This is a genomic window from Methylobacterium sp. J-077, assembly GCF_022829365.1.
Lineage (GTDB): Bacteria > Pseudomonadota > Alphaproteobacteria > Rhizobiales > Beijerinckiaceae > Methylobacterium.
Genome location: NZ_JAKSYJ010000102.1, coordinates 220,138 through 262,330, shown reverse-complemented (window position 1 = coordinate 262,330; position 42,193 = coordinate 220,138). Strand labels below are relative to the sequence as shown.

The 42,193-nt window shown below is 68.2% G+C and carries 40 protein-coding genes, 1 tRNA gene and 1 pseudogene; 24 read left to right on the top strand and 18 right to left on the bottom strand.

Features of this window, described 5'->3' with window-relative positions; translation table 11 throughout:
- Window positions 1-2,342: S8 family peptidase (locus MKL11_RS09730; RefSeq protein ID WP_243942628.1), on the bottom strand; the 2,342-nt coding region annotated here is incomplete at its 3' end.
- A 599-nt stretch (window positions 2,343-2,941) separates the two neighbouring features.
- Window positions 2,942-3,160 (bottom strand): hypothetical protein, encoded by a 219-nt coding sequence (locus tag MKL11_RS09725; RefSeq protein ID WP_243942596.1) that lies wholly within the window; start codon window positions 3,158-3,160, stop codon window positions 2,942-2,944.
- A 234-nt stretch (window positions 3,161-3,394) separates the two neighbouring features.
- On the opposite strand from MKL11_RS09725, the gene MKL11_RS09720 reads away from it, so the two are divergent.
- The 3 genes from MKL11_RS09720 (at window position 3,395) to MKL11_RS09710 (ending at window position 5,247) form a co-directional block, all read left to right on the top strand.
- The gene (locus tag MKL11_RS09720; protein WP_279600391.1) at window positions 3,395-3,637 is read left to right on the top strand and encodes a hypothetical protein; all 243 of its coding nucleotides are present in this window, start codon (window positions 3,395-3,397) and stop codon (window positions 3,635-3,637) included.
- Between the two features lie 28 nt (window positions 3,638-3,665).
- Complete coding sequence (locus tag MKL11_RS09715) at window positions 3,666-3,881, top strand: hypothetical protein (RefSeq protein WP_243942593.1); 216 nt, start codon at window positions 3,666-3,668, stop codon at window positions 3,879-3,881.
- An 85-nt stretch (window positions 3,882-3,966) separates the two neighbouring features.
- A complete protein-coding gene (locus tag MKL11_RS09710; RefSeq protein ID WP_243942590.1) occupies window positions 3,967-5,247 on the top strand; it encodes an O-acetylhomoserine aminocarboxypropyltransferase in 1,281 nt (426 codons plus the stop codon).
- A 65-nt stretch (window positions 5,248-5,312) separates the two neighbouring features.
- Here MKL11_RS09710 and MKL11_RS09705 read toward each other — a convergent pair whose 3' ends face one another.
- Window positions 5,313-5,825, bottom strand: coding sequence for a hypothetical protein (locus tag MKL11_RS09705; protein WP_243942589.1), 513 nt, complete (start codon window positions 5,823-5,825; stop codon window positions 5,313-5,315).
- 4 nt (window positions 5,826-5,829) lie between these two features.
- Complete coding sequence (locus MKL11_RS09700) at window positions 5,830-7,617, bottom strand: acyl-CoA dehydrogenase C-terminal domain-containing protein (protein ID WP_243942587.1); 1,788 nt, start codon at window positions 7,615-7,617, stop codon at window positions 5,830-5,832.
- Between the two features lie 293 nt (window positions 7,618-7,910).
- On the opposite strand from MKL11_RS09700, the gene MKL11_RS09695 reads away from it, so the two are divergent.
- A complete protein-coding gene (locus MKL11_RS09695; protein WP_243942586.1) occupies window positions 7,911-11,126 on the top strand; it encodes a tetratricopeptide repeat protein in 3,216 nt (1,071 codons plus the stop codon).
- Window positions 11,127-11,357: 231 nt separating this feature from the next.
- The gene (locus MKL11_RS09690) at window positions 11,358-11,795 is read left to right on the top strand and encodes a DUF3429 domain-containing protein (RefSeq protein WP_243942585.1); all 438 of its coding nucleotides are present in this window, start codon (window positions 11,358-11,360) and stop codon (window positions 11,793-11,795) included.
- 257 nt (window positions 11,796-12,052) lie between these two features.
- Here MKL11_RS09690 and MKL11_RS09685 read toward each other — a convergent pair whose 3' ends face one another.
- Complete coding sequence (locus MKL11_RS09685) at window positions 12,053-12,283, bottom strand: hypothetical protein (protein ID WP_243942584.1); 231 nt, start codon at window positions 12,281-12,283, stop codon at window positions 12,053-12,055.
- Window positions 12,284-12,487: 204 nt separating this feature from the next.
- Between MKL11_RS09685 and MKL11_RS09680 the strand changes: the two genes are divergently transcribed.
- The 3 genes from MKL11_RS09680 (at window position 12,488) to MKL11_RS09670 (ending at window position 14,106) form a co-directional block, all read left to right on the top strand.
- Window positions 12,488-13,177, top strand: a complete 690-nt coding sequence (locus MKL11_RS09680; RefSeq protein ID WP_243942583.1) for an autoinducer binding domain-containing protein — start codon at window positions 12,488-12,490, stop codon at window positions 13,175-13,177.
- A gap of 123 nt (window positions 13,178-13,300) precedes the next feature.
- Window positions 13,301-13,924 carry an acyl-homoserine-lactone synthase gene (locus MKL11_RS09675; protein ID WP_243942582.1) on the top strand — a complete coding sequence of 208 codons (624 nt, stop codon included), beginning with the start codon at window positions 13,301-13,303 and terminating at the stop codon, window positions 13,922-13,924.
- Window positions 13,925-13,938: 14 nt separating this feature from the next.
- The gene (locus MKL11_RS09670; protein ID WP_243942581.1) at window positions 13,939-14,106 is read left to right on the top strand and encodes a hypothetical protein; all 168 of its coding nucleotides are present in this window, start codon (window positions 13,939-13,941) and stop codon (window positions 14,104-14,106) included.
- A gap of 120 nt (window positions 14,107-14,226) precedes the next feature.
- On the opposite strand, the gene MKL11_RS09665 is transcribed toward MKL11_RS09670, so the two are convergent.
- Window positions 14,227-15,441 (bottom strand): NADP-dependent isocitrate dehydrogenase, encoded by a 1,215-nt coding sequence (locus MKL11_RS09665; RefSeq protein WP_243942579.1) that lies wholly within the window; start codon window positions 15,439-15,441, stop codon window positions 14,227-14,229.
- Window positions 15,442-15,638: 197 nt separating this feature from the next.
- On the opposite strand from MKL11_RS09665, the gene MKL11_RS09660 reads away from it, so the two are divergent.
- Window positions 15,639-16,412, top strand: coding sequence for an RNA methyltransferase (locus MKL11_RS09660; protein ID WP_243942577.1), 774 nt, complete (start codon window positions 15,639-15,641; stop codon window positions 16,410-16,412).
- On the opposite strand, the gene MKL11_RS09655 is transcribed toward MKL11_RS09660, so the two are convergent.
- Window positions 16,413-16,595 carry a hypothetical protein gene (locus MKL11_RS09655; protein ID WP_243942575.1) on the bottom strand — a complete coding sequence of 61 codons (183 nt, stop codon included), beginning with the start codon at window positions 16,593-16,595 and terminating at the stop codon, window positions 16,413-16,415.
- A gap of 110 nt (window positions 16,596-16,705) precedes the next feature.
- On the opposite strand from MKL11_RS09655, the gene ccmA reads away from it, so the two are divergent.
- Together ccmA and ccmB are read left to right on the top strand one after the other, a co-directional pair.
- Window positions 16,706-17,341 (top strand): heme ABC exporter ATP-binding protein CcmA, encoded by a 636-nt coding sequence (gene ccmA / locus MKL11_RS09650; RefSeq protein WP_243942573.1) that lies wholly within the window; start codon window positions 16,706-16,708, stop codon window positions 17,339-17,341.
- Entirely contained in the window at window positions 17,338-18,006 is a 669-nt protein-coding gene (ccmB, locus tag MKL11_RS09645; RefSeq protein WP_243942571.1) for a heme exporter protein CcmB, read from the top strand. The genes ccmA and ccmB overlap by 4 nt, the downstream gene beginning before the upstream one ends.
- Window positions 18,007-18,073: 67 nt before the next feature.
- Here ccmB and MKL11_RS09640 read toward each other — a convergent pair whose 3' ends face one another.
- The 3 genes from MKL11_RS09640 to MKL11_RS09630 all read right to left on the bottom strand — a co-directional run bounded on the left by MKL11_RS09640 (window position 18,074) and on the right by MKL11_RS09630 (window position 20,333).
- Window positions 18,074-18,313, bottom strand: coding sequence for a hypothetical protein (locus MKL11_RS09640; RefSeq protein WP_243942569.1), 240 nt, complete (start codon window positions 18,311-18,313; stop codon window positions 18,074-18,076).
- A gap of 176 nt (window positions 18,314-18,489) precedes the next feature.
- Window positions 18,490-19,017 carry a hypothetical protein gene (locus MKL11_RS09635; RefSeq protein ID WP_243942567.1) on the bottom strand — a complete coding sequence of 176 codons (528 nt, stop codon included), beginning with the start codon at window positions 19,015-19,017 and terminating at the stop codon, window positions 18,490-18,492.
- Between the two features lie 236 nt (window positions 19,018-19,253).
- Complete coding sequence (locus MKL11_RS09630) at window positions 19,254-20,333, bottom strand: hypothetical protein (protein ID WP_243942566.1); 1,080 nt, start codon at window positions 20,331-20,333, stop codon at window positions 19,254-19,256.
- A 276-nt stretch (window positions 20,334-20,609) separates the two neighbouring features.
- Between MKL11_RS09630 and rpsT the strand changes: the two genes are divergently transcribed.
- The 4 genes from rpsT (at window position 20,610) to MKL11_RS09610 (ending at window position 24,908) form a co-directional block, all read left to right on the top strand.
- The gene (rpsT, locus tag MKL11_RS09625; RefSeq protein WP_243942564.1) at window positions 20,610-20,876 is read left to right on the top strand and encodes a 30S ribosomal protein S20; all 267 of its coding nucleotides are present in this window, start codon (window positions 20,610-20,612) and stop codon (window positions 20,874-20,876) included.
- Window positions 20,877-21,352: 476 nt separating this feature from the next.
- Complete coding sequence (gene dnaA / locus MKL11_RS09620; RefSeq protein ID WP_243942562.1) at window positions 21,353-22,846, top strand: chromosomal replication initiator protein DnaA; 1,494 nt, start codon at window positions 21,353-21,355, stop codon at window positions 22,844-22,846.
- A gap of 222 nt (window positions 22,847-23,068) precedes the next feature.
- Complete coding sequence (locus tag MKL11_RS09615; protein WP_243942560.1) at window positions 23,069-24,277, top strand: acetyl-CoA C-acetyltransferase; 1,209 nt, start codon at window positions 23,069-23,071, stop codon at window positions 24,275-24,277.
- A gap of 121 nt (window positions 24,278-24,398) precedes the next feature.
- Window positions 24,399-24,908 carry a hypothetical protein gene (locus MKL11_RS09610; RefSeq protein WP_243942558.1) on the top strand — a complete coding sequence of 170 codons (510 nt, stop codon included), beginning with the start codon at window positions 24,399-24,401 and terminating at the stop codon, window positions 24,906-24,908.
- Between the two features lie 33 nt (window positions 24,909-24,941).
- Here the strand turns inward: MKL11_RS09610 and MKL11_RS09605 are convergent, their stop codons facing one another.
- Entirely contained in the window at window positions 24,942-25,721 is a 780-nt protein-coding gene (locus tag MKL11_RS09605) for an EAL domain-containing protein (protein WP_243942556.1), read from the bottom strand.
- Window positions 25,722-25,834: 113 nt separating this feature from the next.
- On the opposite strand from MKL11_RS09605, the gene MKL11_RS09600 reads away from it, so the two are divergent.
- Window positions 25,835-28,033, top strand: a complete 2,199-nt coding sequence (locus MKL11_RS09600; RefSeq protein ID WP_243942554.1) for a 3-hydroxyacyl-CoA dehydrogenase NAD-binding domain-containing protein — start codon at window positions 25,835-25,837, stop codon at window positions 28,031-28,033.
- A gap of 19 nt (window positions 28,034-28,052) precedes the next feature.
- Here MKL11_RS09600 and MKL11_RS09595 read toward each other — a convergent pair whose 3' ends face one another.
- Entirely contained in the window at window positions 28,053-29,027 is a 975-nt protein-coding gene (locus MKL11_RS09595) for a LysR substrate-binding domain-containing protein (RefSeq protein WP_243942552.1), read from the bottom strand.
- Window positions 29,028-29,187: 160 nt separating this feature from the next.
- On the opposite strand from MKL11_RS09595, the gene MKL11_RS09590 reads away from it, so the two are divergent.
- Entirely contained in the window at window positions 29,188-30,102 is a 915-nt protein-coding gene (locus MKL11_RS09590; RefSeq protein WP_243942550.1) for an amino acid ABC transporter substrate-binding protein, read from the top strand.
- Window positions 30,099-31,184 carry a threonine aldolase family protein gene (locus tag MKL11_RS09585; protein ID WP_243942548.1) on the top strand — a complete coding sequence of 362 codons (1,086 nt, stop codon included), beginning with the start codon at window positions 30,099-30,101 and terminating at the stop codon, window positions 31,182-31,184. The genes MKL11_RS09590 and MKL11_RS09585 overlap by 4 nt, the downstream gene beginning before the upstream one ends.
- Before the next feature lie 6 nt (window positions 31,185-31,190).
- Here MKL11_RS09585 and MKL11_RS09580 read toward each other — a convergent pair whose 3' ends face one another.
- The 3 genes from MKL11_RS09580 to MKL11_RS09570 all read right to left on the bottom strand — a co-directional run bounded on the left by MKL11_RS09580 (window position 31,191) and on the right by MKL11_RS09570 (window position 35,947).
- Window positions 31,191-32,051 carry a 3'-5' exonuclease gene (locus MKL11_RS09580; RefSeq protein ID WP_243942546.1) on the bottom strand — a complete coding sequence of 287 codons (861 nt, stop codon included), beginning with the start codon at window positions 32,049-32,051 and terminating at the stop codon, window positions 31,191-31,193.
- A 70-nt stretch (window positions 32,052-32,121) separates the two neighbouring features.
- Entirely contained in the window at window positions 32,122-34,599 is a 2,478-nt protein-coding gene (gene ligA / locus MKL11_RS09575) for an NAD-dependent DNA ligase LigA (RefSeq protein WP_243942544.1), read from the bottom strand.
- 64 nt (window positions 34,600-34,663) lie between these two features.
- A complete protein-coding gene (locus MKL11_RS09570) occupies window positions 34,664-35,947 on the bottom strand; it encodes an MFS transporter (protein ID WP_243942542.1) in 1,284 nt (427 codons plus the stop codon).
- Window positions 35,948-36,074: 127 nt separating this feature from the next.
- Here MKL11_RS09570 and MKL11_RS09565 point away from each other — a divergent pair, with 127 nt between their 5' ends.
- The 3 genes and pseudogenes from MKL11_RS09565 to MKL11_RS09555 form a co-directional block, all read left to right on the top strand.
- The gene (locus MKL11_RS09565; protein ID WP_243942540.1) at window positions 36,075-36,773 is read left to right on the top strand and encodes a 4'-phosphopantetheinyl transferase family protein; all 699 of its coding nucleotides are present in this window, start codon (window positions 36,075-36,077) and stop codon (window positions 36,771-36,773) included.
- 82 nt (window positions 36,774-36,855) lie between these two features.
- A tRNA-Pro gene (locus MKL11_RS09560) sits at window positions 36,856-36,932 on the top strand.
- A 181-nt stretch (window positions 36,933-37,113) separates the two neighbouring features.
- Window positions 37,114-37,392 (top strand): annotated as a pseudogene (locus tag MKL11_RS09555) (IS701 family transposase); the annotation flags it as partial.
- A gap of 285 nt (window positions 37,393-37,677) precedes the next feature.
- Here MKL11_RS09555 and MKL11_RS09550 read toward each other — a convergent pair.
- Window positions 37,678-37,896, bottom strand: a complete 219-nt coding sequence (locus tag MKL11_RS09550; protein ID WP_243942538.1) for a hypothetical protein — start codon at window positions 37,894-37,896, stop codon at window positions 37,678-37,680.
- Between the two features lie 137 nt (window positions 37,897-38,033).
- Here MKL11_RS09550 and MKL11_RS09545 point away from each other — a divergent pair, with 137 nt between their 5' ends.
- Entirely contained in the window at window positions 38,034-38,567 is a 534-nt protein-coding gene (locus MKL11_RS09545) for an ankyrin repeat domain-containing protein (RefSeq protein WP_243942536.1), read from the top strand.
- A gap of 4 nt (window positions 38,568-38,571) precedes the next feature.
- Here the strand turns inward: MKL11_RS09545 and MKL11_RS09540 are convergent, their stop codons facing one another.
- Both MKL11_RS09540 and MKL11_RS09535 read right to left on the bottom strand, forming a co-directional pair.
- Entirely contained in the window at window positions 38,572-38,883 is a 312-nt protein-coding gene (locus MKL11_RS09540) for an addiction module antidote protein (protein ID WP_243942534.1), read from the bottom strand.
- Window positions 38,884-38,894: 11 nt separating this feature from the next.
- Complete coding sequence (locus MKL11_RS09535; RefSeq protein ID WP_243942532.1) at window positions 38,895-39,194, bottom strand: type II toxin-antitoxin system RelE/ParE family toxin; 300 nt, start codon at window positions 39,192-39,194, stop codon at window positions 38,895-38,897.
- 104 nt (window positions 39,195-39,298) lie between these two features.
- Between MKL11_RS09535 and MKL11_RS09530 the strand changes: the two genes are divergently transcribed.
- Together MKL11_RS09530 and MKL11_RS09525 are read left to right on the top strand one after the other, a co-directional pair.
- On the top strand, window positions 39,299-41,065 hold the full coding sequence (locus MKL11_RS09530) for a pyrroloquinoline quinone-dependent dehydrogenase (RefSeq protein ID WP_243942530.1): 1,767 nt from the start codon (window positions 39,299-39,301) through the stop codon (window positions 41,063-41,065).
- A 59-nt stretch (window positions 41,066-41,124) separates the two neighbouring features.
- A complete protein-coding gene (locus MKL11_RS09525) occupies window positions 41,125-41,556 on the top strand; it encodes an acyl-CoA thioesterase (protein ID WP_243942528.1) in 432 nt (143 codons plus the stop codon).
- The last annotated feature ends 637 nt before the right edge of the window (window positions 41,557-42,193 follow it).

Sequence of the window (42,193 nt, the reverse complement as noted above, 5' to 3'; positions counted from 1 at the left end):
TACCAGCCGGAGCGCAATTGCCAGCCATCCACGATGTCGCCGACCAGGTAGATCGTGTCGGCGTCGTAATCCCTCAGGAACGACAGCAGCATGCCGGCTTGGCAGCCGCGCGTGCCGAGATGCAGATCGGACAGGAACAGGCCGGGGCCAACACCTATGCCGGCCCCGGAGAGCGCGAGGGTGCCGACGCCGAGCTTGGCCAGGCCGCCGGGTCCGGACAGCGCCTGGCTCAGCGTGAAGCTGTTGGCCGGGTCGGCGATGTCGAGCCCGCCGCCGCCGTTCGCCCAGGTGATCGGGCGGGGGGTGGCGGTGAAGCCGGTGCCGGTGACCTGGAGGATACCGCCGTCGAAGGTGAGCGGGGCGGCGGCGGCGCCGAGGCTGGCATCGCGCCACACGGACAGAGTACCGCCCGCGACGGTGGTGCCGCCGGAATAGCTGTTGGTGCCGGTCAGCGTAAGGGTACCGCCCCCGGTCTTGATCAGGCTGCCGCGGGTCGGGATCGACGCGAACGCGGCGATGCGGCCCGGCTCGAGTTGGACCTCGGCCTGCCACTCTACGGCGATGCCGGCGGCGACCTGCGCATACTGGGTGCTGTTCGGGTCCGCGAGATATTCAGCCAGCCGATCGCCGATAAATGATCGTTGTCCTCCCGAGAGCTTATCGAACGGCCAGTAAACCCGGTATCTGCGACTATCGAGGAACGCCCCGAAGACCCTGCTGCCGATGGGATTCGTGTCGTTCGCCTTCGCGGAGTCGAGGAAAGCGTCCTGGCGGCCGCTGCGCAGTGCTTTGACGATGCCGTCGAGGGTGGCGCGGGTCGCCGGGATCGAGACCTGCAGCGCTGGGAGGCTCAGTTTCGGATCCAGGGCCGCCTTGCGCGTCGGCCAGGCGGCGGCCTCGGCGTCGTTCTCCTGCCTGCGCTGGATCAGCGCGTCCTCGGCGATGTCGTTGGACCAGGTGTCCTTGGTGCCCGCCGGGAGGTTGGCCGCGACGGGGCCGAGGAACTGCCCGGGCCCCTTCATGGCTTTGTTCAGGTCGATCACGCCCCAGCCCCAGATCGCGTTGGGGGCGTTGGGATTGGCGTCCGGAACGCCGTCGACCGCGTTGCGATGATAGGCGGTGGTGAGCAGGACATCGCGGGCCTGCTCGTTGGTCATGTACGGATAGCGCTGCATGATCACCGCGAGCGCGCCGGTGGCATGCGGCGCCGCCATCGAGGTCCCCATCACCGCCGTGTAGCCGGTCTGGTGCGCAGGATCGATGTTCCAGTGTCCAGGCGGCCAGACATCTTTCGAAGTCGAAGGCGGTACGGTGCTGACGATCGCACTGCCGGGTGCGGCGACATACCAATATTTGGAGGCGCCGGCCTTTACGGAATACCAGTCTAATGCGACGCTGCCAGGATCAAAACGGCCGTCGTTCCCCTTTCGAACGGCTCCGACCGCAACCCAATTGCGTTCGAGATCCGGCTGGAAATAGGGCAGTACGGTCCGTATATCGGGGTGGGCGGAAGCGTTGTTCCCTGCGGCAAATACCAATATAGTGTCGTGTTGTTTGGCTACCTCACTGACAGCATCGAAATAAGTCTTTTTTCCTAGAAAGTTCTTATAGGAACTTATCAAGCCGCCGATGCTATTATAATTATCTGCAGGCGGTGAATTTCCCCAGGACGTATTGATGGCCCGCGCCCCGGCCGCAGCCAAGATGCCATAGGCGTTCTTGAAGTAAGCATAATCCGCATTGGCACCGTAGGTCATCTCGTCAGTGGACTGGGTGTTGGTCACGTAGACGTTGGCGTTGAACGCCACACCGTGCATGCCGACGCCGTCCCGGGCGGCCCCGATCGTCCCGGTCACATGCGTTCCGTGCGGATCGTTGTAGGCGGGATTGTATGTGCCGGGAACGCTGTAAGACTGGCCGCTGGAGAACAGTGTCGGTCGCGGTGACCGGTCGATCGGGTTTCCGAACTGATCCATGAAGTAGAAGCCGTTGGATCCGAAGGTGCCGGTGATAGTAATCGGCTTGACGCGGCCGTCGGCGAATTCCGGGTGGGCGCTGTAGAACCCTGAGTCGACTACCCCGACGGTGACGCCCAAGCCGGTATAGCCGGCGGCGTAGGCATCGGCCGCGTGCATGGCCTCCAGGCCCCAATCCGCCTGGTATTCCGGCGTCCGCCAAGTCGCCGGATCGGTTCCGGCCAGGCTCTGCGCCATGGCGTGGTGCGAGACAGATGCGCCCAACGCCGCCAGCCCGAGGGTCGATCGGCGCAACGCTGTCGCGATCGACCGGCGACGATTGAACCCGCCGGAAGCAGTGCTGTTGATGTACGGCTGTGTACGCATCTTCAACGCCTCGATCTCCCAAACGGATGAAAACGAGATCGTCCTCTCCTACAGTGAATCGCCGTTGATCCTGACTGCTTTCAGAGAACGGTCTGAGCTTTCATAGAATAAGAGTCGAAGAACGTGACAGGCAAGCAAGGATATGCGATCTATAAATCCATTAAATGATGATTTTTATTCAAGGCATGACAGAAATAACGATCAGAACGTCATGCGAGGCCTGCCAAACGATGCTGTCGGCTAAATTTTAATTTGGCACATCTTTTGCCTGTCTTGGCAGAGGCGACCTCGATCGCTGGCGCCTCCCGGTGCGTCGGAGACGATGTTTCCTCAGGCTTTGTGATCAAAATGCCACGCCGCCGGATCTGGGCCGGCAAGCGGATTACCTGATCGCGTCAGCCCGGCGCGCCGTCGAACAGCGATCAGGGATGGGCCCGGCGGTGAACGCGAGTCGTTCGCTGCGACAGCAGCGTGGGAGCCGATCCGCCCCTGTTCCAGGTGCGAGCAGGCCTTCGTTGACGGGCTTCCGCGCTTGCCGCTCCGTTCCGGAGCCCCCCGGTGACCCTTAGCTTCACCGGGGGAGCGTGCCGCCGCTGGGCTCAGCCGCGCGTTCCGTCGGCGAAATGCTCGCGGATCCAGCATTCCCCCGAGATGCGTGCGCCGTTCTGCGTCACGAAGGCGTAGGGCGAGTGCTCCACCACCGTGCCGCCGCCGGCCCGGATGATCCAGCGAAAGCACCGTGGATCGCTCGCGCAGGGAATGACTTCGACGCTGTGGGCGGGTATCAGACCGATCGACATGGCAGATGAACGTGCCACGTCGGATTTCCGCTCCCACGCATCGCGCCGCGCGATTACTTACGTGTGCAATCGCACACTCGCAGGAGTTGCGCCCACGGATCGACGGTGCCGAAGAGCCGGACATTTGTGTCGGTTCGCTGAGAATACGGCGCCGTCGCGCGCCGACGTTTTTCGACGTGTCGCAAAGACTTGCGCGATCACGCACGATTTCTTTTCGTGGTTGAGGCCACATTCCGCACCTGGGGACACGGCATGCCGATCAACGCGCTCAACGACCGCAAGAAGCTGTCGAGCGACTTCAACGAGGCCAATGACGCGTTCATCGACGAGGTGCTGAAAGCGCTCCAGTCCGGGCAGATTCCGATGGATCTCGCCCGCGCCTACCTCGCGCATCCCGTCGCGATGATGCACACGGATGGCGCGCAGGCGGTGGCCAACTACTTCAACCGGATGCTCGCGCAGCGGCCGACCATCGACTGGATGCCCGGCGATTGAGCGGCTCGGGCCTGAAAAGGGATAGCGGATGACCGTCGACGAGGTCGAAGACCTGAAGCGCGCGCGCGGCGCCCTGGCGCGGCAGCGGAACGCTATCGCCAAGCGGCTCGGCGGGATCGATGTCGCACCGATCTCCATGGCCGAGGATCTGACTCGGACCCTGCTGGCGATCGAGGCGGTCGACCGCGCCCTGGTCGACGCCGGACAGCCTCACGTCGATATCGGCGGGTCGCACGACGATTAGGCGGGATCGAGCCCGGCGCCCGCCAGAACCTTGCGCGCCGCTCCCGGGCAGGCATACAGGCGCGACGGTGCAAGGAGACCCGACGATGACCGACCGCCTGCCCGGCTTCAACACGCTGGCGATCCACGCCGGCGCCGCGCCCGACGCGAGCACCGGCGCGCGGGCCACGCCGATCTACCAGACCACGAGCTTCGTGTTCGACGATGTCGACCACGCCGCCTCGCTGTTCGGGCTCCAGGCCTTCGGCAACATCTACACCCGGATCACCAACCCGACCAACGCCGTGCTGGAGGAGCGCATCGCTGCGCTCGAGGGCGGCACCGCGGCGCTCGCCGTGGCCTCGGGCCACGCAGCCGAGTTCCTGACCATGCACGCTTTGATGCAGCCGGGGGACGAGTTCGTCGCCTCCAACAAGCTGTATGGCGGCTCGATCAACCAGTTCAACCACGCGTACAAGAACTTCGGCTGGTCGGTGGCCTGGGCCGACAACGACGACCCGGCCTCGTTCGAGGCGGCGATCACGCCGCGCACCAAGGCGATTTTCTGCGAGTCGATCGCCAATCCGGGTGGGGTCATCACCGACATCAAAGCGCTGTCTGATGTCGCGAAAAAACACAACATCCCGCTGGTCGTCGACAACACCATGGCGACGCCGTACCTGATCCGCCCGTTCGAGCACGGGGCCGACATCGTCGTGCACTCGGCGACCAAGTTCCTGGGCGGCCACGGCAATTCGATCGGCGGCCTGATCGTCGACGGCGGCTCGTTCCAGTGGGCGGGCGATGCCCGCTACCCGATGATGAGCCAGCCGCGGCCGGAATATTCCGGGATGGTGCTCGCCGAGACCTTCGGCAATTTCGGCTTCGCCATCGCGTGCCGGGTGCTCGGCCTGCGCGACCTCGGCCCGGCCTTGTCGCCGTTCAACGCCTTCCTGATCCTCAACGGCATCGAGACCCTGCCGCTGCGGATGCAGCGCCATTCCGACAACGCCCTGGTGGTGGCGACGCACCTGTCGCAGCACGAGGCCGTGGCCTGGGTGAGCTATCCGGGCCTGGAGACCGACCGCTACCACGCGCTGGCAAAGCGCTACACGCCCAACGGCGCCGGCGCGGTGTTCACCTTCGGGTTGAAGGGTGGCTACGAGGCAGGGGTGAAGCTGGTCTCGAACCTGCAGCTGTTCTCGCATCTGGCCAATATCGGCGACACCCGCTCGCTGGTGATCCATCCGGCCTCGACCACGCACCGCCAGCTCACCGACGCGCAAAAGACCGCCGCCGGGGCGGGGCCCGAGGTGGTGCGGCTGTCGATCGGGCTGGAGGATCCGGCGGATCTGATCGAGGATCTGGACGGTGCGCTGCGGGCTTGAGGCGGCGTCCGAGACCCGAGAGCCTCGCGGCAGGGCGAAAGTCCGTCCGCTACGGTCGCTTGCCGTCAGTGCTGACGGCGCCAAGCCTCCGTTTCGCGGACGATCTCCTCGACCTCCTCGCGATTCGAACGCCAGCGATAGGCGCCTGGCAATTCGCGATTCTGCAGGAATGCCGTCATGATCGCGACGACGTCACGCGTCGACAACACCTCGTTCGCCCGAACGGTCACCTGATAGCCGTTCGTCTCGATACGCGCGGGCGTCGCCGCGCCCTGCCCAGGCTTCCCCGCGACGAGATGCTGAAACGGACGACGCAGGTCCAGTCCGTCGTTCCCATCTCGGACATACACGCGCCGCTCCACGGTGATCCGACTCTCGCCGGTTTCGGCGTCGCGGCCGCCCGCGGCCTGAACGTAGTCTCCCCATCCGTCGGGGCAATCTTCTTCAAGGATTATGAACCCGCATCCGGCCTGCGGCCACAGCGCTTCGGCCGTCTCGGCGATATCCTCCGGGCGAGGCGCCCGGATCTCGAAATCCCCTTCGGCGGTCAGAATGAAGCGGCGCGCGCTCCCGACCATCCCGTCAGAACGCCTCGTCCGCCAGCGCCATGGTCGTCTCCGCCCCGGCCTTGATCCGCGCGAGCCGCAGGCCGGTCTCCGGCAGCATCCGCGCCATGAAGAACCGGCCGGTGGTGAGCTTGGCCGCCCAGCGGGGCGAGGCCTCCTCGGCGTTGCGGGCCAGGGCCGCCTTGGCGATCCGCGCCCACATGTAGCCCAGCGCCACGAGGCCGAAGAGGTGCATGAAGTCGGTGGCACCGGCACCGGCATTGTCGGGCTTCGAGAAGGCGTTCTGCATCAGCCACATCACGGCGCCCTGCAGGTCGTTCAGCCCGGCCTGGAGCGGCTGGGTGAACGGCGCCATCGCGGGATCCTCGCCATGGTCCTTCAGGAAGGTCTGGACTTCGCCCAGGAACGTCATCATCGCCCGGCCGCCGTCCTTGGGCAGCTTGCGGCCGATCAGGTCCATGGCCTGGATGCCGTTGGCGCCCTCGTAGATCATGGCGATGCGGGCATCGCGCACGAACTGCGACATCCCCCATTCCTCGATATAGCCGTGGCCGCCGAACAGCTGCTGCGCGTCCACTGCGTTGGCGAAGCCGCGATCAGTGAGCACGCCCTTCACCACCGGGGTCAGCAGGCCGAGATGGTCGTCGGCGGTCTGACGCTCTTTGGCATCCTCGGACCGGTGCAGGATGTCGGCCTGCAGAGCCGTCCACAGCATCAGGGCGCGGCCGGCCTCGTTGAAGGCGCGGATCTGCATCAGCGTGCTGCGGACATCCGGGTGGACCAGGATCGGGTCGGCCGCCTTGTCGGGGGCCTTGGCGCCGGTGAGCGCCCGGCCCTGGAGCCGTTCCCTCGCGTAGGCGACGGCGTTCTGGTAGGCGACCTCGGACTGGCCCAGCCCCTGGACGCCGACCGCCAGCCGCGCCTCGTTCATCATCACAAACATGGCGTTGAGGCCGCGATTCTCCTGTCCGACCAGCCAGCCCGTGGCGCCGTCGTAGTTCATCACGCAGGTCGCGTTGCCGTGGATGCCCATCTTGTGCTCGAGGGAGCCGCAGGACACGCCGTTGCGGGCGCCCAGCGACCCGTCCGGGTTCACCAGGAATTTCGGCACCACGAACAGCGAGATGCCCTTGGTCCCGGCCGGCGCGCCCTCGATCCGGGCGATGACCAGATGGACGATGTTCTCGGCCAGGTCGTGCTCGCCGGCCGAGATGAAGATCTTGGTGCCGGTGAGACTGTAGGAGCCGTCGCCGTGCGGCACCGCCTTCGTCTTCAGGAGCCCGAGATCCGTGCCGCAATGCGGCTCGGTGAGATTCATGGTGCCGGTCCAGGCGCCCTCGACCATCTTGGGGAGATAAAGCGCCTTCTGCGCGTCGCTGCCGTGAACGAGGAGTGCGGCCATCGCGCCCTGGGTCAGGCCCGGATACATCCCCAGCGCGAGATTCGCCCCGGAGGCGAATTCCTGCATCGCCGTGTTGACGGTGTGCGGCAGGCCCTGGCCGCCGAATTCTTCCGGGACCGCGAGACCCATCCAGCCGCCCTTCGCATAAGCGTCGTAGGCGGCCTTGAAGCCGGTGGGCGTGCGCACGCTGCCGTCCGGCTCGCGGCGGCAGCCTTCGAGGTCGCCCGCCCGATTCACCGGGGCCAGAACCTCCTCGGCGAGCTTCGCACCCTCGCGCAGGACCGCCTCGACCACGTCCGGGGAGGCATCGGCGAATCCGGCCAGATTGTCCCGGGCGTGGAAACCTAGGACATCGTTGAGCAGGAACAGCGTGTCGTCGACCGGGGCGCGGTAATGCGGCATGAACTGGTTCCCCCTTGCTGAGGCCGATCGCCGAGTTCGGCTCGCCCGTTTGCAAGCATCTAAGCGCGCCGTCGCGTCCGGAGCAACGGCTCAGCCGTCTCGGACACCGGAAGTGTCAGGGGCATGCACGCCTGCGCCGAAGATTACTGGGTCAACCTCGCCTTAACCGTGTGTTTACCAAGAAAGTTAAAGGTCGCCTCGAACGATCCGGCACCCGCGTTCCGTGGATACCGTCTCCCGGTCCCGTCCCGCGAACAGGATCAACGCCGAACGCTGCCGACGACAGGCCACCGATGACCCGCAACGCCATGCCGCAGCTCGACAGTTTCGACCCGGAGGTGCTGGACGCCGCCCGGGACGTCGCGGCGCGAGCGGGTGTCCCGCTCGAGACCTGGATCGCTTCGGTGGTGCCGCAGCAGCAGGGCGCGCAGGGGAATCGACGCCCGCGTCGCCGCCCCCGCGCCGAGAAGGCCGTGCGCCCGGAGGATCGGCTCGATGCCGAGTCGCGCCACGACCTTCCCGATCCGGCCGGCTCCCTGTTCACCGGTCAGGCCGAGCGCGGCTCGGACCAGGGTCCCGAAACCCAGAGCCCGGGCTTCGCCGCCCTGATGAGCCGCATCGACGGGCTCAACCGGAGCTTGGACGAGGGGCGGCGCCTCGCCCAAGAATCCGAGGCCCGGCGCCTGGCCGAGATCGAGACCCGGATCGAGCGCGCCCTGAAGGCGACGCCGGTCCAGCAGGTGACCGAGCGGCTCGGCGACATCGAGCGGCGGATGTCCCAGCTCGGCGAGCAAGTCGCCTCGGGACGCCCGTCCGGCCGCCGCAACCGTCCTGACGTGGCCGAGATCCGCAACGCGGTCCAGGATATCCGCCAGCGCCAGCGCGAGCTGTCGGGGGGCGTCGGCGAGCGCGCGCTCACCGCCGGTCAGTCCGACGGCGGCGTCGTGGCGAGCATGCGCATGGATCTCGCCCGCCGCCTGGAGGCCAGGGTCGAGGAGATCGCGGTGCCGTCCGCCGCCGTATCCGAGTTGCAGCACGAGACCGTGCGTTTGCGGGAGGCGATCAACCAGCTGGCGACCAGCCGGGATGTCGGCGCCCTCGAACAGGCGGTGAACGCGCTCGCCCAAGGCATCGAGCGGGCGCAGGCCGGCACCGATCTCGCCGCGATCGCGGCACCTGTCGAGCAGGTCAGGGCCCAGGTCGAGCGCCTGGCCGAGGAGGTCGCCGAGAACGTCCATACCCGCGTCGCCGACGACGTCCGCCGTCTGGCCGAACGTCTCGACAGCGTCGCCGCCACCGGCCCGGCCGGTCCGGACGGCCATACCCTGGCCGGCCTGTTCGCCGAGCTCGAAGAGATTCGCCGCCTGATCGGCGCCCTGGCCGGTCCGGAGCGCATCCAGGGCCTGGCGAACAGCCTCCAGGCCGTGAGCGCCCAGATCGCGCAGCTGCAGCGGATCGACACCGATGCGAGCCTGCGACCGCTCCTGGAGGAGATCCGCAGCGACGTGCGCACCGCCGCGCCGGCCGCCATCGCGGAGCAGATCCAGACGCTGGCCGACAAGGTCGACGGCCTCTACGCCCGCGACCAGCGGTACGATCGCGCCGGTGCGCCGGATGCGGCCCAGTCCGGCGACATGGCCTCGATCCACGCGATGCTGCGGAGCCTCGCGGAGAAGGTCGACCAGGTCGGCAGCCGCCCGGAACACGGGGGCCTCGACGCCCTGGAGAAGCAGGTGGTCTCGCTCGCGGGGCGGCTCGATGCCCCCCGCGGCGGCGATCCGGCCTTGGCCGGCCTCGGACGGACCATGGACGACCTGCTGCAGCAGGTCGCGGCGCTGCGCGAATCGGCACCGAGCGAGGCCGCCGTCGAGCGCGCTACGCGCAATGCCGTGGCCCAGACCCTGAAGGGATCCAGCATCCCCAGCGCCGATCTCGGCGAGATCGGGCTGCTGCGGGCGAGCCTCGCCGACATGCAGGCCCGGCAGATCGCGTCGGACCAGCGTCTCGGCACCACCCTGGAAGGCGTCCAGTCCGCGCTCGAGCGCCTGGTCAATCGGCTCGGCCCGGCCGAATCGGCGGCTGTGCGGGCACCGTCCCTCGACCAGCGCCTGATGACCTCGACGAGCCCGGAGATCACCCGCGGGGCCGCGTCCGCCGAGGCGTCGCGCCTGGCCGACGATCTGCTAGAGCCCGGCAGCGGCCGTCCCGGTCGGGAGCCGCGGCCGGCGCGGGATTCGACGGTTCGCCGGGCCACGCGGGATCATTCCGCCGAGCCAGCGCGCGGCCGCCCGGCCCCGGAGGCCGGCGAGACCGACATCAAGACCAGCTTCATCGCGGCGGCCCGGCGTGCCGCCCAGGCCGCCCAGGCGGAACTCGCCGCGGAAGCGCCGGCCGATCGCCGGGACCTGCGCACCCACAAGGACGCGGGCGAGCCGGCTACGTCGGGGGAGAGCCGCTTCGAGCGCCTGCGGGCCGAGATCAATCGCCGGCGGCGGCCGCTGCTGCTCGGGCTCGCCGCCATCGTGCTGGCGCTCGGCGCGCTCCAGGCGATCAGCATGCGCGCCCCCGACGAGGCGCCCCGCTCGGTCCAGACCTCCCAGGTCGCCCCGGCGCGCATCGAGCCAGCCCGGGAGCCGCGCCAGGAGGCCAGCACCGAGACTTCGGCGTCCAAGCCGCCGATCGCCGATCCGGTGACCACGCAGGCCCTTCCGAGCCCGCCGCCCACCGAATCACGTCCGGCGAACGCGAAAGTGGCGGTGCCGCAGGTCTCGGGCATGAACATCCTGCAGGCCGAGCTCGGGACACTCCCGCCGGCACTCGCCAAGATGAAACAGGCCGCGTTGGACGGCGACGGGGCGGCGATCTGGGATCTCGCCACCCGTGAGGCCGATGGCCGCGGCATGCCGCGCGACCTGTCCGTGGCCGCGAAGCTGTTCGAGAAGCTTGCGGCCTCCGGCTACGCGCCGGCCCAGTACAAGCTCGCCGGCCATTACGAGAAGGGCTCGGGGGTCGTCCGCGACCTCGACAAGGCGAAGCTCTGGTACGGTCGCGCCGCCGAGCAGGGCCATGCCCGCTCGATGCACAATCTGGCGGTGCTCTACGCCGAGAACCCCGCCGCCAACGGCAAGCCCGACTTCGCGTCGGCGGCCTCGTGGTTCCGGCAGGGCGCCGAGTTCGGCGTCCGCGACAGCCAGTACAACCTCGCGGTGCTCTACGCCCGCGGGCTGGGCCTGACGCAGGATCTTGTGCAGTCCTACGCGTGGTTCTCGGCCGCTGCGGCGCAGGGCGACGACGACGCGGCCAAGAAGCGCGACGACGTGGCGAACAAGCTGAGCCCCGCCGACCTCGCCAGCGCCAAGAGCCTCGCCGCCACCTTCAAGCCGCGCAAGATCGACCCGGCGGTCAACGAGCCGCCCACCCCGAAGGACGCCGTCACGGCGCCGATGTCGCTGCTCGGCGCGCCCACGCCGAACCCGACCGGCTTCACCGCACCGTCCCGGAAGTCGTAGCGGCCGGAGAGTCGAGCACCCGCGACCGCGCCCGGCCATCGACGGCCGGACGAGGCGCTAAGGTTTTGATCGGACAGCATCTTGTCTCCGAAACCGGCCGCCGCCTGCTGTGTTTTGCCGCCCTGAGCCCAGCTTGACCGCTGTGCCGCGATGCGGGATCGCTCAGCAGGGCGATACGCGTCTGCGTTGAAGAAGGCGTAGCCGCTGCCCGTGCAGCGGCTCGGAGGATGGATGGCGCACCGGAACTCTGTCCCGATCAGCGCGCTCGTGCTCGGCGTGGCCGGCCTCATCCCGTTCCTGGGCTTCGCGGCGCTGGCGGTCTCCGGCACGGATGGCGGCCTGAGCAGTATCGGCCTGTCGCCGCGGACGATTTTGTCGGCCTACGGGGCCGTGATCGCGTCGTTTCTGGGCGGCATCCGCTGGGGTGCCGCGGCGGCCCGCAATTCCGGCAACGGCGATTACCTCATCGCGATCGTCCCGTCCCTGGTGGCCTGGGCGGCGATGGCCGCGCCGGCCCCCTGGGATCTGCGCATCCTCGGCGCGCTGGTGCTGGCCTGGGGCCTTATCGATCAGGATCTCACCCGCCGCGGCCTCGTGCCGCTCTGGCTCGGCCGCCTGCGCCTCGTCCTGTCCGGCGTTGCCGGCGCCGCGTTGCTGGTGGCCGCCTGAGCGGCCCGGAGCCGCTGCGGTTTCCGGCCGGGTCGATCGGCCGATCGCTTCACGCCGATGCCGCGGGTCGCCACGGGGTCGGAACCCGCGCATATCTGGCCGACACCAGGGTTCAAGCGGCAGCCCCCGTCCCACGTGGCTGGGTGTCTTGGGCCATGCCCCCGCGCCTTGAGGCGGGTGGGGACGTTGACGCGTGTCCGGGGGGAACTGCCCGCGCCATCCCGCAAAAAGTGCCGGCTCTCGGAGCCGGAGGATGATCAGCTATCGTTGGCCATCTCGCGGAGCAGCTTCAGCACCGCCCCGCGGCGGGTCGGCGACTTGATCGCGCGGAACAGGGACGTGGCCTCCTCGCATTGCGCGTCGCTCGGCCCCGACGGGTCGACGGGCGTGGACTCGACGCGGAAAAAATAGGATGGCGGCACGTCCAGCGTCTCGGCGATGCGCTCGAGCAGATAGCGCGTGGTCGAAGGCGTTTCATCGTCGATCATTGGCTCGAAGCTCGCACCCGATCCGCTTTACACATCGAAGCCGAAGGAGAGCCCGGCCGCGGGAGAGGTTGTGCCGACAACCTATCGCCGAACCGCCGCAGATGCCATCCTATGGTTGTGGTGGTCTGCGATTTGTCGCGCTACGTGCAAACACCCGGGGCGAGCATGCCGTTATCGAGGCATTTCGATAGGACATTCAACATCTTGCGCGATCTCGACCGGGCCGCGACGCCCGAGGAGATCGCGCGCCTGCTCGTCGGTGCCTTCAAGGGCTACGGGATTTCCTACGTGATGGCCGGCATCGTGCCGGAGCCGAACCTGCCGCCCCGGCGCCACGCGGGGTTCGTTCTGACCAGCACCATGCCGGACGAATGGGCCCGCCGTTACGTCACCCGCGGCTACGCCCTGCACGACCCGACGGTTCGTCGGCTCTGTACCAGCGCCGTACCGTTCGACTGGAGCGCCGTGCAGCCCGACACGCCGGTGGCCGGCCGCGTGATGAACGAGGCCACCGAGTTCGGCATCCGGGCCGGACTCACGATCCCGTTCGTCACCCTCGACGGCGAGCCCGGCGGCATCAGCTTCTCCGGCCCGGCAATCGAGATCGAGGCGGCCGACCGCGTCGCCGTCAATCTGGTGGCAACCTATGCCGTCGGACAGTTGCTGCTGATGAACAGCCGGCCGGTGCCCGGCGAGCCGGTGCGCTTGTCGCCCCGGGAGCGCGAGACCCTGCAATGGGCGGCGGAGGGCAAGACCGACGCGGAGATCGGCGTGGTGATGGGCATCACCGCGGCGGGCGTCGATTATCATCTGCGCTCGGCGCGCACGAAGCTCGACACCGTCAACAAGGCGCACACCGTCGCCCAGGCGCTGCGGGCAGGATTGATAACCTAGGGACGTGGTCGAAATCCATGGTTGCATAAAGCGTCGCCATTACCTGCGACCCTACGGTTTTACGTAGTACACACCCGACCGCGAAGACGAGACACTCACGGCATAGAAACGTGAGGTTGTTTCATGATCCATGTGGTCACCCCCGCCAACGCGCATCGTTACGCCGATGCGATGGAGCAGGCTTGGCGCCTGCGGCACGACATCTTCGTCGATGAAAAGGGCTGGACCGATCTCGCCCGGCCGGACGGACGGGAGATCGATCAGTTCGACACGGATCACGCCGTGCACTTCCTGGCGATGGAGGGCGACAGGGTCATCGGCTACAGCCGGCTGCTGCCGACCACCCGCCCGCATCTCCTCTCCGACGTCTATCCGCAGCTCTGCGAAGGCGAACGTCCCGCCGGCCCGCATCTCTGGGAATGGACCCGCCAGGGGGTGGCGCGCTCCCATCGGGCCCGGGGCCGGGTGGTCAACCCGGTCTCGATCGCGCTGCTCACCGGCATCGTCGAGTGGGGCATGGCCCACGGGCTCACCGGCCTGCTGCTGCAGATGCCGACCCTCTACATGATCCACGTCATCCAGCTGCATTTCCGCGCCCAGCCGCTGGGCCTGCCGGTCCTGATCGGCGGCGAGGAGATCATGGCCGCCACCGCCGCCTTCGACGACCGCACCCTGGCCCGGCTCCGCACGGTCCACGGCAGCAGCCGGTCCGTCCTCGTGTCCGAGCCGGCCTACCTGGCCGCGTGATGAGAAACCCCGACATGAACGATGCCCCGCTGGACGCCCTCGCGACGCAATGCCTCTCGGTGCGCGACCTGATCGATTCGGTCGGCGATCCGCTGATGCGGGCGGCGATCGACCTGCTGCTGATCGAGGTCGGCCGGGCCTTGGCGGAGAGTTGTGCGCCGGATAGCCAGGCCGAAGCCTGATCCGGAAGGGGCGCAGCTCGACTTCGCTTGGCCGGCTCCGGCCCGGTTCGAAGACCTTAGAATGAGAACGGCGGGCGCCCCGAGGCGCCCGCCGCTCGCGTTTCGACCGAACGGTTCGCCTCAGACGCCCATCGCCGCCTTGAGGTTCTGATCGACCTTGTCGAGGAAACCGGTGGTCGAGAGCCACTTCTGCTCGGGACCGACCAGCAGCGCGAGGTCCTTGGTCATGTGCCCGGCCTCGACGGTGTCGACGCAGACCTTTTCCAGCGTCGCCGAGAACTTCGCCAGATCGTCGTTGCCGTCGAGCTTGGCCCGGTGCGACAGGCCGCGGGTCCAGGCGAAGATCGAGGCGATCGAGTTGGTCGAGGTCTCGCGGCCCTTCTGGTGCTCGCGGTAGTGGCGGGTGACGGTGCCGTGGGCGGCCTCGGCCTCGACGGTCTGGCCGTCCGGGGTCATCAGCACCGAGGTCATCAGGCCGAGCGATCCGAAGCCCTGGGCTGCGGTGTCCGACTGCACGTCGCCGTCGTAATTCTTGCAGGCCCAGACGTAGCCGCCCGACCACTTGAGGCAGGAGGCGACCATGTCGTCGATCAGGCGGTGCTCGTAGGTAATGCCGAGCGGCTTGAACTTGGCCTCGAACTCCTCCTCGTAGACCTTCTGGAACAGGTCCTTGAACCGGCCGTCATAGGCCTTGAGGATGGTGTTCTTGGTCGACAGGTAGACCGGGTACTTGCGCGCCAGCCCGTAGTTCAGCGAGGCGCGGGCGAAGTCGATGATCGACTGGTCGAGGTTGTACATCGACATCGCGACGCCGGCGTCCGGGAACTTGAACACCTCCTTCTCGATGACCGTGCCGTCGTCGCCCTCGAACTTGATGGTCAGGCGCCCCTTGCCGGGCACCTTGAAGTCGGTGGCGCGGTACTGGTCGCCGTAGGCATGGCGGCCGATCACGAAGGGCTGGGTCCAGCCGGGCACGAGCCTCGGGACGTTCTTGCAGATAATGGGTTCGCGGAAGATCACGCCGCCCAGGATGTTGCGGATCGTGCCGTTGGGCGAGCGCCACATCTCCTTGAGGTTGAACTCCTTCACCCGCTGCTCGTCGGGGGTGATGGTGGCGCATTTCACGCCGACGCCGTGGCGCTTGATCGCCTCGGCGGCATCGACCGTGACCTTGTCAGCCGTCGCATCGCGGTGCTCGACGCCGAGGTCGTAATATTCCAGGTCGACGTCGAGATAGGGGTGGATGAGCTTGTTCTTGATCTCGGCCCAGATGATCCGGGTCATCTCGTCGCCGTCGAGCTCGACGACGGGGTTCGCTACCTTGATCTTCGCCATGGACCGATGCCTTCTCGCGTTGTCCCCGCGCACGGCATGCAAGGGCCGTGCGGTCGCCCGCCCGGATATCGGCCGGGTCCGTATCGCTCCGGCGACATAGCGCGGCCCTTTCGGCAGCGGAAGGCGCGGGCTGTCATCCGGGCGGCATCGTCACCCGGCCCTCGACGGGCGGTCACCCCCTGTGCCAGAGGGCCGGCATGACGACCCGAGACCCGCAGAGCGAGACGCCGCCGAAGATCACCGAGGTGCCCCCGGGGATCGCCCCGGTGGTGATCCTGGTGGAGCCGCAGCTCGCCGAGAATATCGGCATGACCGCCCGGGCCATGGCGAATTTCGGCCTCTCGGAGCTGCGGCTGGTCAACCCCAAGAACGGCTGGCCCAAGAAGGGCGTGCGCGAGGCGGCCTCCGGCGCGACCCACGTGCTCGACCGGGCGACGATCCACGGCACTGTCGCCGAGGCGATCGGCGACCTCCACTACGTGCTCGCCACCACGGCGCGCGAGCGCGGTCAGATGAAGCGGGTTTTTTCCCCCGAGGCGGCCATGGGCGAGGTGGTCGCCCGGGAGGGGCAGCGCATCGCGGTAATGTTCGGCCGCGAGCGGGTGGGACTGACCAACGAGGAGGTGTCGCTGGCCGACGCAATCATCACCTTCCCGGTCTCGCCGGACTTCCCGTCGCTGAACCTGGCGCAGGCGGTGCTGCTGGTCGGCTATGCCTGGCGCCAGGCCAGCGGGCGGGCGGCGCTGCCGTTCTCCGGCGAGCTGCTGTCGCCGCCGGCCAGTCGCGAGGCCCTGGTGGCGCTGTTCGGCAGCCTGGAGACGGCCCTCGACGGCGCCGGCTTCTATCCGCCGGAGAAGCGGGAAATCATCGCCCGCAACATGCGCGATATGCTCCACCGCATGAGCCTGACCGAGCAGGATGTCCGCACCTTCCGGGGGGCGCTGCGGGCCCTGACGCGCAAAGGGACCTGATCAGTCGGCGGCCCGCATGTCGGGCGGCTTGCCGCCGCCGAAGCAGCGTCCGACCGCCTCCCAAAACGCCGCCTGTTCTTCGGGCGTGCAGAGCGCCATACGCGCCTCGACCAGCGCCCGGCCGGCCACGGCGTCCGCCGTCGTGGCGACTTCGGATTCAGTCGGGTTTCTCGCCTCGTTCATCGGAGCCTCCGGTACCGGAGAAAAAGCCAGAGCGTAGCGGCACGGTTCCGTTGCGGGCCGCAATCGGGCATGGAGGCGCCGCGCGTCGGCGGCAGAGGGCGGGGTATCGGGTGCGGCTCAGCGTGGACAATCTCGCCTGCCGCCGCTCCGGGCGCCGCATTTTTTCCGGTCTGGCCTTCGCCGTCGGGCCGGGCGACGCCCTGGCGGTGACCGGGCGGAACGGCGCCGGGAAATCGAGCCTGCTCGCGATCCTGTCGGGCCGGCTGCGGCCCGATGCCGGGCGCATCGACGTGGCCGAGGTCGGGGAGGCGAGCCTGCCGGAATGCCTCCACGCGGTCGGCCATCGCGACGGGCTGAAAAGCGCGCTCACCGCCGGCGAGAACCTGCTGTTCGCGCAAAAGCTCCTCGGCGCGCCCCGCCTCTCCCCCCGGGAGGCCCTGGAGCAGCTCGGCCTCGGCCATGCCCACGACCTGCCGGTGGGCTATCTGTCGGCCGGCCAGCGGCGGCGCGTGGCCCTGGCGCGGCTGCTGGTCTGCGAGCGCCCGCTCTGGCTCCTCGACGAGCCGACCGCGGCCCTCGACACCGCCTCGCAGGCCTTGCTCGCCGGCCTGATGGCCGCGCACAGGGCAGGGGGTGGCCTCGTGATCGCCGCCACCCACCAGGCGCTCGGCCTCGACGGGGCGGCGGAGCTGCGCATCGAGTCGTCCGTCGCGCCGGAGCCCGAGCACATGGAGGATTGGGCGTGACCCGCGCGATCCTCGCGCTGATCGCCCGCGACCTGCGGCTCGCCGGCCGGGTCGGCGGCTCCGGCGCCCTGTCGCTGGTGTTCTTCCTGATGATCGTCGCGCTGGTGCCGTTCGCGCTCGGGCCCGACCTCAACCTGCTGTCGCGGATCGGACCGGCGATCCTGTGGCTCGCCGCCGTGCTCTCGACCCTGATCGGCCTGGACCGCCTGTTCCAAGCCGACGAGGAGGACGGCTCCCTCGAACTGATGAGCGCCGCCCCGGTCCCGCTCGAAGGCGTGGTGCTCGCCAAGGTGACGGCGCATTGGCTGACCACCGGCCTGCCCCTGGCGCTCGCCTCGCCGCTGTTCGGCCTGCTCGTCGCCCTCGACGGCACCGCCATGGGCGCCACCGCGCTGACGCTCCTCGCCGGCACTCCGGCGCTCAGCTTCATCGGCGCGGTCGGAGCGGCGCTCACGGCCTCGATCCGCCGGGGCGGGCTGATTCTCGCGGTCCTGGTGCTGCCGCTGATGATCCCGAGCCTGATCTTCGGTGTCTCGGCCGCCCAGGCGGCGAGCGGGGGAACGGTGCCGTTTCTCGTGCCGCTGGCCGTGCTGGCGGCGCTGACCCTGATCGCCGCCGTGGTCGGGACTCTGGCGGCGGCGGCGGCTTTGCGCTGGCCGGAGTGATCCACGACCTTCAAGCGTTCCGTACCCCATGGTCGGGCCGAAGATGGTCGCATCAATGTCCTGAAATCTAATCCATGGGATTGTCGGCTAATATCTTTAAAAGATAGTCGTATTCCCTGTCGATGTCTTCGATACCTCGGAATGTCGATACCTCGACATGATTGTCGTCAAAGCATTCTATTTCGAGTCGCACCCCATACAGCGTCGCATCGACCCTGATCGTGTGCGGCCGATCCATCGCAAGCCGGAAGGCAATGTTTGCCTTCTCTAAAGTTTTCAGCACGTCGAAGATGGTATGATTTTCCATACGCCTCCCTCCTCCGTGAATCGATGCTGGCGTGTGGGCGACCCGGGAGGCTTTGGCGAACGCTTGGCTTACCGCTACTGTTCGGCCGCTGATCTCTCGGTCGCGCTCGTGTCTTTCCTGTTCGGATTGTGGCCGCCTTCGACGCAATCGAAATGAGGGCCGTCACACGGCGCCAATCATTGTGGGTCCGATCCACTGGCGGCCGTAATGGGTATGACAGCCTTCTGGAATGGAAACGCCGTGGGCTGCCAGTGGCGGCCGAGCTTGAAACGGTGTGCTTCGGTGCGCTCGTTCTCCCAGAGTAGCTTCGCCAAAGTCATGTGATCGCCCGTCTGCAGGGCCTCCCCTACCGCAACCCAGCTCCGGAGGTAATCAGATATCGGCTCGCCATCGATCGCTTTTTGCTTCTCGTATTGCTCCCTGAAGCTCGGGGTAATCAGATCCCAATGTTTTCTGGCAATCGCAAGTTCGCCGAGCACTGCGTTTGTGAGGCACATCCAGATATGATCTTTGTTGAAGCTATAGCCTCGCATTTCTTGGGATAAAATAAAAGTTACAATTTTTTCGATTGAATCTAAGGATCGGAGAAGCGGAAGGACCTCGGCCTCGATCTGACCGCAAAAATCGGCAACGATTGTCGGGTCGTCCCAATCCCAGACACCTCCCTTGCCAGCAGGTTTGAACTGACGTGATCGACCGATCATACCGATTGATCGACCATAACCTCCGAATCCGAACTTATCTCCGCGGATGTACAGCTCCGTGAGTCGCCATTCGAGCGTGAAGTACCCTCGGCTGGGCCGATCATAGATCCGAATCTGTCTAGCTATATGACCAACACTTTGAATGCAAAGAAATTTGCCACCAGTCAGAGCGACATCTGAATTTCGATCGATTAACGGACAGGACAGCGCTCGGATCTGGCCGGCTGATGCAGGAGTTAATTGGGCCATTTCTTAGGTCTCACTTGTATCATGATAAAGCGCACGGCGTCCACAAATTCGCGCTTCGCCGCTTTGATGGAATCAACGGCCTGTTTCGGGGTCCATCCCTTCTGTCCGGTTTTTGGATCGTAGATACACACGGTATCGATGCGAGGTCTTTCAAATACATCGGCTCTCTTGCTGCCAAGAAGGATATAACTTCCGTTCTGATCGCGGTCAGCTAAAATAAGTTCTGCGACAAAATTTGGATCGTGTTTTTCGTTGATGATGCGCGCGATCTCAACATGAATCTTCGTGCCGAGCTGGGTCGCATTTGCATACCCACCTTGTGCTGTCATACGCGCAGTTACTTCGTCCACGATGGCCTGCACTTCCCCAGCTCTTGGACAGGCGTCATCCAATTGAGCTTGGCTGAGCCGACCGATCCACATCGGCATACTCATCTGCGGATCGTCCCCCAACTTATATTCTTGTGCTGTAAGCCCAAGAACAGTGCCGTACCCATCCTCACGAGCGGAGAGGTACGTCAGGAGCTGCAACCCAAGCTCGAAGGTTGCGATGATGGGGGCGGCGATCAGAGGTAGCGCGGGGGCGAAGGCTTGTTGGACGATCGGCTCAGCGACGAGACCGGTTGGTGAAAAGGTGGTCCGCGACAGGACCTCGCCCGTTTTGCCGTCTCGAACCGTCTGCGTTTCCCCGATGGTCTCGAAGACCCGGCTTTCGCCGTCCGGCGCCGTGACGGTGTGTTGTTCGTCGAAGGGCTTTCGTCCCGCACGGATCCGGATCGACAGGACGCGCGTCCCATCCTCTAGCGTTGTGCTCTCCGTGAGCGGGGGTGGATCCTGGGGCGACGGTCCGCCGGGCCGATCCTCTTGGAACGAGGCCCACTGAGCATTGATGGGAGCCGGCACCCATTCGCCGCCGTTCGGCTGGCCCGCTGGCGCCCGCGGCTGCGTCTCCCAATTTTTGGCCTGGAGCTGCCGCTGCAGGCGCATCAGCTTCGTCTCAAGGGCGAGGCCAGCCAAAACGTGGCGCAGAATGATTGCTTCACTATGCGCTTGAGATACGTCACGCATGATGACTCCGCCCCGCCATGACGCCCTGCTGCGGCCGCGAGAACAAAGCAAGAACATAGGAAAAATGTCAAGGTCTAAGACGTGCGGCCCGACCGGCTCGCGCCGGGATCTTCCGCGTTGACGCGCCGCATCGCGCTAACTATAGAGACCGCTTCGCCGAGGGGCCGCGCTTTCGCGCGCGCTGCGTCTCGGCCATCGCCTGACAACCTGATGCGACGACCGATTTCCGGCTGAGCCGGCCCGTCGGCATCGCCCGACGAAGAGAACGAGGACTCCATGGCCAACACCGCTTCGGCCAAGAAAATGACCCGCAAGATCGAGAAGCGCACGGCGGTCAACCGCTCGCGCCGCTCGCGTATGCGCACCTTCGTCCGCAAGGTCGAGGAGGCGATCGCCACCGGCAACCAGCAGGACGCGCTGACCGCCCTGCGGGCCGCCGAGCCCGAGATGATGCGCGCGGCCCAGCACGGCATCGTTCACAAGAACAACGCCTCGCGGAAGGTCTCGCGCCTCGCGGCGCGGGTGAAGGCGCTGGCCGCCTAAGCCGCCACCGCACCACTGGACGACACCAAGCCCGGCCTTCGCGCCGGGCTTTTTCGTGTCCGCATTCCGGATCCGCGCCATCGGTGGTGTCGCGAAGCGTTAACCCTAGACCAGAATTTGGCCCGTTGCAGAGTCTAGGGGTGGCGTGTAGCTTAACAGAAACTAACTGCGTTCAAGCAAAGACTGCCGATTTCGGGACGTAAGCGAATCAATCCGATTCGCCAAGACTCTAGCAAGCGGCTTCGTTGGGGCCGGCAACACTTGCGGTTGGGAATCTGGGCCGTCCCCACAAGTCCCACTGTTAAAGGAACTGTAGGTAATTGTTGATAGGCTCTTCCAATCGGCAAAAGTTCCTTGGTGGGGAGTTGACTCCACCGAAGGAGTCTGTCCCGCCCGGTCATGCGGGACGCTGAGGGCGTAAATCGTGCGTACGCGCGGCCTGCGGGTTTCCGCCGGCGGCGTCGGGAGAGCCAGTGATGCGTGTCGACGGAACGGTGGCGAGCGACGACGAGGGCGGCCGCAGCGGCGGCAACACGGATTTCGGATCCGCCTGGGCGCGGGTGAAGCGGCGGCTGCGCGCCGAGCTGGGCGAGGACGTGTTCGCCAGCTGGTTCGCGCGTCTCGAACTCGAGGGCGTGGCGGCCGGGACGGCACGGCTGACGGTGCCGACGCGCTTCCTTAAGAGCTGGATCGAATCGCACTACCTCGATCGGGTTCTCGGCACCTTCAAGGCCGAGGCCGAGGAGATCGCGCGGATCGAGGTCGGCGTGCGCGGCACCGGCGCCCCGGCCCGCCCCGCTGTCGTCGGAGCGCCCAAGGCCGGCCCGGCCAGCGGACCGCTCGCCAGGCTCCATGCCACCAACACGCCGGCACCGGTCGCCGCCGTTCCGACCGCCGCCGAGCAGCGCAACGCCGATGCCGGGGGCGACCTCAGCGGCACCCCGCTCGATGCACGCTTGACCTTCTCGAGCTTCGTCATCGGCCGCTCGAACGCGCTGGCCCACGCCGCCGCCGAGCGGGTCGCCCGGCACCAGGGCGAGGGCGCGCTGTACAACCCGCTCTATCTCCATGCCGGCGTCGGCCTGGGCAAGACGCACCTGCTGCACGGCATCGGCCACGCCGCCCGCGAGGCCGGGCGCCGGGTGATCTACCTGACGGCAGACCGGTTCATGTACGGCTTCGTCAACGCCCTGAAGACCCAGTCGGCGCTCGCCTACAAGGAGCGGCTGCGCGGCATCGACCTGCTGATCCTCGACGACGTCCAGTTCATCCAGGGCAAGTCGATCCAGGCCGAGTTCGGCCACACCATCAACGCGCTGATCGATGCCGGCCGGCAGGTCGTGGTCGCGTCGGACCGGCCCCCGACCGAGCTGGAGGCGCTGGACGAGCGCGTCCGCTCGCGCCTCGGCGGCGGCCTCGTGGTCGAGATCACGGCCCTTGACGAGGCCCTGCGGGTCTCGATCCTGTCGGCGCGGCTCGCCGCGGTGCGGGCGGCACATCCGGGCTTCGACGTGTCGCCGCAGGTCGCGACCTACGTGGCCCGGGCGATCACGGCCAACGGCCGCGACCTCGAAGGCGCGGTCAACCGGCTGCTGGCCCACGCCACGCTCACCGGCACCGCCGTGACGATGGAGACCGCCGAGAGCGCGATCCGCGACCTCGTGAAGAACCGCGAGCCGAAGCGGATCAAGATCGAGGACATCCAGAAGCTGGTCGCCTCGCGCTACAACGTCTCGCGCTCCGACATCCTGTCGGAGCGGCGCACCGCCGCCGTAGTCAAGCCGCGCCAGATCGCCATGTACCTGTCCAAGGTGCTGACCCTGCGCTCCCTGCCCGAGATCGGCCGCCGCTTCGGCGGGCGCGACCACACCACTGTGCTGCACGCGGTGCGCAAGATCGAGAAGCAGATCGGCGAGGATACGGTCCTCGGCGATGAGGTCGAACTCCTGAAGCGGATGCTCCAGGACTAGGATTCCGACCGGGATACAGGTCGCCAGCGGCCATCGCGATTGCGAGCCGCGCCCGATCGAACCCCGATTGGGCGCGGCTTTGTTTCGAGCATCCATCGACGCTCTACGTTTCACCGCGGCCCGGGATGGTGCGAGGTGCATGCGCCGTGGCAAACTGGCGCCCAGCGAGTCGGCCCGCTATGGCCGCGTCGCCAAAAGGCAAGAACACGCTGGGGAACGCCGATGCCGGAAGCCTTCATCTACGATCACGTCCGCACGCCGCGCGGCCGTGGCAAGGCGGATGGCGCGCTGCATGAGGTGACGGCCCTGCGTCTCGCCGAGACGGCCCTGCGGGCGCTCAAGGACCGCACCGGCCTCGACACGGCTTTGGTCGACGACGTGATCCTCGGCTGCGTCGACCCGGTCGGCGAGGCGGGCGGCGACATCGCCCGCGCGGCGGCCCTGGTCTCCGATTACGGCGACCACGTTCCGGGCATCCAGATCAACCGTTTCTGCGCGTCGGGCCTCGACGCCGTGAATTTTGCCGCCGCGCAGGTGATGAGCGGCCAGCACGCGATGGCGGTGGGCGGCGGCGTCGAATCGATGAGCCGCATCGGCATCGGCGCCTCCGGGGGCGCATGGCCGGTCGATCCGGCGATCGCGATCAAGTCGTATTTCATGCCCCAGGGCGTCTCGGCGGACCTGATCGCCACCAAGTACGGCTTCTCGCGGGACGATTGCGACGCCTACGCGGTCCGCTCGCAGGCACGCTCGGCCAAGTCCTGGGCAGACGGGCTGTTCGGCGGCTCGGTGGTCCCGGTGCGCGACGTCAACGGCATCACGCTGCTCGACCGCGACGAGCATATGCGGCCGGGCACCGACATGCAGTCGCTCGCCGGGCTGAAGGCCTCCTTCGTCCAGATGGGACAGATGGGCGGGTTCGACGCGGTGGCGACGGATGCGCATCCGGATGTCGAGACGGTCAACCACGTCCACCACGCCGGCAATTCCTCCGGCATTGTCGACGGCGCCGCCGCGGTGCTGATCGGCTCGAAGGCCGCCGGCGACGCCGCCGGGCTGCGGCCCCGGGCGCGGATCCGCGCCTTCGCCAATATCGGCTCGGACCCGGCCCTGATGCTCACCGGCCCGGTCGACGTCACCCGCAAGGTCCTGGCCCGGTCCGGGCTGAGCCTGTCCGATATCGACCTGTTCGAGGTGAACGAGGCCTTCGCGGCCGTGGTCCTGCGCTTCTGCCAGGCGTTCGACCTCGATCCCGAGATCGTCAACGTCACCGGCGGCGCGATCGCGCTGGGCCATCCGCTGGGCGCGACCGGCGCGATGATCCTCGGAACGGCGCTCGACGAGCTGGAGCGCACCGGCAAGGAGCGCGCCCTGGTGACGCTCTGCATCGGCGCCGGCATGGGCACCGCCACGATCATTGAGCGGGTCTGAGCGACACTGCGGCGTGGGAGCCGGCGCGGGCCGCTCCCCAAAGCCCGGGAACGCTGGTAGAGGCGCGGACGACGTGCGGCACGAATCCGGGCCGAACGATAACAAATTGGGAGTCGAGCCCTTGAACCGCCTGATCGCGACGCTCTGCTTGAGCGTCTCCTTGAGCCTGCCGCTCGCTGCGCGCGCCGACGAAACGTCGGACCGCGTCGCCGAGGCGACCTCGCTCGTGAACAAGACCCTGATCAAGAACCTTCAGACCGGCTTCAACGTCGCCCTGGAGAAGACCGTGGCGCCGATGCCGGAATCCCGCGCCGAGGCCGTGCGCAAGGAACTCACCGACGAGTTCGAGAAGCAGCGCGGCATCATGGTCGAGGGGCTGTCGAAGGAATACGCCCAGAAGTTCACCCTCGCCGAGCTGAAGCATCTCGACGAGATCTACGCCGACCCGACCTACCTCAAGTTCCAGACGATGAACGCCGATCCCAACTCGGCTGTCACGGCGATCTCGCAGAACTCGGTCACCAAGCTGCTCAACATGCTGGCGGTGGCCGCCGCGACCGACAACACGCCCAAGCCCGGCGCGCCGCCGGTCCCGGCGCCGGCGGCTCCGCCGGCGCCGGCGCCGAAGTAGCCCGTGCCGTCCCCCGCGCGCGATCGGCTGGCCTCAGGCCGCGCGCGCGGCCGCTCGGTGGCCGAACCCTTCGACCGGAGGCAAGGCTTCGAGCTGAGGCTTGGCGAAGTGATAGCCCTGCATCAGCGTGATCCCGAGAGAACGCAGGGCGTCACGTTCCGCCGCGGTCTCGATGCCCTCGGCCAGCACGGTGACCCCAAGGGCACGGGCGATGGCGGTGATGCCGGCAACGATCGCGTTCCGGCCGGAATCCGTGTCGATGCCGCGCACCAGTTCCATGTCGATCTTGATAAGATCGGGCCGGAAATTCGCCAGCAGGTTCAACCCGGCGAAGCCCGCGCCGAAATCGTCGAGCGCCGTCAGGAAGCCCTGCTGGCGGTACGCGGCGACGATGCGCTTCACGTGCTCGATGTCGTGAAACCGCTCCTGCTCGGTGAATTCGAACATGAGGCGCCGGTACGAAAAATCGACCCGCCGGGCCGCCTCAAGCGACGCGCGGATGCAGGCATTCGGCTCGTAGACCGCGTTCGGCATGAAGTTGATCGAGAGCCGCGTGTCGCTGTCGCGTGGGAACAGCCGCCCGGCCAACTCGATCGCCTTCACGCGGGCAGCCTGATCGAACTGATAGCGCGTCGCGTCGGTCACCCGGTCGAGGATCGTGCCGGCCGGCTCGCCGTTGGGGCCGCGCACCAAAGCCTCGTAGGCCCAGACATGTCCGGTCCCGGTATCGAGGATCGGCTGGAACGCCATCGTGAAGTCGAAATCGAGGGCGGCGCCGTCGCGGCAAGCGCGGCAGCCTTTGTCCTTCATCATGTGCCGATTCCATCGGTACCCCCCGACCGGCGGATCATGCATCGCCGCGCTCAATGCAACGTTAACGTAAAACTGTCGACTTTTAGACGGCAAGACTTTGGGGGGACGGCACCATGACGCTGACGGATTTCCGTTTTGAGACCGACGCAGACGGCGTTGCGGTGGCGACCTGGGATATGCCTGGCCGATCGATGAACGTGATCACCGAGGGGGTGATGGACCAGCTCGAGCAGATCATCGGGCAGGTCGCCAGCGATCCCGCGATCAGGGGCTGCGTCATCGCCACCGGCAAGGATAATTTTTCCGCAGGTGCCGACCTCACGATGCTGCAAGGTCACCGCCGGGCCTACGAGCAGCTGAAAGCCGAGCAGGGCGAGGAAGTGGCCATGCGCCACTTCTTCGAGGCGTCGCGGCGCCTGACGTTGCTGTTCCGCCGGCTCGAGACCTGCGGCAAGCCGTTCGCCGCCGCGATTCAAGGCCTGTGCCTCGGCGGCGCCTTCGAGCTGGCTCTGTCCTGCCATCACCGAATCGCCTCGGACGATGCCAAGACCCGGGTCGGGCTGCCGGAGATCAAGGTCGGCCTGTTCCCGGGCGGCGGCGGCACGCAGCGGGTCGCCCGGCTGATGCAGACCGGCGATGCCCTCCAGATGTTGTTCAAGGGCGAGCAGATCCGCGCGCCCATGGCCAAGGGCATGGGGCTGATCCACGCGGTCGCGCCCCAGAGCGAGATCGTCGAGCGCGCCAAGGCGTGGATCCGCGAGGGCGGCTCCGCGGTGGCGCCCTGGGACGTGCCCAAGTTCAAGGCGCCGTCCGGCAAGGTCTACTCGCCCGCCGGCATGATGATCTGGCCGCCGGCCAACGCGATCTACCGCCGCGAGACCCACGACAATTACCCGGCCGCCAAGGCGATCCTGGCCTCGGTCTACGAGGGCCTGCAGCTGCCGATGGACCTCGCCCTGCGGGTCGAGAGCCGGTACTTCGCCCATATCCTGCGCTCGAAGGAGGCGGCGGCGATGATCCGCACGCTGTTCATCTCCATGGGCGAGCTGAACAAGGGCGCCCGCCGGCCGAAGGACGTGCCGGCCACCAGCCTGCGCCGGGTCGGGGTGATCGGCGCCGGCTTCATGGGCGCCGGCGTCGCCTACGTCACCGCCCAGGCCGGGCTCGAAGTGGTGCTGGTCGACCAGTCGATCGAGGCCGCCGAGAAGGGCAAGGCCTACGCCCACACGCTGATCACCGGCCAGATCAACAAGGGCCGCGCCAAGACCGCCGACCGCGACGCGCTGCTCGGCCGGATCACCACCACGGCGGATTACGCCACGCTCAGCGGCTGCGATCTCGTGATCGAGGCGGTGTTCGAGGATCCCAAGGTGAAGGCCGAGGTGATTCAGAAGGTCGAGGCTGTGATCGGCGCCGACACGATCTTCGCCTCCAACACCTCGACGCTGCCGATCACCGGCCTGGCGAAGAGCTCGAAGCGGCCGGACCGGTTCGTCGGCATCCACTTCTTCTCGCCCGTCGAGAAGATGATGCTGGTCGAGATCATTAAGGGCGAGGCTACCGGCGACGCGGCGCTCGCCACCGCCCTCGACTACGTGCGGCTGATCAAGAAGACCCCGATCGTCGTGAACGACGCCCGCGGCTTCTTCGCCAATCGCTGCGTCGGCGCCTACATCCTCGAAGGCCACAAGATGCTGGCCGAGGGCGTGCCGCCCGCGATGATCGAGAGTGCCGGGCGCCAGGCCGGCATGCCGGTCGGGCCGCTCTCGCTGAACGACGAGGTCGCCCTCGACCTCGTGCTCAAGATCGCCAAGGCCACCGAGGCGCAGGTGGGCGAGGGGGCGGTCGATCCGGCCCAGAAGTCGATCCTCACCGCCCTGGTCGAGGGCCAGGGCCGGCTCGGGCGCAAGAACCGCAAGGGCTTCTACGATTACCCGGAGGGCGCGCCCAAGCGCCTCTGGACGGGCCTGGCGGAACTGCAACCGAACCGGCTCGACCCGGAGGCGGTCGATTTCAACGAGCTGAAGCAGCGGCTTCTGGTGGTGCAGGCGCTGGAAGCGGCCCGCACCGTCGGCGAGGGCGTGGTCACCGATCCCCGGGAGGCCGATGTCGGCTCGATCCTGGGCTTCGGCTTCGCCCCGTTCACCGGCGGCACCCTGTCCTACATCGACTTCATGGGCGCCGATTCCTTCGTCGCGCTCGCCCGCGGGCTGGAGGCCAAGCACGGTCCCCGCTTCCGGGTGCCCGACACCCTGGCGGCCATGGCCGAGCGGGGCGGGACCTTCTACGGAGAACAGAAGCGCGCCGCCTGATCGCTGTGGCGCAAGCCGATCAGACCAGGGCCCGAGAGCCGTTCCCGATCGCCTCGGGAACGGCCAGCGCCGCGGCACCCGGCAGACGGGCGAGTTCCTCCAGCAGGATTGCCCGCGCGCAGGCGCCAAAAGCCTGCATCAGGCGGTCCCGCGTATGGTCGGGCGGGAACAGCAGCGCGAACCGCACCGGCAGGGCCGGAGCGAATGGCCGGATGAGGATCGGCGAGACCTTCGCCTCCTCGTAGGCCGCCAGCGGGTTCAACAGACTGACGCCGAGGCCGGCCGAGACGAGGGTGCAGATCGCTGCGCCGAGCCCGGCCTCCGCGGTGATCGTCATCTCGACGCCCGCTTCGTGGAACACCGCATCGATCCGGGCGCGCAGGGCACTCGCCAACGGTGAGGCTACGAAGGGGATCCCGCGAAGATCCTCCGGCTTCAGACAGGCACGGGTGCCGAGCGGATGGTCCGGTGGCAGGACGGCGACGCAATCCATCGTCAGCACGTGATCGAGCCGGGAATCCGGGGCGTCGCTGTAGATCATCGTCAGGGCCGCGTCGCAGAAACCGCTCGACACCCAGCCGTTGACGGTCTCGTCGTCGCCGGCATGAATCGCCACGATCACGTCCGGGTGGTCGGCCTTGAAGCGCGCCACCGCCCGGGCGAGCAGACCACCGGCCAGCCGGGGCATCGCGGCGACCCGCAGCCGCTCGGCACCGAAGGCGCGGATGCGCGCGGCCGCCGCCTCCAGGCTCGTCAAGCCCACGAACGCCCGGTCGACCTCGGCGTGGAAGCGCATGCCGTCGAGCGAGGGCGACAGGCGGCTGCCGCTGCGATCGAACAGGGGCAGGCCGGTCATCGCCTCGAGCTGAGCGATCAGCCGGGTCACCTGCGGCTGCGAGGTGTGGAGCTGCCGCGCCGCCTCGGTCATCGAGCCCGCCGCCATCACGGCCCGGAACGCCTCGATGTGCCGGAAGGTCATGCGCCGCTGCGCCATATCAAATCCGCATGGTCCGCACGGAAATCGGAATTGGACGCCGATCGACGCGCGCAGGATAAACATCCTCCGGCAGGCCGGCGAGTCCACGTTCGACTCCCGGACGGTGCCGGCCTCGCAGACGTGAAGCCGGGTCGATACCCGAGAGTGGAGTGCAGGGGTGTTGAACAGGATCGCGTTGCTGCTGGCATCGCTGCTGTGGGTCGGGACACTTGCGCCATCGTCCGCGCAAGGCTCGGGTCGTCTCGATAAGCTCCGGTCCTCCGGACAGATCAGCCTCGGATTTCCGGATTCGTCGCCTCCGTTCGGATTCCTCGACGGCAACGCCAAGCCGGTCGGCTATTCCCTGGAGATATGCGAGCACGTGGCCGAGAGGCTGAAGGTCGCCCTGGGCCTTCCGAAGCTGGATGTCCGCCATGTCCCGGTGATGTCGGCGACCCGGATTCCGCTGATCAACAACGGCACGATTGATCTCGAATGCGGCACGGCGAGCAACCTGCCGCAACGGCACACGCTCGTGGCCTTCGCGCCCACGACCTTCGTCGCGCAGGTCGTGCTGACCGCCCGGAAGGACATGCCGGTCGACGTGAACGATCTCGCGTCGTTTCGCGGCAAGGCGCTTTCCGCGCAGGCCGGCGGCGAGACCCAGCGTGTCGCCACGCGGATCAACGTGCGCGACAAGCTCGATCTCCGGATCATGCCGGCCAAGGATACCGGCGAAGTGTTTCTTCTCCTGGCCAGCGGACGCGCCGCCGGCATGATCAACGACGACGCCCTGGCCCATGCCACCGTGGCGGGCGCCAAAGACCCGTCGGACTACAAGATCGGCGACAAGGGGCTGGAATTCTCGCCCTACGGCATCCTGGAGCCGAAGGACGATCCGGAGTTCAAGGCCGCGGTCGACAAGGCCGTGATCGCGCTGATCCAGGACGGGACCGTCGCTAAGCTCTACACGAAGTACTTTCAGTCGCCGCTGCCGCCGAAGGGCATCAATCTCGACCTGCCGATGAGCGACGTGCTCAAGCGCGCGCTCGCCAAGCCGACCGATTCCGGCGACGAGGCCGATTACAAATGAATGCCGCGGAGGTTCTGTCCGAGATCATGATGCCCGAGGAATCCCGTACACGGCCGAACGTGGTCGACCTGCGCAGCGATACCGTCACGCGGCCCACCGAGGCGATGTACGAGCGCATGCGCGAAGCGCCGCTCGGCGATGACGGGCTCGAAGGCGACCCGACGGCGCGCGAACTGGAGGTCACCACGGCGCGCATCCTCGGCAAGGAAGCCGGCCTGTTCGTGCCGAGCTGCACCATGGCGAACCTGCTGGCGATCCTGGCGCAGGTCCAGCGCAGCGAGCAGATTTTGCTCGAGGCGCAGGCCCACATGATTAACACCGAGCGGGGTGCGGCGACCTTCACGGGCACCTTCCTGCTCGGTCTCCCCGGCACGGACGGGGCCATGGACCTCGACCGGCTGGAAGACGCCCTGCGGCCCGGCGCCAGCCCGCTCCGGACCGCGATGGTCGCGCTGGAGACGTCGCACAACGCGGCCGGCGGCGCCGTGCTGCCGCTGCTCCACATGGCGGCGGTGGCCGGCCTCGCCTGGACCCGCGGCATCCCGGTGCATCTCGACGGCGCGCGCCTGTTCAACGCCGCGACGCATCTCGAAGTGACACCGGCGGAGATCGCCGCGCAGGTCGACACCGTCTCCCTCTGCCTCTCGAAGGGCCTCAGCGCACCGGCCGGGGCGATACTGGCCGGCCCCGCTGCGGTGATCGCGGAGGCGCGGCGCCTCCGGAAGATGCTCGGCGGCACGCAGCGCCAGATCGGGATCGTGGCGGCGGCGGGTCTGGAAGCGGTGACCGCGATGGGCGCCCGCCTCGCCGAAGATCATGCGACCGCACGCCAGCTCAGCGACGGGCTGAACGGCCTGGACCCGCGCCTCTCGGCGAGCATCCCGCAGACCAACATCGTCCAGGTCGACCTCACCGGGACCGGCCGCGACAGCGCCCGCTGGGTGGACGATCTCGAAGCCGCCGGGATCCTGTCCCGCCCGCTGGGCGAGCGGCGCCTGCGGCTGGTGACGCACCGGCATATCGATTCGGGCGATGTCGCGCGCGCGGTCGCGGCGTTCCGGACCTGTCTCGACGCGGCCTGACGGCCGTCAGGCGACGCGGACCTTCGCGCCGAGCATCCGGGCGAGCAGCTCCACGTCGTCGGCATTGTCGGAGATGAGGTCTGTGATGTCACCGACCTCCAGCGCCTTCACGTGGCGGCAGCGCATCCCGTAGCGCCCGGCCGTGCAGGTGCAGCGCAGCTGTGGGCCACCGGCCCGCTCCTCCAGCACGACGCTGTACCGGTTTCCGGTCGAGCCCCGGATCGCGAAGCTGAGCGCCGAGGGCGCGGCCGGGAAGGCGGAGAGCGCCCGGTCGCTGATCGCCCCCGGAGCCCGGCGGGGCAGGGACGGTCCGCCCGTCACCCGGGTGACCGGCACACCGATCGCCGCCGCGAGGTCGTGGATGTCCGCCGTTTCGGTCTCGCGCATGGCGGCCAGCGCGATCGCCGCGCAGGCATAGGCGTCCTCGCCGGCATCGTGGTGCTCGAAGCGGATGCCGAGGCGCCGGGCGACCTTGCCGAGACCGCAGCCCTCGGGCGCGGGAAACACCCGGCGGGCGATCTGGACTGTGCACAAATACGACAGGGCCGGCACCGGCAGGCCGGCGCGGGCCAGGCCGGCGCGCAGCACGCCGATATCGAAGCTGGCGTTGTGGGCGAGGATCAACCCGCGCGACAGATCGCCGAGATAGGGCGCCATCACCCCGGCGAAATCCGGCTGGTCGGCGACGTTGGCCGGCAGGATGCCGTGGACCCGGATGTTGCCGGGCGAGAACCGCATCTCCGGCGGCCGGATCAGGTGGCTTTCCCGCCGCACGATCCGCCCATCCGCGATCCAGGCGAGCCCCACCGCGCAGGCGCTGTCGCGCCGCTCGTTGGCCGTCTCGAAGTCGAGGGCCAGGACCGTCATCGCGGGTGGACCATGCCGGGGAACGTTCTCGGGGTGTTCCCGACCGGTCTAAGCCCGCGCGACTCGCGCTTCAACCCTGGGCCACCATCGCGAGCCAATCGTCCTCCGACACGACCCGGACGCCGTGCTTCTCGGCGTCCTTCAGCTTCGAGCCGGCCCCGGGGCCTGCGACCACGAGGTCGGTCTTGGCCGAGACCGATCCGGAGACCTTCGCGCCGAGCCGCTCGGCCACCGCCTTGGCCTCGTTGCGGGTCATTTTCTCCAGGGTGCCGGTGAAGACCACGGTCTTGCCGGCGAAGGCCGAGGCGGCTTCCGGCCGCTCCATCGCCTCGACCGCCACCTCATCGAGGAGCGCCGAGACCGCATCGGCATTGTGCGGCTCGACGAGGAACAGGATCAGCGCGTCGGTCGCCACCGGGCCGATCTCGCCATCGTCGGCGAACAGCCGGTAGGCGTCGCCGGGGCGCTGCTCCGCTGCCCGGGCGAGGGCGGCCCGCACGGCACCGGCATCGCCGTAATGCTGCAGCAGGTTCTCCCGCTGGGGGGCGCTGAGGCGGGCGCGCGGGGAATCGGCGGCCGCGTCGTCGTCGGGGAAGCCGAGTTCAAGCAGCCGGTCCCGGGTCGTATCGCCGATTCTGTCGACAGACCGCAGCTCGACCCAGTCAGGCCCCGGCTGCGCGGCGGCCGCCTCCGTGATCGCCGCGATCAGCGCGGGCATGTCCGAAAACCGCTTGGCCAGAGCCTTGGCGGTCGCCTCCCCGATCTGCGGGATGCCCAGTGCGAACAGCAAGCGGTTCATCGGCACCTGGCGGCGGGCCTCGACGCCGGCGAGCAGGTTCTTGATCGCCTTGTCGTCCTCCTCGCCCTTCTTCTTGGCGGCCTTCTTGGGCGGCTCGGTCGCACCCGCCTCGGCGCGCCGCTCGGCCGAGAGCGCTTCGCGCCGCGCCACGACGGCGGCCTTCAGCGTCTCGAAATCGAGCCGGAACAGGTCGGCAGGCTGGCGCACCAAGCCGGCCTCGAACAGCACCTCGATATAGGTTTCGCCGAAGCCCTCGATGTCGAAACCGTTGCGCGACACGAAATGCTTCAGCCGCTCCACCCCCTGCGCCGGGCAGATCAGGCCGCCGGTGCAGCGCCGGATGGCGTCGGGGCGGCCGGTGCGCGGATTGATCGCCCGCACGGCGCGGCTGCCGCAGGCCGGGCAGGTCTCGGGAAAGGCGAAGGGCTGCGAAGCCGCGGGCCGCTTGGCGAGGTCGACATCCATGACTTTTGGAATGACGTCGCCGGCCCGGACCACCGTGACGGTGTCGCCGACGCGGATATCGCGGGGTTCTAGCTTCGGCTGACCGTCGGCACCGATCCCGTCCTCAATGGGTCCACGAATAAACTCGCCGTCGGCGCCGACGCCCTTCACGTAGCCCTCGTTGTGGAGCGTCGCGTTGGAGACGACCACGCCGCCCACCGTCACCGGCTTGAGCTTCGCCAACGGGTTGAGCGAGCCGGTCCGGCCGACATTGATGACGATGTCCTCGACCACCGTCATCGCCTCCTGGGCGGCGAATTTGTGGGCGAGCGCCCAGCGGGGCGAGCGCGAGACGAAGCCGAGACGCTTCTGCAGCGCGAGGTCGTCGACCTTGTAGACGACCCCGTCGATGTCGTAGCCGAGCCCGGCCCGGTCCGCCTCGATCCGGCGGTAATGGCCGAGCATCGCTTCGATGTCGGTGAAGGTCCGGGTCAGCGGGTTCACCGGCAGGCCCCAGGCGGCAAAGCGCTGGAGCACGCCGGATTGCGTCTCGGCGATGGGCTCCGAAAGCTCGCCCCAGGCATAGGCGAAGAATTTCAGGGGCCGGGAGGCGGTGATTCCGGGGTCGAGCTGGCGCAGGCTCCCGGCGGCGGCGTTGCGCGGGTTGGCGAAGAGCGGTTTTCCGGCCGCTTCCTGACGGGCGTTGATCCCGGCGAAATCGGCGTGGGACAGGTAAACCTCGCCGCGCACCTCGCAGGTCTCCGGCCAGCCGGACCCCGCGAGCAAAGCCGGGATGTCCTCCACGGTGCGGGCATTGGCGGTGACGTTCTCGCCGACCTCGCCGTCGCCGCGGGTGGCCGCCGTCTCGAGCTCGCCATTCACGTAGCGCAGCGACAGGGACAGGCCGTCGATCTTCGGCTCGGCCGTGAAGGCGAGCGGCGCGTCTTCGGCGAGCCCGAGGAAGCGGCGGACCCGGGCCACGAACTCGGCGACCTCCTCCGGATCGAAGGCGTTGCCGAGCGACAGCATCGGCACGGCATGCCGCACCTTGGCGAACTTTTCCGAGGGCTTGGCGCCCACCGAGGTACTGGCCGCCCCGGTCCCGGCGAGATCGGGAAAGCGGGTCTCGATCTCTTCGAGCCGGCGGCGCAGCCGGTCGTAGTCCGCGTCCGAGATCTCGGGCGCGTCCTCCTGGTGGTAGAGCCGGTCGGCTTCCTGGATCGCGTCCGAGAGCCGCGCGTGCTCGGTGCGCGCCTCCTCGGCGGTGCGGTCGAGATCGGGCGTATCGGGTTTCGCGGCTGGCATGGGGGCGTTCTAGCGCATCGCGCGCCCCGCGGGAGTCGGTTGCGGCGCGGCGTCCCCACATCCCTCAGCCGCGGGGCGCGAGCAGATCGCCGCGGCCGACCAGCAGAAAGGCACCCAGGAACACGGCGGCGACCGCGGCGCTGAGCACGGCCAGCGGCATCACCGGGGCGAGCCAGCCCGCCAGCACCGTGCCGGTAACCGAGCCGAGATTCATCGCCGCCATGTAGACCTCGAACTGCGTCGCCGCGCCGGCCCGCCCGCGGCTGGCCTGGAGCAGGGCCGGCATCAGCGCGACGATCAGCAGCCCCGGCAGCGCGTTGGTAAGTGCCAGGATCAGCGGCGCCGCCGACCCCAGCAGTCCGGCGGCGATCAGGATGCCGGCCAGCACGAAGGTCGCCGCGCTCGCCAGCAGCAGGAGTCTCAGAGGCCGCACCGGCCCGGCCCGGTCCGACCAGAGGCCGATCGCGAAGGCACCCGCGGTCCCGCTCACGAACGCAAGTCCCGCCTGGAGGCGCGAGAGCGCGGCCGGGTCCCAACCCCGGCCCTGGAGCAGGTCGATCGAGAACGGCAGCTCGAACAGCCCGAGGGCGCCGTCGAGCCCGAAGCACAGGGCAAGCAGTTGCAGCGCCCGCTTCCGCCGCAGCGCGAGGCCGAGGCGACGCAGGAAGCGAGGGAACGGGACACGGCGCGGAGGCGGGCCGCGCCGGCCGAAATCTACCAGCGCGTCACCCGGCGCCTCGCGCACCAGCAGCATCGGCAGGCTCGCCAGGATGCCGCATGCGAGCAGCCCGGCGAGGCTCGCCGCCAGCCCGTAGGCGGCGAGCGTCCAGCCGAAGACCGCGGCGCTCAGGCTGGTCCCGGCGACGAACCCCGCCCGCGTGCAGGCGCTGACCCGGCCGAGCTCGGCTGCGGGCACGTGATCCATGATCATCCGGTCGCAGGCGGTGTCGAGCAGGGACGCGAACAGGCTGTGGACCAGAAAGGCGAGGCCGAGCAGGCCGATCTGCTCGGCGTCGAGCAGCAGCATCAGGGCGACCACCGCGTGGCATCCGAGGATCGCCGCCACCGCGAAGGGTCTGCGCCGGCCCATGCGGAGATGCGCGGACCGATCCACCAGCGGTCCCCACAGGATCGGCTGCAGCGTCCAGGGCAGCCCGGCCAGGGCGAAATGAAACCCGACCTCCGAGGCCGGGACGCCGCGTGCCGCGAGGTGATTGGCCAGGGCGGTCAGGGAGAAGCCGGCGATCAGGCCCTGATAGAGATAGGTCGCGAAGAACACGCCATAGCGGGCGCGTCGCCCGGAGAGACTCGGGGCTTCCAGCCATCCGCCACGCGATCGTGCGCTCAAGCCCGGATGCACTTGCCGGTCCGGTGCCGCACGTCGATGCTCCTCATCCCACCGTCACCGAATCCGAACCCATGCCGCTTCGTCCCGACCAAACTACGGCGTGCGCTCGGAAGCCGCGAGGCGTCGCGTGAGCGCGGCCGACATCTGGATCGTCGATCTCGCCCTCTCGCCGGATCAGCTCGATCTGTGCGAGGCCGTTCTCGGCGCCGACGAACGCGACCGCGCCGGTCGCTTCCTGCGTCCGGCCGACCGTGCGCGCTATCGGGCGAGCCATGCGGCGCTCCGGCTGATCCTCGGCGAATCCTTGGGTATCGCTCCGCTCGTCATCCGCCTGGAGGCCGGCGCCGCCGGCAAGCCCGAACTCGCCGGCTCCGCGCGGGGGGCGCTCGATTTCAACCTGTCGCATTCCGGGGGTCGCGCCCTGATCGGCCTGGCGCGTGGCGCGGCCATCGGCGTCGATGTCGAGGAGATCCGGCCCCTGTCGGACGCATTGCGCATCGCGCGCTCGCATTTCGCGCCCGACGAGGCCGCAGCCCTGGCAGCGTCGTTACCAAATGACATCGAGACCGCCTTCTTCGGGCTGTGGACCCGCAAGGAAGCCGTGGTGAAGGCCATGGGCACCGGGCTGTCGCTGCCGCTGGACCGGTTCAGCGTCAGCGTCCCGCCCGCGCGCCCGCGTCTCCTGCGCATGGCACGAGGCGTCGCCTGGACGCTGGCCGACATCGCCTGCGGACCGGACTACGCCGCGACCGTCGCGGTACAGTCCGCGGAGGCCGAGATCGCGGTTCGGCACCTCCCGCCGGGTTGGCCGAGCCGCCTGCGCTGAAAGCCGAACACCGGCCTTGCGGTCCAGGAAAGGCGCGGCTATAAGCCCGCTGCCGGCAGTTGCGGACACGCAAGCCGGCCTTCGGAGTGTAGCGCAGTCTGGTAGCGCACCACGTTCGGGACGTGGGGGTCGCAGGTTCAAATCCTGCCACTCCGACCAAGCTCCTTCGCGGAGTACAGGTCTTCCCGCTTTTGCTGATCGACACGACTGAAATTGACCAGTCATGTCCGGCGTAAGCTCGGTATTGTCGGCAATCTTGTTTCGCAGCTGATTCAAGCCGATCGCCTTCTGGGTCCATCCGCCTGAGTACACCTGCCGGCCGGCGAGGGCACGAAGGGCGCGCGGCCCGTTGATCCGCCGCAGCTTCGCAGACTTCACGACCTGGTGCCCGGCCGGCACGCCGGCCGCGGCCCCGATGGCGGTCGAGGGCCAGCGTTGTGCGATCGAGGCTGCCCTCGTGACCGCCAAGGCCGAACGCGGGCAGGCTCACAACGAGACCCGCTCCTGGCACGGCCGGCATCGGTACGGCGGCCTCGTGACGATGGCCTTCGCCCTGCTGGCGGTGATCCGCCATCATCCCGACGCGCCGCCCCCAAAAAGCCGGGCTCGGCCGAGACCGCCCGATTGCAGATCCGTCGTTCGGTCCAGGAGATCCGCCGCATGGCCGGGCGGCTGGCCCAGCGGCGCATTCACTTGCCCACGTCATCGCATGGTCGCCCTGGCGACGCGCGCATCAGGCGGCCGCCCGAAACGCCCATCGCGAACGCCGAGCGTCAGATGCCAGAGGGCATCGACGCCGTAAGCCCAGCAGACCACGCCGCCAACGCAAATGCTTCAAAACGTCCTTGTAACGTCAGCCCGTTCGGGAGTGTGGCCCGTCGCGACCTGCGCCAGCGCGCAGCCGTCAGGCGGCCCGGTCGTCCCGGCCGGCGTAGCGGCCCGCCACCGCCTCGCCCTCATCCACCAGCGCCTCGGCGATCCGCAGGGCGAGGGCGTTGCAGGCCTCGTCATAGGCATGGGGATCCGCCTGGATTGCCGCCCGCGTCACCGCGCCGACCCGGTCGCGGACGATCTCGCGGGCGATGCGCAGGGCATCGGCGAACGGCTCATAGGGGCGCGGCATGGTCGCTCCGACGGCATCCGGCCATGATGGCCCGGGTGGCGGCTGCAACGGCCGCGCGGGCGAAAGCGTTCCCGGGGTGCTGGACAGGCTGGTGGTCCAGTCCCAGATCGGCCCCTGATTGAACCAGGCGAGCGACGATGAATCCCGAAACGAACCCACCTCCGGCCCTCGACGACGAGACCCTGGCCTTTGCCGGCCGGGTTTTCCAGTACGCCCGGATGGGCCATGCCGAGGAGCTGGCCGAGCTGTTCGGCCAGGGGCTTCCGGCCAACCTCCGCAACGACAAGGGCGACAGCTTGCTGATGCTCGCCGCCTATAACGGCCAAGTGGAGACGACCCGGGTGATCCTGGAGGCCGGGGGCGACCCGGAACTCGCCAACGACCGCGGCCAGACCCCGCTGGCCGGCGCCGCCTTCAAGAACGAGATCGCGATCGCCCGGCTGCTGCTGCAGCACGGCGCCGCGGTGAACGGCACCGGCGACGGCACCCGCACCGCCCTGATGACCGCGGCGATATTCGACCGCACCGAGATGGTAACGCTGCTCCTCGAGCACGGCGCCGACCCGGATTTTCGCGATGCCGCCGGCCAGAGCGCCGCCGACATGGCCCGCGCGATGGGCGCCCAGGCGACGCCGGCGCAGCTCGACGCGGCGGCGCGGAAGGCGGGGTGAGGGCTCAAAGATCGATGGCGGGCGCCGCCGGGAGGACCGCGAGAGTCAGGCCGAGGGCCGAGACGACGCGCTGGACCGTGTCGAGGCTCGGGTTCCCGGTCTGCGACAGCGCCTTGTACAGGCTCTCGCGGCCGAGGCCGCTCGCCTCCGCGACGGATGCCATGCTTCGGGCCCGTGCCACATCCCCCAGCGCACGGCGGAAGGCTGCGGGATCGTTCTCCTCCAGGGCGGCGGACAGGTAGGCAGCGGCATCCTCCGGCGTGCGCAGATACGTCGCCACGTCGAAGGGCCGGGTGGATGTTTCGGAACCGGCCATGAGCGCCCTCCTCAAACCGTCAGCGCGAGTTTGTGAGCTCGAGCAATGTCGCGAACCTGTGAGTTCTTGTCGCCACCACACAGCAGAATCACGACCGCGCCCTTGGTGCGTTCGACAAAATAGACACGGTATCCAGGCCCGGTATCGATCTTCATTTCGCTGACCCCGCCGCCGACGGATGCCACATGCCCAGGATTACCCTCTGAGAGGCGCACGATCCGACGAAGGATATGGGCACGACCTGTGACGTCGCGCAGACCAACGATCCACCGATCGAACACGTCCGTCGTAGAAACCTCGGGCACAGTCATTGTATCCCATAAGATACAAATCGTCGCAAGCGGCTTCGAGCGTCTTGCCAAGCCGTCCCCATCACCGGATCGGGTGATCTCAAAAGTTTGGGAGCCGAAACGCCATGCCGCAATCGACCTGGATCGACAGAGGGCTTCTCTTTGCTTGCGCGGCGCTGGTCGTGCCTCCCCTCCCGGCCCTCGCCGCCGAGACCCCCTGGCCCGCCTTCGGGCACGACCACAGCAACCGAAACTTCTCCGAACTCACCCAGATCGACCGGGCCAGCGTCGGCCGCCTGCGGCCGGCCTGGATGTTCCAGACCGGGGTGACCGGCTATTTCCAGGCCCAGCCGCTGATGGTCGACGGCACGCTCTACACCTCGACCACCCAGAACAACGTCGCGGCGCTCGATGCCCGCACCGGCCGGCCGCTCTGGACCTACGTGCACAAGGCCCGCACGGAAAAGATCTTCGGGCCGCCCTCGAACCGGGGGCTCGCGGTGTCGGACGGCGTCGTGTTCGAGGCGACCATGGACGGGCGGCTGATCGCGCTGGACGCCAGGACCGGCCGGATGGTCTGGGACAAGGAGGCGGTGCGGCCGGAGGACGGCGAGAGCGAGACCGCCTCGGATCTCGCGGGCAAGCTCGGCGGCAAGGCGGTGCAGGGATCGAGCCGGCTCGGATTCAAGATGCCGCCGCTGGTGGCCGAGGGGCTGGTGATCGTCGGGGTCACCGGGGCGGGCTACGGCCTCCATGTCGAGGACGAGGCCGGCGGGCTCGACGGCGGCGCCGTGGTCGGGATCGAGGGCGGCTACGGACGGCGCGGCTGGCTCGCGGCCTACGATGCCAAGACCGGGGAGGAGCGCTGGCGCTGGTACGTCACCCCGTCCGAGGGCTGGGAGGGCGGCTTCGTCGCGACCACGGCGGACGGCGTGCCGCTCCACCGGGACATCGCCGCCGAGAAGGCCGCCGCGCCGGCCAATCGCGAGGCCTGGCGGGTCGGCGGCGGCTCCCTCTGGATGACCCCGGCCTACGACCCGGATCTCGGCCTGATCTTCCTCGGCACCGGCAACCCGGCGCCGCAGAATTTCGGCCTCTCGCGCCCGGGGGACAACCTCTACACGATGTGCCTCGTGGCGCTCGACGTGCGCACCGGGCAGCTGCGCTGGTATTCCCAGCAGGTGCCGCACGACGAGTGGGGCTACGACGTCGCCGCGCCGCCGTTCCTGCTCGACGGGCCGAACGGCACCAAGGCCGTGGCCTCAGCGAGCAAGACCGGCTGGATCTACGTCCATGACCGCGCGACGGGAAAGCTGCTCGAACGCTCGGCCCCGCTCCTCGACCAGAAGAACCTGTTCGCACCGCCGACTGCGCAGGGCACCGTGGTGGCGCCGGGGCCGCTGGGCGCCGTGTCGTGGCCGCCTACCGCCTATGACGGGCGGCTCGCCTACGTGCAGGTCCGCCACGGGGCGACGACCTACACGGTCAAGACCGTGCCGGCCGCTGGGGACAGGCCGGAGATCCGCTACACCGAGACCGGCGACGCGAAAGGCGAGCCGTCCTTCAGCACGCTCACCGCGGTCGACCTCACGGACGGCGGCAAGATCGCCTGGTCGGTGCGCGCGGGCAGCCGGCTCTCCGGGGGGACGCTCGCCACCGCCGGCGGCCTGGTCTTCTCCGGCGAGGAGGACGGCCATCTCGACGCCCACGATTCCCGCGACGGCACGCTGCTGTGGCGGTTCCAGTGCGGCGCCGGGATCAGCGGCCCGGCCATGACCTACGCGCTCGACGGCAAGCAGTACCTGGCGGTGGCCGCGGGGGGCGCGTCCTACACCAAGGCGGCCGGGTTCGGCACCGGCGATGCACTGCTGGTCTTCGCCCTGCCCGATTGACGCGAGCCGAGCTTGACTGGAGGAGTTCCAGCCTTTGGCGGCGGGGATTCGTCCGGACCATGACGCACGAGCAGGGCAGGGAGGGTGCTGGTGCGGACGCGCAGCCGAGCCATCGCGGCGCGCCGGTGATCCGCACCATCGCGATGCCGGCCGACACCAACCCGGCCGGCGACATCTTCGGCGGCTGGCTCATGGCCCAGATGGATCTGGCGGCCGGCAACGTCGCGGCGCGGCGCTCGCGCGGGCGCTGCGCCACCATCGCGGTCGACGCGATCACCTTCCACCACCCCGTCTTCGTGGGCGACGAAGTCAGCCTCTACGCTTGGCTCACCAAGGTCGGGCGCTCGTCCCTGCGCATCCAGGTCGAGGTCTGGCGGCGGGAGCGGGCGAGCGAGACCACCATGAAGGTCACCGAGGCGACGTTCACGTTCGTGGCGATCGGCGACGACCGCCGCCCGCGGCCGGTGCCGCCGGAGGTAGGCGGGATCTGACCCGGTTTCCGGGGGCAGGATCCGCCACGGCCCTGCCCGCTGTTGCCGGCAGCGCGCGGCGACCGAAGGCACAGCGTGCCTCCGTCCCGTTCATGTCCCGGGACGTTCGGAACGGGCGCTCGATGCCCCATCCGTCGGTCTGCAACGGGCCGGTCGCGGAAGCTCAAGGATCCCTCGGGACCGCGGTGTCGTCGGTCGAAGCCTGCGTCCGATGCCAGGCCCCCAAATTGGCGAGCCTGGCGTAACCGCGACCCTCTCTGCAGCGTCCCGGGGTTCAGTCAGCCCGTCGGGATCGCGATGATAAGCGGGCGCACTGCAAGAGGTGCAGCGACGGTAGAGGCCTAATGGATGGCCTGCAGACAGGTCAATGCGGAAGAACCGCCGTCAGGCTGTATTGAATGCTACAAATGCGACTGAAGTTTAGCTCTTGAACCCCAATTTTTGATCGTATTGATGCGTTTATCATTTATCGATCTGAAAATCTCATATCATGACATCCCGCGAACAATCTTTCACGCCGTGTCGACGCCGCGTTTGATTTCTTAATGCTACGCAAGCATGCCGCAAAGATAGTCTATTTTGCACTTCAATATAATCGAGCAACAAAGCGTGGCTCTTGTTCCGATCGAATTCGGTG

Coding starts and splice junctions, on each gene's coding strand:
- MKL11_RS09675 (WP_243942582.1), top strand. CDS start 13,301: ATGATCCATGTGGTCACCCCCGCCAACGCGCATCGTTACGCCGATGCG.
- MKL11_RS09695 (WP_243942586.1), top strand. CDS start 7,911: ATGACCCGCAACGCCATGCCGCAGCTCGACAGTTTCGACCCGGAGGTG.
- MKL11_RS09580 (WP_243942546.1), bottom strand. CDS start 32,051: ATGACGGTCCTGGCCCTCGACTTCGAGACGGCCAACGAGCGGCGCGAC.
- MKL11_RS09585 (WP_243942548.1), top strand. CDS start 30,099: ATGAATGCCGCGGAGGTTCTGTCCGAGATCATGATGCCCGAGGAATCC.
- MKL11_RS09700 (WP_243942587.1), bottom strand. CDS start 7,617: ATGCCGCATTACCGCGCCCCGGTCGACGACACGCTGTTCCTGCTCAAC.
- MKL11_RS09525 (WP_243942528.1), top strand. CDS start 41,125: ATGACGCACGAGCAGGGCAGGGAGGGTGCTGGTGCGGACGCGCAGCCG.
- MKL11_RS09665 (WP_243942579.1), bottom strand. CDS start 15,441: ATGGCGAAGATCAAGGTAGCGAACCCCGTCGTCGAGCTCGACGGCGAC.
- dnaA (WP_243942562.1), top strand. CDS start 21,353: ATGCGTGTCGACGGAACGGTGGCGAGCGACGACGAGGGCGGCCGCAGC.
- MKL11_RS09720 (WP_279600391.1), top strand. CDS start 3,395: ATGCCGATCAACGCGCTCAACGACCGCAAGAAGCTGTCGAGCGACTTC.
- MKL11_RS09550 (WP_243942538.1), bottom strand. CDS start 37,896: ATGCCGCGCCCCTATGAGCCGTTCGCCGATGCCCTGCGCATCGCCCGC.
- MKL11_RS09630 (WP_243942566.1), bottom strand. CDS start 20,333: ATGCGTGACGTATCTCAAGCGCATAGTGAAGCAATCATTCTGCGCCAC.
- ligA (WP_243942544.1), bottom strand. CDS start 34,599: ATGCCAGCCGCGAAACCCGATACGCCCGATCTCGACCGCACCGCCGAG.
- MKL11_RS09540 (WP_243942534.1), bottom strand. CDS start 38,883: ATGGCCGGTTCCGAAACATCCACCCGGCCCTTCGACGTGGCGACGTAT.
- MKL11_RS09640 (WP_243942569.1), bottom strand. CDS start 18,313: ATGGAAAATCATACCATCTTCGACGTGCTGAAAACTTTAGAGAAGGCA.
- MKL11_RS09600 (WP_243942554.1), top strand. CDS start 25,835: ATGACGCTGACGGATTTCCGTTTTGAGACCGACGCAGACGGCGTTGCG.
- MKL11_RS09535 (WP_243942532.1), bottom strand. CDS start 39,194: ATGACTGTGCCCGAGGTTTCTACGACGGACGTGTTCGATCGGTGGATC.
- MKL11_RS09615 (WP_243942560.1), top strand. CDS start 23,069: ATGCCGGAAGCCTTCATCTACGATCACGTCCGCACGCCGCGCGGCCGT.
- MKL11_RS09545 (WP_243942536.1), top strand. CDS start 38,034: ATGAATCCCGAAACGAACCCACCTCCGGCCCTCGACGACGAGACCCTG.
- MKL11_RS09530 (WP_243942530.1), top strand. CDS start 39,299: ATGCCGCAATCGACCTGGATCGACAGAGGGCTTCTCTTTGCTTGCGCG.
- MKL11_RS09715 (WP_243942593.1), top strand. CDS start 3,666: ATGACCGTCGACGAGGTCGAAGACCTGAAGCGCGCGCGCGGCGCCCTG.
- MKL11_RS09605 (WP_243942556.1), bottom strand. CDS start 25,721: ATGATGAAGGACAAAGGCTGCCGCGCTTGCCGCGACGGCGCCGCCCTC.
- MKL11_RS09670 (WP_243942581.1), top strand. CDS start 13,939: ATGAACGATGCCCCGCTGGACGCCCTCGCGACGCAATGCCTCTCGGTG.
- MKL11_RS09705 (WP_243942589.1), bottom strand. CDS start 5,825: ATGGTCGGGAGCGCGCGCCGCTTCATTCTGACCGCCGAAGGGGATTTC.
- rpsT (WP_243942564.1), top strand. CDS start 20,610: ATGGCCAACACCGCTTCGGCCAAGAAAATGACCCGCAAGATCGAGAAG.
- MKL11_RS09685 (WP_243942584.1), bottom strand. CDS start 12,283: ATGATCGACGATGAAACGCCTTCGACCACGCGCTATCTGCTCGAGCGC.
- MKL11_RS09635 (WP_243942567.1), bottom strand. CDS start 19,017: ATGATCGGTCGATCACGTCAGTTCAAACCTGCTGGCAAGGGAGGTGTC.
- MKL11_RS09595 (WP_243942552.1), bottom strand. CDS start 29,027: ATGGCGCAGCGGCGCATGACCTTCCGGCACATCGAGGCGTTCCGGGCC.
- MKL11_RS09710 (WP_243942590.1), top strand. CDS start 3,967: ATGACCGACCGCCTGCCCGGCTTCAACACGCTGGCGATCCACGCCGGC.
- MKL11_RS09690 (WP_243942585.1), top strand. CDS start 11,358: ATGGCGCACCGGAACTCTGTCCCGATCAGCGCGCTCGTGCTCGGCGTG.
- MKL11_RS09655 (WP_243942575.1), bottom strand. CDS start 16,595: ATGAACGAGGCGAGAAACCCGACTGAATCCGAAGTCGCCACGACGGCG.
- MKL11_RS09660 (WP_243942577.1), top strand. CDS start 15,639: ATGACGACCCGAGACCCGCAGAGCGAGACGCCGCCGAAGATCACCGAG.